General features: G+C 66.3%; 47 protein-coding genes and 1 tRNA gene (1 of these 48 only partly in view). 37 read left to right on the top strand and 11 right to left on the bottom strand.

What is annotated here, in order from left to right:
• The 18 genes from IEV83_RS18615 to IEV83_RS18530 form a co-directional block, all read left to right on the top strand.
• Positions 1–949, top strand: the 3' portion of a protein-coding gene (locus IEV83_RS18615) for a putative 2-aminoethylphosphonate ABC transporter substrate-binding protein (protein ID WP_181760713.1). Its footprint begins 89 nt before the window's first position; the window shows 949 of its 1,038 coding nt (coding positions 90–1,038); its start codon lies beyond the left edge, outside the window; it ends in the stop codon at positions 947–949.
• 80 nt (positions 950–1,029) lie between these two features.
• Positions 1,030–2,223 carry a putative 2-aminoethylphosphonate ABC transporter ATP-binding protein gene (locus IEV83_RS18610; protein WP_244628245.1) on the top strand — a complete coding sequence of 398 codons (1,194 nt, stop codon included), beginning with the start codon at positions 1,030–1,032 and terminating at the stop codon, positions 2,221–2,223.
• The gene (locus tag IEV83_RS18605; RefSeq protein ID WP_181760712.1) at positions 2,220–3,926 is read left to right on the top strand and encodes a putative 2-aminoethylphosphonate ABC transporter permease subunit; all 1,707 of its coding nucleotides are present in this window, start codon (positions 2,220–2,222) and stop codon (positions 3,924–3,926) included. Before IEV83_RS18610 ends, IEV83_RS18605 begins: the two co-directional genes overlap by 4 nt.
• Before the next feature lie 264 nt (positions 3,927–4,190).
• Entirely contained in the window at positions 4,191–5,852 is a 1,662-nt protein-coding gene (locus IEV83_RS18600) for a Na/Pi cotransporter family protein (protein ID WP_181760711.1), read from the top strand.
• A 236-nt stretch (positions 5,853–6,088) separates the two neighbouring features.
• Complete coding sequence (locus IEV83_RS18595) at positions 6,089–7,282, top strand: 2-aminoethylphosphonate--pyruvate transaminase (RefSeq protein ID WP_181760710.1); 1,194 nt, start codon at positions 6,089–6,091, stop codon at positions 7,280–7,282.
• A gap of 36 nt (positions 7,283–7,318) precedes the next feature.
• On the top strand, positions 7,319–8,572 hold the full coding sequence (gene phnA, locus IEV83_RS18590; RefSeq protein WP_181760709.1) for a phosphonoacetate hydrolase: 1,254 nt from the start codon (positions 7,319–7,321) through the stop codon (positions 8,570–8,572).
• Between the two features lie 40 nt (positions 8,573–8,612).
• Positions 8,613–10,061 carry a phosphonoacetaldehyde dehydrogenase gene (gene phnY, locus IEV83_RS18585; RefSeq protein ID WP_371873497.1) on the top strand — a complete coding sequence of 483 codons (1,449 nt, stop codon included), beginning with the start codon at positions 8,613–8,615 and terminating at the stop codon, positions 10,059–10,061.
• Between the two features lie 65 nt (positions 10,062–10,126).
• The gene (gene pbfA / locus IEV83_RS18580) at positions 10,127–11,503 is read left to right on the top strand and encodes a (R)-1-hydroxy-2-aminoethylphosphonate ammonia-lyase (protein WP_181760707.1); all 1,377 of its coding nucleotides are present in this window, start codon (positions 10,127–10,129) and stop codon (positions 11,501–11,503) included.
• 10 nt (positions 11,504–11,513) lie between these two features.
• Entirely contained in the window at positions 11,514–12,353 is an 840-nt protein-coding gene (locus IEV83_RS18575; protein WP_181760706.1) for an EamA family transporter, read from the top strand.
• Between the two features lie 153 nt (positions 12,354–12,506).
• Entirely contained in the window at positions 12,507–13,325 is an 819-nt protein-coding gene (locus tag IEV83_RS18570) for a phytanoyl-CoA dioxygenase family protein (RefSeq protein WP_181760705.1), read from the top strand.
• A gap of 99 nt (positions 13,326–13,424) precedes the next feature.
• Entirely contained in the window at positions 13,425–15,062 is a 1,638-nt protein-coding gene (aepX, locus tag IEV83_RS18565; RefSeq protein WP_209003244.1) for a phosphoenolpyruvate mutase, read from the top strand.
• 7 nt (positions 15,063–15,069) lie between these two features.
• Positions 15,070–16,227: a phosphonopyruvate decarboxylase gene (gene aepY, locus IEV83_RS18560; RefSeq protein ID WP_181760704.1), complete on the top strand. Its 1,158-nt coding sequence runs from the start codon at positions 15,070–15,072 to the stop codon at positions 16,225–16,227.
• Complete coding sequence (locus IEV83_RS18555; protein ID WP_181760703.1) at positions 16,220–17,329, top strand: 2-aminoethylphosphonate--pyruvate transaminase; 1,110 nt, start codon at positions 16,220–16,222, stop codon at positions 17,327–17,329. Before aepY ends, IEV83_RS18555 begins: the two co-directional genes overlap by 8 nt.
• Before the next feature lie 580 nt (positions 17,330–17,909).
• Positions 17,910–19,148: an aminotransferase class I/II-fold pyridoxal phosphate-dependent enzyme gene (locus IEV83_RS18550; RefSeq protein WP_181760702.1), complete on the top strand. Its 1,239-nt coding sequence runs from the start codon at positions 17,910–17,912 to the stop codon at positions 19,146–19,148.
• Between the two features lie 8 nt (positions 19,149–19,156).
• Positions 19,157–19,831 carry a DUF4833 domain-containing protein gene (locus IEV83_RS18545; protein ID WP_181760701.1) on the top strand — a complete coding sequence of 225 codons (675 nt, stop codon included), beginning with the start codon at positions 19,157–19,159 and terminating at the stop codon, positions 19,829–19,831.
• A gap of 118 nt (positions 19,832–19,949) precedes the next feature.
• Positions 19,950–21,062 (top strand): inositol-3-phosphate synthase, encoded by a 1,113-nt coding sequence (locus IEV83_RS18540; protein ID WP_181760700.1) that lies wholly within the window; start codon positions 19,950–19,952, stop codon positions 21,060–21,062.
• 2 nt (positions 21,063–21,064) lie between these two features.
• Complete coding sequence (locus IEV83_RS18535) at positions 21,065–21,892, top strand: SDR family oxidoreductase (protein ID WP_181760699.1); 828 nt, start codon at positions 21,065–21,067, stop codon at positions 21,890–21,892.
• Positions 21,889–22,812 carry a phosphatidate cytidylyltransferase gene (locus IEV83_RS18530; protein WP_181760698.1) on the top strand — a complete coding sequence of 308 codons (924 nt, stop codon included), beginning with the start codon at positions 21,889–21,891 and terminating at the stop codon, positions 22,810–22,812. Before IEV83_RS18535 ends, IEV83_RS18530 begins: the two co-directional genes overlap by 4 nt.
• Positions 22,813–22,816: 4 nt before the next feature.
• On the opposite strand, the gene IEV83_RS18525 is transcribed toward IEV83_RS18530, so the two are convergent.
• Positions 22,817–23,272: a phosphatidylglycerophosphatase A family protein gene (locus IEV83_RS18525; RefSeq protein WP_181760697.1), complete on the bottom strand. Its 456-nt coding sequence runs from the start codon at positions 23,270–23,272 to the stop codon at positions 22,817–22,819.
• 163 nt (positions 23,273–23,435) lie between these two features.
• On the opposite strand from IEV83_RS18525, the gene IEV83_RS18520 reads away from it, so the two are divergent.
• Together IEV83_RS18520 and IEV83_RS18515 are read left to right on the top strand one after the other, a co-directional pair.
• A complete protein-coding gene (locus IEV83_RS18520; protein WP_181760696.1) occupies positions 23,436–24,653 on the top strand; it encodes an LptF/LptG family permease in 1,218 nt (405 codons plus the stop codon).
• On the top strand, positions 24,650–25,873 hold the full coding sequence (locus IEV83_RS18515) for an LptF/LptG family permease (RefSeq protein WP_181760695.1): 1,224 nt from the start codon (positions 24,650–24,652) through the stop codon (positions 25,871–25,873). The genes IEV83_RS18520 and IEV83_RS18515 overlap by 4 nt, the downstream gene beginning before the upstream one ends.
• 16 nt (positions 25,874–25,889) lie before the next feature.
• On the opposite strand, the gene IEV83_RS18510 is transcribed toward IEV83_RS18515, so the two are convergent.
• A complete protein-coding gene (locus IEV83_RS18510; RefSeq protein ID WP_181760694.1) occupies positions 25,890–26,681 on the bottom strand; it encodes a phosphocholine cytidylyltransferase family protein in 792 nt (263 codons plus the stop codon).
• A gap of 82 nt (positions 26,682–26,763) precedes the next feature.
• On the opposite strand from IEV83_RS18510, the gene IEV83_RS18505 reads away from it, so the two are divergent.
• Positions 26,764–27,495, top strand: a complete 732-nt coding sequence (locus IEV83_RS18505; protein WP_181760693.1) for a CDP-alcohol phosphatidyltransferase family protein — start codon at positions 26,764–26,766, stop codon at positions 27,493–27,495.
• Complete coding sequence (locus tag IEV83_RS18500) at positions 27,492–28,622, top strand: glycosyltransferase family 4 protein (RefSeq protein ID WP_181760692.1); 1,131 nt, start codon at positions 27,492–27,494, stop codon at positions 28,620–28,622. Before IEV83_RS18505 ends, IEV83_RS18500 begins: the two co-directional genes overlap by 4 nt.
• A gap of 14 nt (positions 28,623–28,636) precedes the next feature.
• Here IEV83_RS18500 and IEV83_RS18495 read toward each other — a convergent pair whose 3' ends face one another.
• Positions 28,637–29,620 (bottom strand): stealth family protein, encoded by a 984-nt coding sequence (locus IEV83_RS18495; protein ID WP_181760691.1) that lies wholly within the window; start codon positions 29,618–29,620, stop codon positions 28,637–28,639.
• Positions 29,621–29,777: 157 nt separating this feature from the next.
• Here IEV83_RS18495 and IEV83_RS18490 point away from each other — a divergent pair, with 157 nt between their 5' ends.
• Complete coding sequence (locus IEV83_RS18490; RefSeq protein WP_181760690.1) at positions 29,778–31,340, top strand: xylulokinase; 1,563 nt, start codon at positions 29,778–29,780, stop codon at positions 31,338–31,340.
• A gap of 52 nt (positions 31,341–31,392) precedes the next feature.
• Entirely contained in the window at positions 31,393–32,019 is a 627-nt protein-coding gene (locus IEV83_RS18485; protein WP_181760689.1) for a CDP-alcohol phosphatidyltransferase family protein, read from the top strand.
• 77 nt (positions 32,020–32,096) lie between these two features.
• Here the strand turns inward: IEV83_RS18485 and IEV83_RS18480 are convergent, their stop codons facing one another.
• Entirely contained in the window at positions 32,097–32,432 is a 336-nt protein-coding gene (locus tag IEV83_RS18480) for an FKBP-type peptidyl-prolyl cis-trans isomerase (RefSeq protein WP_244628249.1), read from the bottom strand.
• Between the two features lie 312 nt (positions 32,433–32,744).
• On the opposite strand from IEV83_RS18480, the gene IEV83_RS18475 reads away from it, so the two are divergent.
• The 3 genes from IEV83_RS18475 (at position 32,745) to IEV83_RS18465 (ending at position 37,722) form a co-directional block, all read left to right on the top strand.
• On the top strand, positions 32,745–34,142 hold the full coding sequence (locus tag IEV83_RS18475; RefSeq protein ID WP_244628244.1) for an MmgE/PrpD family protein: 1,398 nt from the start codon (positions 32,745–32,747) through the stop codon (positions 34,140–34,142).
• Positions 34,143–34,263: 121 nt separating this feature from the next.
• A complete protein-coding gene (locus tag IEV83_RS18470) occupies positions 34,264–36,363 on the top strand; it encodes a 3-hydroxyacyl-CoA dehydrogenase NAD-binding domain-containing protein (protein WP_308683745.1) in 2,100 nt (699 codons plus the stop codon).
• 120 nt (positions 36,364–36,483) lie between these two features.
• A complete protein-coding gene (locus tag IEV83_RS18465; protein ID WP_181760686.1) occupies positions 36,484–37,722 on the top strand; it encodes an MFS transporter in 1,239 nt (412 codons plus the stop codon).
• Between the two features lie 11 nt (positions 37,723–37,733).
• Here IEV83_RS18465 and IEV83_RS18460 read toward each other — a convergent pair whose 3' ends face one another.
• From IEV83_RS18460 to IEV83_RS18450, 3 genes are all read right to left on the bottom strand, one after another.
• The gene (locus IEV83_RS18460) at positions 37,734–38,471 is read right to left on the bottom strand and encodes a hypothetical protein (protein WP_181760685.1); all 738 of its coding nucleotides are present in this window, start codon (positions 38,469–38,471) and stop codon (positions 37,734–37,736) included.
• Between the two features lie 21 nt (positions 38,472–38,492).
• Positions 38,493–40,454, bottom strand: a complete 1,962-nt coding sequence (locus IEV83_RS18455) for an adenylate/guanylate cyclase domain-containing protein (protein ID WP_181760684.1) — start codon at positions 40,452–40,454, stop codon at positions 38,493–38,495.
• Between the two features lie 63 nt (positions 40,455–40,517).
• Positions 40,518–42,698: a caspase family protein gene (locus IEV83_RS18450; RefSeq protein WP_181760683.1), complete on the bottom strand. Its 2,181-nt coding sequence runs from the start codon at positions 42,696–42,698 to the stop codon at positions 40,518–40,520.
• Between the two features lie 199 nt (positions 42,699–42,897).
• Between IEV83_RS18450 and IEV83_RS18445 the strand changes: the two genes are divergently transcribed.
• From IEV83_RS18445 to IEV83_RS18405, 9 genes are all read left to right on the top strand, one after another.
• Positions 42,898–43,650 carry a glycerophosphodiester phosphodiesterase family protein gene (locus IEV83_RS18445; protein WP_181760682.1) on the top strand — a complete coding sequence of 251 codons (753 nt, stop codon included), beginning with the start codon at positions 42,898–42,900 and terminating at the stop codon, positions 43,648–43,650.
• 103 nt (positions 43,651–43,753) lie between these two features.
• The gene (htpG, locus tag IEV83_RS18440) at positions 43,754–45,727 is read left to right on the top strand and encodes a molecular chaperone HtpG (RefSeq protein ID WP_181760681.1); all 1,974 of its coding nucleotides are present in this window, start codon (positions 43,754–43,756) and stop codon (positions 45,725–45,727) included.
• Positions 45,728–45,828: 101 nt separating this feature from the next.
• On the top strand, positions 45,829–46,734 hold the full coding sequence (locus IEV83_RS18435) for a LysR family transcriptional regulator (RefSeq protein WP_181760680.1): 906 nt from the start codon (positions 45,829–45,831) through the stop codon (positions 46,732–46,734).
• A gap of 86 nt (positions 46,735–46,820) precedes the next feature.
• A complete protein-coding gene (locus tag IEV83_RS18430) occupies positions 46,821–47,678 on the top strand; it encodes a putative hydro-lyase (RefSeq protein ID WP_371873496.1) in 858 nt (285 codons plus the stop codon).
• Between the two features lie 25 nt (positions 47,679–47,703).
• The gene (locus IEV83_RS18425) at positions 47,704–48,756 is read left to right on the top strand and encodes a TRAP transporter substrate-binding protein (protein ID WP_209003243.1); all 1,053 of its coding nucleotides are present in this window, start codon (positions 47,704–47,706) and stop codon (positions 48,754–48,756) included.
• 30 nt (positions 48,757–48,786) lie between these two features.
• The gene (locus IEV83_RS18420) at positions 48,787–49,341 is read left to right on the top strand and encodes a TRAP transporter small permease subunit (protein ID WP_181760678.1); all 555 of its coding nucleotides are present in this window, start codon (positions 48,787–48,789) and stop codon (positions 49,339–49,341) included.
• Complete coding sequence (locus IEV83_RS18415; RefSeq protein WP_181760677.1) at positions 49,338–50,618, top strand: TRAP transporter large permease; 1,281 nt, start codon at positions 49,338–49,340, stop codon at positions 50,616–50,618. The genes IEV83_RS18420 and IEV83_RS18415 overlap by 4 nt, the downstream gene beginning before the upstream one ends.
• 122 nt (positions 50,619–50,740) lie before the next feature.
• Positions 50,741–51,418, top strand: coding sequence for a DUF2848 domain-containing protein (locus IEV83_RS18410; protein WP_181760676.1), 678 nt, complete (start codon positions 50,741–50,743; stop codon positions 51,416–51,418).
• A gap of 21 nt (positions 51,419–51,439) precedes the next feature.
• A complete protein-coding gene (locus tag IEV83_RS18405) occupies positions 51,440–52,732 on the top strand; it encodes an amidase (RefSeq protein WP_181760675.1) in 1,293 nt (430 codons plus the stop codon).
• A gap of 97 nt (positions 52,733–52,829) precedes the next feature.
• Here the strand turns inward: IEV83_RS18405 and IEV83_RS18400 are convergent, their stop codons facing one another.
• Together IEV83_RS18400 and IEV83_RS18395 are read right to left on the bottom strand one after the other, a co-directional pair.
• On the bottom strand, positions 52,830–54,116 hold the full coding sequence (locus tag IEV83_RS18400) for a UDP-N-acetylglucosamine 1-carboxyvinyltransferase (RefSeq protein WP_181760674.1): 1,287 nt from the start codon (positions 54,114–54,116) through the stop codon (positions 52,830–52,832).
• Positions 54,117–54,358: 242 nt separating this feature from the next.
• Positions 54,359–56,053: a cyclic peptide export ABC transporter gene (locus tag IEV83_RS18395; protein ID WP_181760673.1), complete on the bottom strand. Its 1,695-nt coding sequence runs from the start codon at positions 56,051–56,053 to the stop codon at positions 54,359–54,361.
• A 383-nt stretch (positions 56,054–56,436) separates the two neighbouring features.
• On the opposite strand from IEV83_RS18395, the gene IEV83_RS18390 reads away from it, so the two are divergent.
• Positions 56,437–56,513, top strand: a tRNA-Met gene (locus IEV83_RS18390).
• Between the two features lie 274 nt (positions 56,514–56,787).
• Here the strand turns inward: IEV83_RS18390 and IEV83_RS18385 are convergent.
• Positions 56,788–57,267 carry a hypothetical protein gene (locus tag IEV83_RS18385; protein WP_181760672.1) on the bottom strand — a complete coding sequence of 160 codons (480 nt, stop codon included), beginning with the start codon at positions 57,265–57,267 and terminating at the stop codon, positions 56,788–56,790.
• A 57-nt stretch (positions 57,268–57,324) separates the two neighbouring features.
• Positions 57,325–57,579 carry a GIY-YIG nuclease family protein gene (locus IEV83_RS20300; protein ID WP_244628243.1) on the bottom strand — a complete coding sequence of 85 codons (255 nt, stop codon included), beginning with the start codon at positions 57,577–57,579 and terminating at the stop codon, positions 57,325–57,327.
• Positions 57,580–57,671 lie beyond the last annotated feature (92 nt).

Genomic DNA, 57,671 nt, shown 5'->3' with positions numbered 1-57,671 from the left:
CGAGAAGATCACGGTCTACACGGCGGTCGAACCGGAGGAACTGACCGGCTTCGCCGAAGCCTTCGAGGCGGACAATCCGGACTATGAAATCCAGTGGGTGCGCGATTCCACCGGCGTGATCACGGCGAAGCTGCTGGCGGAGGGGGAGAACTCGCCGGCGGATATCGTATGGGGTCTTGCCGCCACCAGCCTTCTCATGATGGCCGACCGGGGCCTTTTGGAGGGCTATGCGCCGGCCGGGGTGGACAAGCTGTCGCCGGCGCTGATGGACAAGCAGTCGCCGCCGCGCTGGGTCGGCCAGCGCGCCTGGGTGGCCTCTCTCTGCGTCAACACCTATGAGGCGGAGGCCAAGGGTCTGCCGATGCCGGCGAGCTGGCAGGACCTGCTGAAGCCGGTCTACAAGGGCCATATCGTCATGCCGAACCCGGCCTCCTCGGGCACCGGCTTCCTCGACGTGTCGAGCTGGATGCAGATCTGGGGCGAGGACATGGCCTGGTCCTACATGGACGGCTTGCACGAAAACATCGGCATCTACACCCATTCCGGCTCCGCCCCGTGCAAGATGGCCGGGCGCGGCGAATACCCGATCGGCGTCTCCTTCGCCTACAAGGGCGCACAGCTGAAGAGCGACGGCGCGCCGGTGGCGGTGATCGCCCCGTCGGAGGGTCTCGGCTGGGACCTTGAGAGCTTCGGCATCATGAAGACGGCCAAGAACAAGGCCGGTGCCAAGGCCTTCGCCGACTGGTCCGTCACCGAAAAGGCCAACCGGATGTACAACGAGGCCTATGCGGTGGTGGCCATGCCGGGCATCGCCAAGCCGGTCGAGAACTTCCCGGAGAACATCCAGGACAAGATGATCGACAACGATTTCGGCTGGGCGGCTGAAAACCGCAAGCGTATCCTCGAAGAGTGGGAAAAGCGCTACGGGTCGAAGTCCGCGCCGAAATAAGCGGCACATCAGCGAGACCGGCCGGCGCGTCCGGCCGGACTTCTTCCTTCTTTCCAATCAGCTCGGAAGGATCGCCGGTCATGAACATGGCAGCGAAACGCCCGGCCCTTGCCCAGTCGGCGCGCCTGTCGCCCGAACCCGAGGCAGCGGAGAGCGATGTGTTTCTTGAAATCCGGGACGTCTGCAAGCGCTTCGGCGACTTCTCGGCCCTCGCCGATATCTCCCTGACCATCGAGCGCGGCTCGTTCGTCTGTTTTCTTGGTCCTTCGGGCTGCGGCAAGACCACCTTGCTGCGGTCGATCGCCGGCCTGGAGCGTCAGTCCTCGGGGCGGATCGTTCAGGACGGGCGGGATATCTCCAACCTGCCGCCGTCGCAGCGCGATTTCGGCATCGTCTTCCAGTCCTATTCCCTGTTTCCCAATCTCACCGTCAACGCCAATGTCGGCTACGGCCTGGTCAATCAGGGCCTGCCCAAGGCGGAAATCGCCACGCGGGTGCAGGAGCTTCTGGAACTGGTGCATCTGCCCACCTCGGGGCGCAAATACCCGGCGGCGCTGTCGGGCGGCGAACAGCAGCGGGTGGCACTGGCGCGGGCGCTGGCGATGCAGCCGGGCCTGTTGCTGCTCGATGAGCCGTTGAGCGCGCTCGATGCCAAGGTGCGGGTCGATCTGCGCCACGAAATGAAGGACCTGCAGCGCCGGCTTGGCGTGACCACGGTGATGGTGACCCACGACCAGGAGGAGGCGCTGGCGCTCGCCGATATCGTCGTTGTCATGAGCAAGGGCAAGATCGAGCAGGTCGGCACGCCGATGGAGGTCTATTCCCGCCCGCAAAGCGCCTTCGTCGCCGATTTCGTCGGCCACATGAACCTGTTGCGTGGCCGCATCGGCAAGGATGGTTCGGTGCGCATCGGCGAGCAGGCCCTGTCGCTCGACACCGCTCAGGTGCCGGACCGCACCGGCGAGGTGCTGGTCAGCTTCCGGCCGGAAGACGTGGTGTTCCGCGGTGTGGAGGAGACGGCGGAAAACCGCTTCCTCGGCTATGTGGAGAGCATCGACTTTCTCGGCTCCTTCAGCCGGGCCCGGGTGCGGGTGGACGGTTTCGAGGGAGAAGCCTTCGACGCGGATCTTTCCGCCAACATCCTGCGCGATTTCGGCATCAGCGAAGGCAGCACGCTGCCGTTTTCCCTGCCGAGAGACCGGCTGTGCGTTTATCCGGGCGATGAACGCACAGCCGGCGGGCGCGCGCAGCCGGTGGCGGAGGCCGGGGCATGAGCGCGGCCGACAGCACTGCCCTTGCCGGGCGGGCGCCGATCGACGGCGGCCGTCTGGTGTCGACGCTGGGGCTGCTGGCCGGGGTCGGGCTGCTCATCGTCTTCGTCGCCGCGCCGCTGGCGACGATCTTCATCAAGAGCCTTCAGGACGATCTGGGCGCTTATGTCGGGCTTGCCAATTTCGCCAAGTACTTCTCCTCCGCCGGGCTGATCCAGTCGATCTTCAACTCGGTCGAGATCGCCCTGGTGGTCACGGTGCTCGCCTGTCTCCTGGCCTTCGGCTACGCCTATGCGCTGACCCGCACCTGCATGCCCGGGCGCACGCTGTTCCGGGCGATTGCCATGATCCCGATCCTGGCGCCCTCGCTGTTGTCGGCGATTGCGCTGATCTATCTGTTCGGCAATCAGGGGATGATCAAGGGGCTGTTGTTCGGCAACTCGATCTACGGGCCGATCGGCATCGTGCTTGGCATCACCTTCTATGTGTTTCCCCATGTGCTGATGATCATGGTGACGGCGCTGTCGACCGCCGATGCGCGGCTTTACGAGGCGGCGGAGGCGATGTGCACCTCGCGTTGGCGGGCGTTCTGGACCATTACCGTACCCGGTGCCCGCTACGGGCTGATCAGCGCCGGCTTCGTTGTCTTCACCCTGACGATCACCGATTTCGGCGTGCCCAAGGTGATCGGCGGCAACTTCAATGTGCTGGCGACGGATATCTACAAGCAGGTGGTCGGTCAGCAGAGCTTCTCCATGGGCGCGGTGGTCGGCCTGATCCTCCTGTTCCCCGCGATCATCTCGTTCTCCGTCGACAGGATCGTGCGGCGCAAGCAGGTGGCGCAGCTTTCCGCGCGGGCGGTGCCTTACGTGCCGGTGCCGAACAAGATCCGCGACCGGGCCTTCCTCGCCTTTTGCTCGCTGGTCGCCGTGTTCCTGATCGGCATCATCGGCACGGCGGTGTTCGCCTCGCTGGTGACCTACTGGCCGTACAATCTGACCCTGTCGCTGGTGCATTACGACTTCAACGCCATCGACCCGAATGGCTGGGCGTCCTTCACCAATTCGCTGGAAATGGCGGCCTGGACGGCGGTGATCGGCACCAGCGTGATCTTCCTCGGCGCCTATTTCGTCGAGAAGTCGGACGGGCTGCCGTTTGCCCGCGGGCTGCTGCACATGCTGGCGATGATCCCGATGGCAGTGCCCGGCCTGGTGCTTGGTCTTGCCTATGTGTTCTTCTTTTCCAACCCGCTCAATCCGCTGAGCGGGTTCTACGGCACGATGGCGATCCTGGTGCTGTCGACGGTTGTGCATTTCTACACGGTCTCGCACCTGTCCTTCGTCACCGCGCTGAAACAGGTGGACCGGGAGTTCGAAGCGGTGTCCGCCTCGCTCAAGGTGCCGGCCTACAAGACCATGTGGCGGGTGCATGTGCCGATCTGCCTGCCCTTGATTATCGACGTGGCGATCTATCTTTTCCTGAATGCGATGACGACCGTCTCGGCAGCGGTGTTCCTCTATGCGCCGGATACGAAACTGGCCTCCATCGCCGTTTTGAACATGGATGACGTTGGCGATCAGGCGCCGGCGGCGGCGATGGCCATCATGATCGTGCTGACGTCGGTGTGCGTGAAGCTCGTTCAGGTGGTGGTGACTGGCTCCCTGCTGCGGCGGACCAGCGTCTGGCGCCGGCGGGACGGGCACTAGCGTGGTGCCGCGCGCATCGCGTGGTCGATGCGCGCGGCAGATCGGCGAAAGGCCGATCCGATTGTCATCTGCAGCGGTTAGGCTCGCCCATGCGGGCGCGTCACCGGTGTCACGGCCTGGCGGGGCACAGTGCCCCGGGAGGCCGCAAAGCCACCGCAATCCTGGGTGATATTGGACGATTCGACCGGAGAAACCTGCCCACGACCCGTGCGGCGGGGGTGTGACGATTCCCGGGTCGGCGATTGAAGCAAGAAGGACAGAAACATGACCGTATCGTTGATGCTGCTGCATTTGGCCGGTGCCGTTACGTTGCTGCTCTTCGCGGTCCGGATGGTGCGGACCGGAGTGGAGCGGGCACACGGGGCGGGCTTGCGCCGGGCCATCGGCCGGGCTCGCACCGGCGCGGTGAAGGCCGCCGCCAGCGGAACCATCGCCGCCGTGGTGCTGCAAAGCTCCACCGCCGTGGCGGTTCTGGGCGCGGGCTTTGCCGCCAGCGGCCTGCTGGGCCTGCCGGTGGGGCTGTCCCTGATGCTGGGCGCGGATCTCGGCTCGGCGCTGGTGGTGCGCATTCTGGCCTATGACATCTCCTGGCTGATGCCGATCTGTCTGGTTGTCGGCGGGGCGCTGTTTCTCAACGGGCGCAGCCGCGAACAGCGCCAGAGCGGCCGGATTCTCGTCGGCATCGCCCTGATCCTGTTGTCCCTGCGGCTGATGGGCGAGGCGACGGCCCCCTTGCGCGAAGGCGCCTTCTTCGCCCTCGTCGTCGATTACCTGTCAGGCGATTTCCTGACCGCCTTCCTGCTCGGGGCGCTGTTCACCTGGGCGGTGCATTCCAGCGTCGGAGCCATCCTCCTGTTCATGACGTTGGCGGCGCAGAATGTACTGCCCGCCGATCTGGGCATCGCGCTGGCGCTGGGCGCCAATTTCGGCGGCGGGCTGATCGCCCTCGGGCTGACCCGGGGCGGGTCGGTCGAGGCGCGGCGCATCGTCACCGGCAACATGGTGTTTCGCGGCGGCGGCTCGCTGGCCGCCCTCTTCCTGCTCGTCACCGTGGCACCGCCGCTCGATCTGCTGGGCGCGAGCCCCGCGGCGCAGATCGTCAATGCCCATCTTCTGTTCAATGCGAGCCTGTTGCTGATCGGCCTGCCGCTTTGCCTGCCGATGGCTCGGGTCATCGAAGGGGTAATCGGCCTGGCGGCGGAGAAGGAAGAGCTGCCGGAGACCCGCATCAGCGCCCTTGATCGCAGCGCCCTCAAGGTGCCGCATCTGGCGATTGCCGGGGCGACCCGCGAGCTGCTGGGCATGGGCGAGACGGTACAGCGGATGCTGGCGCCGGTGATGGAGCTTTATGAGAGCGGTTCGGCGCCGCTGATCGCCCGCACCCGGGCGCTGGATGACGAGCTCGACCGGGCGCAGGCGGAGATCAAGGCCTATCTCACCGAGCTGGCCCGCTCCCGCCTCGAGCCGGCCGACGCGCAGCGCTGTTTCGAACTGACCGGCCATGCGATCAGTCTGGAGCATGTGGGCGACATCATCGTCAAGGACCTGTTGGCGCTGGCGGAAAAGCGGCGGGACCGGCGGCTGGCGTTTTCCGAGGATGGCTGGCGCGAGTTGACCGACCTGCATCAGCGGGTCCTGTCCAACCTGAAACTGGCGCTCAATCTGCTGGTTTCCGGCGACCGGGAGACCGCGCGGCAGCTGGTGGAGGAGAAGGACCGGCTGCGGCAACTGGAACGGGACAGCAGCGCCCGGCACCTCAAGCGCCTGCGCGAAGGCAGTATCAATGCCATCGAGACCAGTGAAATCCATCTGGAAACGATCCGCCATTACAAGCAGATCAACTCGCTGATCGCCACCATCGCCTACCCGATTCTCAGCCAGAGCGGGGACCTCCTGGAAAGCCGGCTGGCGGTGGCCGAAGGCTGACCGCGTGGGTCGATGACGAACGGATTTCATGTATAAGTGAAATCGTTCAAATGCATTTGAAATAGCGATTTTACAAATATCTTGCTTCCTCGCATCATCGGGCGGTCAACGGGGGTCGCCCAATGGGGCGACGCCTGGACCGGACGAGAACGGGCCGTTCCGGCGCCTTGGGTGCCTTTTCCGGCGGCTGCCGAACAGGTCCCGGCCGATCCCTTTTGCCTGGAGGCTTTGATCCGATGTCGACTGATTGCTCGCAGGCCGTCCTGCCCGCGCCGCTGTGCGGCGAACCGTATCTCCTGACGCCCGGCCCCCTGACCACCTCCCATGAGGTGAAGAAGGCCATGCTCCGCGACTGGGGCTCCTGGGACGACGATTTCCGCGCCATGACGGCGCAGCTGCGCCGCGAGCTGCTGGCGTTGGTCGGTCCGGGCGGCGAGGCGTATGACTGCGTGCCGGTGCAGGGCAGCGGCACCTTTGCGGTGGAGGCGATGCTCGGCAGCTTCCTGCCGCGTGACGGCAAGGCTCTGGTGCTGATCAACGGCGCCTATGGCCAGCGCATCGCCCAGACGCTGGACTATCTGGGGCGCGCCTATGCGGTGATCGACAAGGGCGACTACCTGCCGCCGCGCGGCGAGGAGGTCGCCCGGGCGCTGGAGGTCGATCCGGGGATCACCCATGTGGTCGTCGTCCATTGCGAGACCAGTTCCGGCATTCTCAATCCGGTCCGGGAAATTGCCGATACGGTGGCCGCGCATGGGCGCAAACTCCTGGTCGACAGCATGAGCGCCTTTGGCGCGGTGCCGCTGGAGGTGGGCGAGATCGCCTTCGAGGCGATGGTCTCCTCGGCCAACAAATGCATCGAGGGTGTGCCGGGCTTCGGCTTCGTCATCGCCCGCAAGAGCGCACTGGAAGAGGCCAAGGGCGTCAGTTCCTCGCTCAGCCTCGATGTTCATGCCCAGTGGGCGCATATGGAAAAGACCGGCCAGTGGCGGTTCACCCCGCCGACCCATGTGGTCGCCGCCTTCATCGAGGCGCTGCGCCAGCACCGCGAGGAGGGCGGGGTGGCCGGCCGGCTCGCCCGCTACACCGCCAATCGTGACACGCTGGTGGAGGGCATGCGTGGGCTCGGCTTCGAGACCCTGCTCAGCGAACGCTGGCTGTCGCCGATCATCGTCACCTTCTTCACTCCGGCCGACCCGGCCTTCGGCTTTGCCGACTTCTACGCGCGGATGAAGGCCAAGGGCTTCATCATCTATCCCGGCAAGCTGACGGTGGTGGAAAGCTTCCGCGTCGGCTGCATCGGCCGGATGGATCCGCCGGTGATGCGCAAGGTCGTCGCCGCCGTCGCCGAGTGCCTGGCCGAAATGGGCGTGTCCAGCGCCGTGCCGCCGACCATCGCCCTTGAAGAACGCACCAAGCTCGTCGCCTGAGCGCCCCATCCTCTCGAAACAAGCGAAGTCCATCCGATGAACCAGATCACCAAGTTCCCCGTCCAGGTCAACGGCCGCGCCTATCCGCGCCCGAAGGTGCCGGCCATCGCCATCTGTCTCGACGGCTGCGAGCCGGCCTATCTCGACGAGGCCATCGCCGCCGGCTTGATGCCGACCTTGAAGCGGATCCGCGAGACCGGGACCGTACGCACCGCCCATTCGGTCATCCCGAGCTTCACCAACCCGAACAACCTGTCGATCGCCACCGGTCGGCCGCCGGCGGTGCATGGCATCTGCGGCAACTACCTCTATGAGCCGGAAACCGGCGAAGAGGTGATGATGAACGATCCGCGCTTCCTGCGCGCGCCGACCGTGTTCAAGGGCTTTTACGATGCCGGCTGCCGGGTCGCCGTGGTGACCGCCAAGGACAAGCTGCGGGCGCTGCTCGGCTCCGGCCTTGCCTTCGATGAGGGGCGGGCGATCTGCTTCTCCTCGGAGAAATCGGCAACCACCACCAAGGCCGAACATGGCATCGACAATGCCAGCGCCTGGCTCGGCCGTCCTGTGCCGGAGGTCTATTCGGCGGAGCTGTCCGAATTCGTCTTCGCCGCCGGCGTCAAGCTGCTGAAGGAGCTCAAGCCGGACGTCATGTATCTGACGACCACCGACTACGTGCAGCACAAATACGCGCCGGGTGTGCCGGAGGCCAATGCCTTCTACGAGATGTTCGACCGCTACCTGACCGAGCTGGACGCGCTGGGCGCGGCCATCGTCATCACCGCCGATCATGGCATGAAGCCGAAGCACACCGCCGATGGCGCGCCGGACGTGATCTATCTGCAGGACCTGTTCGACGGTTGGCTCGGCAAGGATGCGGCGCGGGTGATCCTGCCGATCACCGACCCCTACGTCGTCCATCACGGCGCGCTCGGTTCCTTCGCCACCACCTATCTGCCGGACGGGGCGGATGCGGCCGATCTGATCGCCCGACTGTCGGCCATCGACGGCATCGACCTGGTGGTCGACCGGGCGGAAGGCTGCCGCCGCTTCGAGCTGCCGGCGGACCGGATCGGCGATCTGGTGCTGATCTCCTCGGAGAACAAGACGCTGGGCACCAGCGCCTCGCGGCACGACCTCTCCGCGCTGAACGAGCCGCTGCGCTCCCATGGCGGGCTGACCGAGCAGGCGGTGCCGTTCATCGTCAACCGGGTGCTGCCGGACCTCGGCAACGAACCGGACCTGCGCAACTTCGACGCCTTCCAGGTGGCGGCGACAGCGGCGGCGGGCTGATCCGGCGCGCGGACACGCAGAGGGAGGTTCCCACATGAACATGAGCGAACGCGGCTTGAGCGTGCGTCACGAGCCGATGCGGATCGCCGGGCGCAAGGTCGATGCCGAGGATGTCATCGAGGTGCGCTATCCCTTCACCGGGGAGGTGATCGGCACGGTGCCGGCGGGAACGGCGGCCCATGCGCGCGAGGCCTTCGCCATCGCCGCCGCCTACCGGCCGAGCCTGACGCGCTACGAGCGGCAACAGATCCTGTTCCGCGCGGCGGAGCTTCTGGTGGAGCGCAAGGAGGCGCTGTCCGACACGATCACGCTGGAGCTGGGGATTTCCAAGAAGGATTCCCTCTACGAGGTGGGGCGGGCCTATGACGTCTTCACCCTGTCGGCGCAGATGTGCATCATCGACGATGGCGAGGTCTATTCCTGCGATCTGACGCCCCACGGCAAGGCGCGCAAGATCTTCACCACCCGTGAGCCGCTGAACGCGATTTCCGCGATCACCCCGTTCAACCACCCGCTCAACATGGTGGCGCACAAGGTGGCGCCGGCGGTGGCGACCAACAATTGCGTCGTCGTCAAGCCGACGGAATTGACGCCGATCACCGCCTTGATGCTGGCCGATATCCTCTACGATGCCGGGCTGCCGCCTGAGATGTTGTCGGTGGTCACCGGCTGGCCCAAGGATATCGGCGCGGAGATGATCACCAATCCGCAGATCGAGCTGGTCACCTTCACCGGCGGCGTGCCGGTGGGCAAGATGATCGCCGACACCGCCGGCTACAAGCGCACGGTGCTGGAGCTTGGCGGCAACGATCCGCTGATTGTGCTCGACGATCTGGGCGAGGAGGATCTGGCCCGGGCGGCGGATCTGGCGGTTGCCGGGGCGACCAAGAACTCCGGCCAGCGCTGCACGGCGGTGAAGCGGATCCTGGCGCAGGAAAAGATCGCCGACCGGCTGGTGGAGATGATCGAGGAACGGGCGCGCAAGCTGGTGTTCGGCGATCCGATGGACCCGAACACGGATCTGGGTACCGTCGTCCACGCGGAAGCGGCGGCGATGTTCGATGCGCGGGTGACAAGGGCCGCGGAAGCCGGCGCGAAGGTGCTCTACCATCCGGGGCGCCAGGGCGCGCTGCTGCCGCCCATCGTGGTTGACCATGTGCCGCATGAAAGCGAACTTGTGCTGGAGGAAACCTTCGGGCCGGTGATCCCGGTTGTGCGGGTGCCGGGGGATGATGCGGCGGTGATGGGGATTTCCAACTCCACCGCCTTCGGCCTGTCGTCGGGGGTCTGCACCAACCGCATGGACCGGGCGACCGCCTATGTGAAGGGGCTCAACGTCGGCACCGTGAACATCTGGGAGGTGCCCGGCTACCGCATCGAGATGTCGCCCTTCGGCGGCATCAAGGACAGCGGCCTTGGCTACAAGGAAGGTGTCATCGAGGCGATGAAGAGCTACACCAACATCAAGACCTTCTCCCTGCCCTGGTAGGGGGAAGCCTCCCGCGCCGGCCTTGAAGTGTGCCGGCGCGGGTGTCGCCACCGAGGAACAGCCGCATGACGCATGAGCCTGAATTGCCGGTGCATGTGCCCGTGCACACGGAAGGGGAGGCCAATACCTCGGCGGCGCGTCAGGTCTGGCGCGCGGCGCGCCGGCACGGGCCGACCGACGCGCTGCTGGAGCGGGACGGCGACGCCTTCCTGCATCAGAGCCTGTCCTCGCCGTGCCTGTCGGCGATTGCGAGGGCGGAAGGGATCTGGATCGAGGACACCGCCGGCCGGCGGTTCATGGATTTTCACGGCAACAGCGTTCATCATATCGGCTATGGCCACCCGCGCCTGACGGCGGCGATCAAGGCGCAGATCGATGCACTGCCCTTCGCGCCGCGCCGCTTCACCTGCGAGCCAGCGGTGGAACTGGCGGAAAAGCTGGGCCGGATCGCGCCGGGAACCCTGTCGCGCTGTCTCTTCACCACCGGCGGGTCCGATGCCAATGAAGTGGCGCTGAAGATCGCCCGCGCCGCCACCGGCCGGTTCAAGACCGTGTCGTTCTGGGATGCGTTCCACGGGGCCGGGTTCGGCGCCGCCAGCGTTGGCGGCGAATACACGTTCCGCTCCGGCATTGCCGGGCCGCTGCTGCCGGGCACGGAGCATGTGGCGCCGTTCGCCTGCTATCGCTGCCCCTACAATCATGCCGGTCCCGAGACCTGCGGGCTCGCCTGCGCCGGGATGGTCGACTACGTGCTGGAGCGCGAGGGCGATGTGGCAGCGGTGATCGCCGAGCCGATGCGCGCGGTGCCTTACGTTCCTCCCCCGGGCTTCTGGAAGGCGGTGCGGGAGGCCTGCACCCGGCGCGGCGCGCTGCTGATCTTCGACGAGATCCCCACGGGGCTGGGCAAGACCGGACGGTATTTCGCCTGCGAGCATGACGAGGTCACGCCGGATATTCTGGTGATGGGCAAGGCGCTGGGTGGGGGCATCCTGCCGATCGCGGCGGTGGTCGCCCGTCCGGAGCTGAATGTCGCCGGTGATTTCGCCATCGGTCACTACACCCACGAGAAAAACCCGGTAACGGCGCGGGCGGCGCTGACCACCTTGCAGATCATCGAGGACGAGGGGCTGGTGGAGCGCGCGGTAACCCTTGGCGCTCATGCCATGGCCCGCATGGAAGAGCTGAAGGCGCGGGCGCCGATCATTGGCGATGTGCGCGGACGCGGGTTGATGTTCGGGCTGGAAATCATTACCGATCAGGACAAGCGCACGCCCGGCACGGCGCTCGCCGAGGCGATCTACTATCGCTGCCTCGATGCGGGGCTGAGTTTCAAGATCAGTCAGGGTTGCGTGCTCACCCTGTCGCCGCCCCTTGTGATTTCCCGCGAGGATCTCGACCGGGCGCTGGATATTGTCAGCGAGGCCATCCTTGCTCATTGCTGAGGCCGTCTGAGTGTCCGGTTTCGCTCTTTTGCTGGTTCTGACGGCGGCAGTGCTGCACGCCAGCTGGAACGCCATGGTCAAGGCTGCCGGCGACCGGGCGTTGATCCTTGCCTGCGTGGCAATCGCCCATACCTTCGTCGGCGGGGCGATGGTGCTCGCCTCGCCCGCCCCGGCGCCGGAGAGCTGGCCGTTCATCGTTGCCTCGGCCACGCTGCACTACTTCTATTACCTGTTCCTGTTCGTCTCCTACCGGATCGGCGATCTGTCGCAGGTCTATCCGATTGCCCGGGGGCTGTCGCCGATGCTGGTGGCGCTCGGCGCCTTTGTCTTTGCTGGTGAGCGACTGCCCATGCCCGCCGCTATTGGCATCGCCTGCGTCTCCGGTGGCATTGCGCTTCTGTCCTTCACCGCGCGTCGCTCGCTGGCCGAACAGCCCCTGGCGCTGGCGGCGGCCATCGGCACCGGCTTCATCATCGCCAGCTACAGTCTGGTGGATGGCATGGGGGTGCGGCTGTCCGGCAGCGCCTTCGGCTACATGGGCTGGCTGTTCCTGTCCGAGGCGCTGGTGGTGGCGGTAGTCGCCCAGCGGCGCTGGGGACAGTTGCGGGTGCTGGCGCGACCGATGGCGAAATACACGCTGCTTGCCGGGTTCAGTTCGGTCGGCGCCTATGCGCTGGTGATCTATGCCAATCTGCTGGCGCCGCTTGGCGCCGTGTCCGCCGTGCGCGAGGTTAGTGTCGTCGTCGCCGCGACCATCGGCGTGATGATCTTCGGCGAGCGCCCGTGGAAAAGCCGGATAATCGCCGCCGTTGCCGTTGCGGGCGGGGTGGTGCTGCTCGCCGGTTCCTGACCCCCGAGCTCGCTCTTCGGCGCTTATCGTGCGGCGGCGTGGTGCTTTTCTTTTGCCGGCTCCTTCGCTACCAATGAGCCGCCCGGGCGCCCCGGGGGAACTTCCGGGTGCAGGCTTGCGGGCCATCGGATCGGCGGCAGCGAGGGAAAGCGCATGGGAGAGACGATCACCGGCACGGCACTGAACACGGCGGCTTTGACGGGCGGCAACGGCTTCACCCTGCCACGCGCCATGAGCGCGGAGGAAAGCGCGCGCTACCAGGCCGATGGGTTCCTTCTCCTGAAGACTGCCTTCGATCCGGCGGCGGTCGCGGCCATCGAGGCGGAGATCGAGCGGCTGGAAAAGGTGCCGGAGGCGCCGGGCCAGCACTGGGTCTACGGCGAGATGGTCGAAGACCCGGAGCCGCGCCGGGTGATCAGCCGGATGGAAAACCTGGTACCGTTCTCTCCGGTCTTCGCCGGGCTTAGCGCCGCGCTGCTCGGCTATGCCGGCGAGGCGCTGGGCGGACCGGCGGCGCTGTTCAAGGAAAAGGTCAACTTCAAGCGCCCGGGCGGTGCCGGTTTCACCCCGCATCAGGATCAGCAGGCCGGCTGGTGGAACTATGCGCCGCGTTTCGTCTCGATCATGGTGTGCGTCGATCCGGCGACACCGGAAAGCGGCTGCGTCGAGTTCGCCGCCGGTCATCACCAGCGCGGCATGTTCCGCGAGTGGGAACCTCTGACCGACGAGGACATGAAGGACATGACCTTCGTGCCGGTGGCGACCGAGCCGGGCGATGTGGTGCTGATCGACAGTTTCTGTCCGCACCGGTCCGAGACCAACCGCAGCGACCGTCAGCGCCGGCTCTATTTCGCCACCTACAACCGCGCGGCGGATGGCGACCATCTGGCGCGCTACTATGCCGACAAACATGCGAATTATCCGCCGGATGTGGAGCGCGCCGCCTCGACCGACTACACGTTCAAGGTCTAAGGAAGGGACCGGCCCGGGTCCGCCACAGGGCCTGCACCGGCGCCTGACCCATGTTCTTCCTTGCCTCCCTGCCTGCCGTCATCATTGAAAGGACTGCCCTTGCTGCTGGAAAACACGCGCGGATCGGACACCGCACCCGTCTCCCGGTTCACCCGGCTGCGCCAGTTGCTGACCCGGCCGGAGATGGCGTTCCTGATGGAGGCGCACAGCGGATTGTCGGCGAAGATCGTCGAGGAAGCCGGCTTTGAGGGGATCTGGGCGTCGGGCCTGTCCATGTCGGCAACGCTTGGCGTGCGCGACAACAACGAGCTGTCCTGGACGCAGGTGCTGGACATGCTGGAATACATGTCCGATGCCTCCAGCCTGCCGATCCTGGTCGATGGCGATACCGGCTACGGCAACTTCAACAATTTCCGCCGCTTCGTGAAAAAGCTGTGTCAGCGTGGCGTGGCCGGGGTGTGCATTGAGGACAAGATCTTCCCCAAGACCAACTCGTTCCTCGGCGAGAACCAGCCGCTCGCCGACATCGACGAGTTCTGCGGCAAGATCAAGGCCGGCAAGGACACCCAGGAGCACGGCGATTTCTCCATCGTCGCGCGGGTCGAGGCGCTGATCGCCGGGCGGGGGCTGGAGGAAGCGCTGAAGCGTGCGCATGCCTATGCGGATGCCGGGGCGGACGCCATTGTCATTCACTCCAAGAAAAGCTCGGCGGACGAGATCCTCGCCTTCTGCCGGGAATGGAACAACCGGGCGCCGGTGATCCTCATTCCGACCAAATACTACCGCACGCCGACCGACCGGTTCCGCGAGGTTGGCGCGTCGATGGTGATCTGGGCGAACCACAATCTGCGCAGCTCCATTCAGGCGATGCGCGACACCTGCGCGGAGCTGAAGCGCAGCGAAACCCTGATCGACGTGGAAGACAGCGTCGCGCCGCTGGCCGATGTGTTCGCGCTGGCCGGCGCCGGGGAACTGGAAGCTGCCGAAAAGCGCTATCTTGCCGCGTCAAACGGATCGGCCCAAGGCGTGATCCTGGCGGCGACGCGCGGCGAGAGCCTTGGCGACCTCACCCTGGAGCAGCCCAAATGCATGGTGCCGGTGCGGGGCCGGTCGATCCTGGGCCGTCAGGTCGAGGCGCTGAACCGGCATGGGGTAAGCGATATCACCGTGGTCGCCGGCTATCGCGCCGATGCGGTGACCGTGCCGGGCATCCACAAGGTGGTGAACGAGGACCATGCGACCACCGGCGAGGCGGCCTCGCTGGCGCTGGCGCTGGAGCGGCTCGACGGGGCGATGGTGCTGTCCTTCGGCGATATCGTCTACCGCCCGTTTTTCCTCGGCCTTCTGGAGGAGCGGGAGGAGGACATCGTCCTTCTGGTCGACCCGGACGGTGGCACCACCGGTCGCGATCCGGTCGCCTGCACGATGCCGTTCAGCGACGATCCGGACCTTGGCGGCGTGGCGCCGCTGTTGACCCGGTTCGTCGAGGGCAAGGGCGATGTGACCAGCGATGGGGAATGGATCGGCCTGCTTCGCGCCAGTGCCGAGGGCACCCGCAGCCTGAAGGCGGAGCTTGCGGAGATGCAGGCCGAAGGCAGCCTCGGATCCGCCGATACCGGCGCGGTGCTGACCCGGCTGGCGGAGAAGGGAACGCGCATCGCCGTTGTCTATGTGCGCGGCTACTGGCGCAACGTGAACGATGTGATGGACCTTGCCCAGGCGCGGGATTCGATGTGAGCGGCAGATGATCGAGGCATCCGACTTTCTTTCCGCCGCCACCCGGCAGGGCATCGATTTCTTTACCGGGGTGCCCTGCAGCTTCCTGACCCCCTTGATGAACGCGGTGATCGCCGATCCGGCGGCCCGCTATGTGGGGGCGACCAGCGAAGGCGAGGCGGTGGCGATTGCCGCCGGCGCCTGGCTGGCCGGCCGTGACACGGTGGTGATGTGCCAGAACTCCGGTCTCGGCAACGCGGTCAATCCGGTGACCTCGCTGAACCATCCGTTCGAGATCCCGACGCTGATGATCGTCACCTGGCGCGGTCAGCCGGGGCTGAAGGACGAGCCGCAGCACGATCTGATGGGGCGGATCACACCGGAGCTGCTGGAGCTGATCGGCGCGCGCCATGAGCTCTTTCCGGCCTCCGCCGATGAGGTGGCGCCGAAGCTTGCCGCCGCGCGCGCGCATATGCTGGAGACCGGGCGGCCCTTCGCCTTTGTCCAGCCGAAGGGCGCGATCCGGCCGATGCCGCTCACCCAGGAGCGGCCGCCGGTGCGCGCGGTCGTTGCTGTCGCCGATTTTGCCGGTGGCGCTGCCCCGGCGCGGCGGGTGGCGGTGATGGAACGGATTCTCGCGGCATTGCCACCGGGCGCCGGGGTGATCGCCACCACCGGCTTTACCGGCCGGGAGCTGTTCACGCTGGAGGATCACCCGCGCAATCTTTACTGCGTCGGCTCCATGGGCGGGGCCAGTGCCATCGGACTTGGCGCGGCACTCAACTCCCCGCGCGAGATCGTGGTGCTGGATGGCGACGGCGCGGCGCTGATGAAGCTCGGCAACATGGCGACCATCGGGGCGGAGGCCCCGGACAATCTCACCCATGTGATCCTCGACAACGGCATGCATGAATCCACCGGCGGCCAGGCGACGGTCTCCCCGCAGGTGGATTTCGCGGCAGTTTCCGCTGCCTGCGGCTACCGGTTCGCCGCGCGGGTGGAGGGGCTCGATCAGGCGCAGGCCGCGTTCCGCATGGCGCTGGAGCAGCCCGGGCCGCGCTGCCTGCACATTCGAGTCGCGGCCAGCGGCATGGAAAACCTCGGCCGACCGACGACGGCGCCGCGCGATGTGGCCCGCCGGTTTCGCGCCTATCTCTCACAGCATGGAACCAATGGCGATGCATGACGAACCGATCCTGCTGACACCGGGCCCTCTGACCACCAGCGCCCGGGTCAAACAGACCCTGCCGCAGGACTGGGGCTCGCGCGATCCGGCCTTCGTCGCGCTGACCGGGCGGGTGCTCGACGGTGTGCGGGAGGTGGCCGGCGCCGGTGCCGACTATGCCGCCGTGCCGGTGCAGGGCAGCGGCACCTTCGCGGTGGAAGCCATGCTCGGCACGCTGGTCGCCCCGGATGTGGGCGTTCTGGTGCTGGTCAATGGTGCCTACGGCCAGCGGATCGCCGAGATCTGCCGCCGCATCGGCCGTCACCATCAGGTGTATGAGGTGGCCGAGACCGAGGTGCATGACATGGCCGAGCTGACGCGCCGGCTGGAGGATGCGCCGGAGATCGGCTTCGTCGCGGCGGTGCATTGCGAGACCACCTCCGGGCTGCTCAATCCGCTGGCGGAGATCGCCCGGACCGTGCGCGAGGCAGGACGCGAGCTCTTGGTCGATTCCATGAGCGGGTTCGGCGCACTGCCGATCGACGCATCGGAGCTGGCCTTCGCCGGGCTGACGGCCTCGGCCAACAAATGCCTGCAAGGGGTGCCGGGGCTGGGGTTTGTCTTGTGCCGGCGCGAGTTGCTGGATCGCTGCGCCGGACATGCACATTCGCTGGTTCTGGACCTCTATCTGCAGGAACAGGCGCTGGCGGGCGACGGGCAATGGCGCTTCACCCCGCCGGTGCAGGTGATGGCGGCGCTTGATGCGGCGCTGGCGGAGTTAGCCGAGGAAGGCGGGCCATCCGCGCGGCTTGCCCGCTATACGGAAAATTGCGACACGCTGCTGGCTGGCATGACGCAGCTCGGTTTCGTCAGCGCGTTGCCGCGCGACCGTCAGGCGCCGGTGATCGTGTCGTTCCTCGAACCGCAGGAGGGCTGGTTCGAGTTCTCCCGCTTCTACGATGCGCTGCGGCAGCGGGGCTATGCCATCTATGCGGGCAAGATGCGCCAGCACGGCACCTTCCGAGTCGGCACCATCGGCGCGATCACACCTGAGACCATGCATGGATTTCTGGAGGCCGTCGGCGCCGTTATAACAGAAATGAAACAGAAATTGATTGCCTGAGGTTGGGGGGCGCTTTCCTGCGCTTTTGCGAAGAGGCGCGCCGAGCGCGCGGGTCTTGCCCTCGCGGGTGCGCGGCGAAAGATCGCCGGGCAAAAAGCTTTGGAACACTGTCGCGATAGGGCGGAAGCCGCTGATTTCCGCCATCTGCGGGGCTTGCCGGCGCTGGCCGGTGCCGCCACGTCCCCTGCGCGAGGGAGCTCGTCGGGCGCGTTTAACCGGTTGAAAACACCTCGACAAATATACCGATGACGCGCAACGTCAGCATGGCATCGCGATGGGGTTTGCTGGCAAGGGGTGTTTTGCCGGCGACCCTACGCCGGCTTACTCGACAGGTTGGGGCCTTTGGGGTATTTACGCAGCCTCACCGTATCGTGACCTTTGCGGCGAGTGGAGCGCCCCGGTCTGGACACGTTTTCAGAAGTTTCGGGTGTTTCCGGCGGATTGCGCCGGGGATGGGCAGGGCCGTCGCCCTTTGAGCCGGCGCGTTGTGGTCAAGGTGACGACCACCGGTCCTGGGTGGAAAAATTGATAAGTTCCGTATTGTTCTCGACATTCGTTCGGGCGCTGGGGGTAGACTAGAATGAAGCCTGATCGGCCAAGCTTTTCCGTTGTCGCTGAGCGGCGTTTCCGTCTCGCCGGCAAGTCGATCATCGAGCGGCACAACCCCTACTTCCTTCCGGTGGACCGGCAGCGCGAGATCTGCGAACAGAAGAACATCCCCTTCGTCAGCTTCGGCCATTATGACTATCTTGGCCTCAGCCATCATCCCGAGGTGATCCGGGAAGCCAGCGACGAGCTGCATCGGCTGGGCAGCGGTGTCGGCGCTTCCCGGCTGGTGGGCGGCGAACGCTCCGGCCACCGGGCCTTCGAAAGCGAGATGGCCGAGTTCCTCGGTGTCGGCGATGTGATGTGCCTTGTCAGCGGCTATCTGGTGAACCTGTCGCTGATCAACTACCTGATGGGGCCGCGCGATCTGGTTCTGATCGATGAGCTGGCCCATAACTCGATCTTCATTGGCGCCAAGAACGGCCGCTACGACCATCGCACCTTCCGCCACAACGATCTCGATGACCTGGACCGGCAGCTTGGCGAGGTGCGCGGCCAGTATCGCAACGTGCTGGTGGTGGTCGAAGGGCTCTATTCGATGGATGGCGACATCCCGGATCTGCCGCGCCTGGTCGAGATCAAGGAAAATCACGACGCCTGGCTTTTGGTTGACGAGGCCCATTCCTATGGTGTTCTCGGCGCCACCGGGCGGGGCCTGTGCGAGCATTTCGACATCGATCCGGGCCGGATCGAGCTGACCGTCGGCACTCTGTCCAAGTCCTTCGTCTCCTCCGGCGGCTTCGTCTGCGCGGAAAAGGGCGTGATCGACTGGCTGCGCTTCACCCTGCCCGGCTTCGTCTACAGCGTCGGTCTGGCGCCGGCGGCGCTCGGCAGTGCCCATGGCGCCCTGACCCAGTTGCGCAAGCATCCGGAACTGGTTGAGCGGCTGCATCGCAACTCCGTCTACTTCCGGGACCGGGCGCGGGAAGCCGGGCTCGACACCGGCGCGGCGATCGGCTGCGGCGTGGTGCCGCTTTTGTTCTCCAGCCCGGAACAGACGATGATCGCCTCCCAGGCACTGCTCGAACAGGGCGTTTATGCCCCGCCGATCGTGCAGATCGGCGTGCCCAAGGATCAGCCTCGCATCCGCTTCTTCATCTCCGCCGCTCATACGGACGAGGAGATGGACCGGACCATCGGCATTGTCGCGGCGGTGGTCGCGGCGGGGCAGGATCCGGAGATGGTGCGCTCGTTGGCGCTTGGCGGGGCCTGACCCTCATCATGATTGCCCGCGTTGCCTCCCCATCGGGTTTTGCTCTCTCGCGCCTGTTGTCTGGCGGCGCGCGGGCGCTGCTGGTGCTCCTGTGCCTTGCAGGCGGGACGGACGGTTCGGTTGTCGCGCAAGAAGGGGTGAAGCGGGGCTTTGCCGCGTCGACCCAGCGGGCGCGGACCTCCGTCGTGACCGAGGTGAAGACGCTGCCGGTGGTGCGGCCGGAGTTTCCGGTGCCGAACGAGCCGAACATGCTGTTCTACCTGCAGCGTTCGACCAATCCCAACACGGTGATCTACGCGGCCCGCTTCCGGGAGGACGGCACGCTCGACCCGAATGAGCCGGTGGCCGCCTACTGGCGCCGCTACAACACGACGGGCGAGCGCCTGCCGCTGAAGATGATCGAGGACAATTTCGCCTTCGGAGTGCGCACCGAGCGGACGGACGATCCCAGCGTGTTCCGGCTTTACGTGGTGTCCTATCCGGAACGCAAGGCGACCCTGCGGCAGGTGGCGCCGGGGCGGGCGGAACTCACCGTGCCGGCCGGAGGGCGGCAGATGCGGCCGGTCTATGCCTATATCGATGTGGACGAGAGCGGGCTGATGCCGAGCGTGCGCACGGTCTCGGTGATGGGTCAGGACGCGGCCACCGGCAAGCCGCTGGTGGAGCGCATCCAGATCGAGTAACGCCGCACCGCCAGATGCTTCAACGACACTTCTCATGAAGACAGCCGCGTGCGCGAGGGCGCCGCAAGAACGAAAGGCCGGCACAGCGCGCCGGCATTGGCAGGGGTTAAGCAGTAACATGACAGGTTCTTCCGCCACTTCGATCCGCACGGCGATCGTCGGCGCCGGCAACTGCGCCAGCTCGCTGGTGCAAGGTGTTGCCTATTGCCGCGAAAAGGGCGAGGACGCGATCGGCGTTCCGTTCCCGGTGCTTGGCGGCTACAAGCCGTCCGACGTGGAAATCGTCGCCGCCTTCGATGTGGACGCACGCAAGGTCGGGCGCACGGTCGGCGAGGCGGCGGTCGCGCTGCCCAACTGCACCGAGATCTTCCACGATGCCCTGTCGGAGATGACCGCCCCGGTGTTCCGCGGCCCGGATCTCGATGGCGTCTCGGCCTTCATGCGCAACCAGGCGCCGGACCGCAGCTTCGTGGTCTCGCCGGACGCACCGCTCGACAAGGCGGGCGTGGTCGCCGCCCTGCGCGAGGCGCGGGCCGAGGTGATCATCAACTTCCTGCCGGTCGGCTCGATCGAGGCCACCGAGTTCTACGCCGAATGCGCGCTGGAGGCCGGTTGCGCCTTCGTCAATGGCATTCCGGTATTCATCGCCTCCGACCCGGTCTGGGCCAAGCGGTTCCGCGATGCGGGCGTGCCGATTGTCGGCGATGACTTCAAGGCGCAGTTCGGCGCCACCATCACCCACCGCACCCTCGCCCGGCTCGCCGACATGCGCGGCGTCAAGGTGGACAAGACCTATCAGCTCAATGTGGGCGGCAATACCGACTTCCTCAACATGATGGACATGGACCGTCTGACGATGAAGCGGGAATCGAAGACCGAGGCGGTGCAGACGGCGATGAACGCCCGCCTCGACGACAGCGAGATCCGCATCGGTCCGTCGGACTATGTGCCGTGGCTGGAAGACCGCAAGGTGGCCTATGTGCGCCTTGAGGGACGCCTGTTCGGCGGTGTGCGCACCCATGTGGAAATGCGGCTTGAGGTCGAGGATTCGCCGAATGCGGCGGCGATGGCACTGATCGCCATCCGCTGCGCGCGGATCGCCCGCGACCGTGGTATGGCCGGTCCGATCGAGGACGCGAGCGCGTTCCTGTTCAAGCATCCGCCGGCGCAGATCGAGGATTCGGAAGGCTACGAGCGGCTTCTGGCCTTCGCGGAAGGCCGGGAGGGCTGATCATGGCGGCCGGTGGGCGCGACAGGCAGGATGGACGGCCGGTTGCGCTGATCACCGGCGGCAGCAGCGGCATCGGCCTGGCGCTGGCGGGCAGGCTTGCCGGCCTTGGTTTCGATCTGGCGCTGGTGTCGCGCCGCGCCGACCGGCTGGAGGCCGCGCGGCAGCAGCTGGCGGCCATGGCGCCGGAGGCGCGCATCGGTATCTATCCGGCCGATGTGGCTGATGCGCAGGCCGGCGCGGCCGCCGTTCAGGCGGCGATCGCGGAGATGGGGCCGCCGGATTGGGCGGTGCTCAATGCCGGGATCGCAAGGCCCGGCCATTTCCTCGATCAGCCGGTCGATGATCATCACGATCAGATGGCGACCAATTATTTCGGTGCGCTCAATATTGCCCGGGTCGTCGCCCCGGAGATGGCCGAGGCCGGCGGCGGACGCATGGTGTTCGTCTCGTCCGGCGCGGCGTTTTTCGGCATCTACGGCTATGCGGCCTATGCGCCGTCGAAATTCGCCCTGCGCGGCCTGGCCGAGGTGTTGCGGGTCGAGTTGGCCGGCAAGGGCATTTCGGTGACCCTGGCCTATCCGCCGGATACGGATACCCCACAGCTTGTGGCGGAAAACGAGACCAAGCCGGCGATCACCCAGGCGATCACCGCCGGCGGCGGATTGTGGTCGGCGGAGCGGGTGGCCGAGCGGATCGTTCGCGGTGCATCGCGCGGCCGGTTCCTGGTGGCGCCGGGCGCGCAGATGACCATGCTGGCCTATGGCCACAGCATGCTGGCCCCCTTGCTGCGCCGCTATCAGATGCGCATCGCCCGCAAGGAGCGGTCGTGACGGTCGTTCTGGCGCCGGATCTCGTGCTCTGGGCCATTGCCATTGGCCTCGGTTTCGGCGCACTGGTGCTGGGGCTGGGCAGCCTCGTGCCGGCCACCGCCGACAAGGCGCGCCCGCTCTGGCCGACCTTCGTCACCGAACTGGTCATTGTCACCGCTGCCGTCTTGCCTTTCGTGTTTGGTGGGCCGGTGCTGTGGCTGTGCCTTGCCGCCCTGTGCCTGCGCATCGGCCATGAAGCCGGGCAGGTGGCGCTGCTGCGCCGCGAAGGGGCAAGCGGATCGGCCACGCGCAGGCTTCTGCCCCTCGGTCTGGGGGCGCTGTGCTTCGCCGTGGGCGTTGCGGTTGGCGCCCTGCCGCTCGTCTGGAGCGCCGGGCTCGTGCTTCTTGCCGGGCTGATCGCGGCTGGCACCCTGGCGATGATGCCGGGCGGTGAGGGGGGATGGGGCAGGATTGCCGCTGAACTTGTGCTCTTCCCGGTGTCGCCGCTGGTGCTGTTCGTGGCTTGCGCGCTGACCGGTGACAATGCCGGTCTGCTGCTGCTCGCCTTTCTTCTGGTGGAAACCTACGACAGCTATGCCCTGCTCGGCGGCAAGGTGTTCGGTCACCGCCCGGCGTTTCCGGTGCTGAGCCCGCGCAAGACCATCGAGGGGCTGGCGATCGGTGGCGCGGCGCTCGCCCTGACCGCGGCGCTGGCCGGACCGCTGGTGCTCGGCTGGCCGCTCTGGCTGGCGGTGCTGGTCGCGGCGTTGATCGCGGCGACGGCGGTTGTCGGCGATCTTGCCGGGTCGCGGCTGAAGCGGGCCTCCGGCGTCAAGGACTATCCGCAGGTGTTGCCCCGGCAGGGCGGGGTGCTGGATATCGCCGACGCCTGGCTGATCGCTGGTCCGGCGCTCGTTCTTCTGTTGCGGCTGTTTGGTTAAGGGATCAGCCGCTGAGAAGCCAGCTTGCCGGCAGCAGCAGGAGGATGGCGTAGAACGCGGCGGCGGCATCATCGAGCATGATGCCGAGCCCGCCCTTCACCTTGTCCTGCACCCAGTTGACCGGGAAGGGCTTGAGAATGTCGAAGGCGCGAAAGGCGATGAAGCCGGCGGCCCACCAGAGCGGCTCGAACGGCAGCACCAGAACCACGGCGGCGGCGCCGAAGCTTTCATCGACAACGACGATTTGCGGGTCCTCAAGGCCGGTGTCGGCGGCAACCGCCGCCGAGGCCCAGACGCCGATAGCGAACAGCGCCATCAGGCCCGCGAGCTTGACCGGCCAGGCAAGCGCCATCAGGCTGGCGGCAAAGAGGAGGCCGACGGCGGCGCCGAAGGTGCCGGGCCAGAACGGTGCATGGCCGGCGCCCAGTGACAACCCAACGAGATAGGCAAGACGGCGCATCGTCGGCAACCTATGATATTAAAGGGAATCGGGCGGTGTTGCAGCCGACTGACTATCACGAAACCGGCCCGGAGACGATGCGGACAGACCAACGCAATGCGATGCGCCATGGGCGGCGGGCAGGCGTGCGGCCTGCGCCTTTTCCCATGCGGCACGGTCCGGCATGAGGATCGGCGGCGTTGCCTCGCGCGCCCTGATGGCACGCATTCTGGCCAAGGTGGTGATCGTCGTTGCCACCATCGAGGTGGTGTTTCTCGCCGAAAAACTGACCGGCATTCTGGAAGAGGTGCTGGGCAATGGCGGCGGGATTGTCGCCGCGCTGTCGATCCTGGTGTTGACCTCGCCGGAGATCTTCGACTTCGCCCTGGCGCTGGCCTGCGTCATCGGCGTCTATTTCGCGCTTGTCGCCGCGCGCGAGGAACGGGAGCTGGTGGCGCTGTCCGCCGCTGGCGTGTCCTGGTCGTTGGCCCTGAAAGTGGTGCTTGTGGTGGGCGTTCTGGCCTTTGGCGCCAGCTTGCTTGTGTCCGGTTTCCTCAACCCTTTGGCCGCCAGCACCAACCGGGCGGTGGTGTTCAACCTGACGAGCGATCTTCTGTTCCGGCGGATCACCGAACCCAGCGAGGGAACGCTGATCGAGACCATTCGCGGCAAGACCTTCGCCGCGCTGAGCGACAGCAGCGTTTCGCCGCCGCATGAGAGCCTGTTCGTACACCAGCCGGGAGAGGATGGCGCCTGGCGCGTGACCCAGGCGGAGGACTGGAAGCTGATCGGTCCGGATGCGCAAGGGAACTACAATCTCGGGCTCGGCCGGGTGAATGCCTATGATTTCAAGCGCATTGATGAGAGCGGCAGCGGTGCGGTATCGAGCAGCGGACGCGGGCCGAACCTCAGGGCGCTCGCCGAGCCCGATATCGCCGATGTGCCGATGCTGCCCCTGGTGCGGGTGGAAAACGTCGAGGTGCCGGTGAGCCTGCGCAACATCCTGCGCTATGCGGCGCGCAGCGAGGTGGCGGAGGAATGGACCTTCGCCGAAGCCCTGTGGGCGCAAGGGGCAAGCGACACGGCGCGCGAGGCCCGGGAGATCGCGGCGGAACGCTATGGCCGGGCGCTGGCGGCGCTGGTGGCCCCGGTCATGGCGCTGGTCGCCTGTGTTCTGGCACAAGGTGGACTGTCGAATTTCTTCGTCATGCCGGCGGCCTGCGCTGCGCTGTTGGCATTCGACCTTGTCTTGCGTTCGGCGCTTGCCGATCTGGCCGGCAAGGGCGCATGGACGATGGTCGGCGGCGGTGTGGCAATGGCCGTGGCCGCACTGTTGCTGCTGGGCGTGATGGTGCGGGTGCGCCGCCATTCCCTGCTGCGCCCGGTCGGACAGCGGGCATGATGATGAGCGCCCTGACCTCCACGCTTTTGGGACGGCGGCAGGCGGGTACCTGGTCCGGCGCGCGGGCGCCGGTGTTCGGCATTGCCGGGCGGCGGGCGCTGCTGCTTTATCTGCGGGTGACCAGCCTGGTGATGCTGATGTTCCTGATCATCGCCTTCGCGATCGATCTGGCGCAGAACCTCGATGACGTGTTGGCGCGGGCCGAGGTGCTGGAGATGGGCAAGGGCGGCATTCTGGCCCGCTATCTGCTCTACCGGGCGGTCGATATCGTCACCCGGCTGTTTCCGGTGGCCTGTTTCATCGGCCTCTTCGCCTCCGAGCTCTATCGCCTGTTCAACCGCGAGACGACGGTTCTGGCCGGGGCAGGCTGGTCGCCGGCGCAGACACTGGCGGTGGTGGCGGTGTTCGGCTGCCTCACCGGCGCGCTGCAATTCTCGCTTGAACGCTGGTGGCGTCCGGCGGCGGTGTTTGCCCAGGCGGAGCTGGAACTGGGCGGCTATGGCGCGCGCTTTGCCCGTGGTGTCGTTGGCGAAAAGCGCTGGTTCGTCCTGAGCGGCAACGCGCTGCGGGCAACGGTTCTGCGCGACGGGGCGCCGGAGCTGCGCGGCGTGGAGCTCTACCGGGGGGTGGTGAGCGGCGATCTGCGCGATGTGCTGGTCGCCAGGCGTGCCGTGCCGACCGGGCATGAGAACTTCTGGCGGTTCTACGATGTCGATCTCTGGGCCAGCCTGCCGCAACAGGGCGGTGAGGGGGCGGCCCGCAGCCAGGGCTACGCGCGCAAATCGCTCTATCTGATGACCCGCTACGACAGTATCGATATCCGGCTGGATCTGTTTCCCGAAACCCTTGAATTCTATGACGTTCCGGCGTTTTACCTGCCGCAGGCGCCGCTGGAGAGGCTGGCGGAGGCGGGCAATCCGCTGAAGACACCAGATGTGGATGCGGCGCTGTGGCGCCGCTGGGCGGCGTTGTTCCTGCCTGGCGCCTATGCGCTCTTGGGCGCCAGCCTTGCACCGATTGCCGGCTCGGGGCGGATCATCGCGCCGACGCGGATCGTCGCGCTGGCCCTGTGCGGCTATCTGGCGTTGGTGGCGACCAAGGTTTCCTGGGCGATGGGGGAAATCGGCAGCCTGTCAGGCTTCACCAGCAGTTGGCTGGCGATTGTTCTGGCGCTTGGCGGAACGCTTGCCGCACAGCGGGTGCTGTCGCGGCCCCATTGACGGAAAGCCGGGGACCTCAGGCGGGAACCGGGGTGCCGGCGGTGCCTTGGTTCGTGGCAGTCTGGCGGGCGGCGACAATGCGCGGATAGACCCGCTCGGCGGCGCGGGCGAGCATGGTCTCGTCGTCGACCTCGGCCCAGGCGAGATCGTCGATCTTCGGGCAGGTCACCGGATGTTCGCGGGCCAGCGCCACCAGACCGGATTCATAATCGGCCATCGGCGTTTCCGCCACCATCTCCGCGCCGATTGCCTTCAGCGCCTCGACCGCTTCGGCAGTGAGATGGGTGATGCCGACCAACTCGCCATGGGGATGATCCGGCCATTGGCCGGCGCTCTTCGACATGTCGCGCAGGCAAGGGCTGCCAGTGCGGTCATCCGCCCAGACATAGACCTCATCGCCGGCCTCGGTCGGTCCGGATACCAGCAGCGCCGACCAGTCCGTCGTGCCGATGGCGGCGGCAATGGCACGCGGTTCATAGATCAGGTCGGTTTCCAGCACCAGGCACGGGCCGGTGTGGCCATCGAGGCCGACCAGGAGGCTGTGCAGCGATCCCTTGACCGCATAGTCGGGATTATGCGTCAGCGTCACGCCGGGCTGCCCCTTGGCGGTCATTTCCCGATACTGCTCTTCCAGATGGCCGGTGACGATCCGGATCGCGCCGATGTCATGGGCGCGCAAGGTATCTAGCGATTCCTCGACAAAGGACCGGTCGCCGATCGACAGAAGGCCCTTTGGCGTCATCCGGCCACGGGCCCCCATGCGCACGCCCCGTCCGGCGGCAAGAAGAATAGCGGTGATATTGCGCATAGGACCATCGGTTTGTGATAAGGCGGGTCAGTATTAGGGGAGGCGTGACGCCTCGGCAAGGGACAGTGTGGGTATCGGTGACATGCGGCGAAAGCCAACGCTGGCGGCACTCGCCGCCGATTATCGGAACGGCAAGATAGAGGACGAGCTGCGCGGCGACTGGGCGGTGGTGGTTTTCTTCCGGGTCTGGAGTTTTCCGCTGGTCTGGCTCTTCGCCCGGACGGCGGTGAGCCCGAGCGCGATCACCGCTTTTTCCGGCCTTTTGGTGCTGATGTTGCCGGCAAGCGCCGGGCTGTTGCCGCTCTCTGTCGCCGGCCCCGCTGTCGTCGCCTTGAGCTGCGCGGTGCTGATCCTCGATTGCGTTGACGGGGCGCTTGCCCGGATCACCGCACGGGCGTCGCGGTTCGGCGGCATGCTCGATTTCCTTGTCGACATGGCCCATTGGGGCCTGCTTTATGCCAGTATCGGCCTGCTCGCCGACCGGGTCGCCGGAACCGGTTTTTTCTGGACCGCGCTTGGCTGTGCCGCCGGCTGGCTGCGGCTCTACGCCCGGGTGGTGCGCGACGCCGGCCCGGCAAAAGCGGAGGCCACCGCCGATGCGGCGGCGGGGATCTCATCAGGCGTTTTGGGGGGCATTTCGGCGGGCGAGGTGCTGGTTGCCTTCGTCGCCGGTCTCAGCGGTGCCATTCCGCTTCTGCTGCTGGCCGGCTGGGCATTTGGCAGCATCGGCTGGCTGGTGGTGTTCCTCATCGCCTATGCGGTGACGGATGTGGTCGATGCCGGGCTGCAGTCCTTCGGCCGGGCCGCTTCATGAAGATCGTCGAGATCTGCCCCTATGACCTGACCCGCCCGGGCGGGGTGCAAAACCATGTGCTCGACCTTGCTGCCTGGCTGGAACAGGCCGGGCATCAGGTGCGGATCGTCGCGCCGCTGCCGGTCGCAGGGACAGGCCTTGGTCACGTCGACCACATCGGCGGCGGGCGCGGGTTTTCCCTGTTCGGCACCGGCTTTGAACTGACCTATGCCCGCCCGGGTGCCCGCCGCAGGTTGGTGGCGGAGTTGCGCGACTGGGGGGCGGAACTGGTGCATCTGCACACGCCCTGGACACCGTTGATGGCCTGGCAGGTGTGGCGCGGGCTGCGGCTGCCGACGGTGACGACCTTTCACGCCACCCTGCCGGCGGACAAGACCACCGGCGCCGGTGGCCGGGCACTGGCCGGGGCGGCGCGCTACTTCCTGAAACGGTCACTGGCGGCCATCGTGCCCTCGGTCTCGCCGCTGGCGCATTTGCGCCCGGAGGCGACGGGAACGCCGGCGCATGTGCTGCCGCCGACCATCGATTTGTCTTCGTGGCGACAGGCGGGGGAGGCGGCAAGCGCTGCGCCCGATGCGCGCGAGGGGCTGGAGATCGTTTTTCTCGGCCGGTTCGAGGAACGCAAGGGGCTTGATGTCCTGCTGTCCGCCTGGCCGGTCCTCGCCGAGGCGGTGAAGGGCGCGCGGCTGACGGTCGCTGGCGGCGGCAAGCTGGAGCCGCTGGTGCACAGGGCAATGGCGGGACCCGGCGGCGACCGCATTCGGCTCGTGCCCGTGCCGGATGCAGCGATGGCACGGGAGCTGGTGGCACGCGCCGACCTTCTCGCCGCGCCCTCGCCCTATGGCGAGAGCTTCGGTCTGGTGCTGATCGAGGCGATGGCCGCTGGAACCTTGCCGCTGGCGGCGGCCAACGAGGGCTATGCCACGGTGATGACCGGCCCGGGTGCGCGGCTGCTGGTGCCGCCGGGCGATGCGGCGGCGCTGGCGGCGCTGGCGATCGATCTGGCGCGAAAGCCGGAGGAGCGGGCGCGTTTGCGCACCTGGGCTGAAGGCCATGCGGCCAGCTTCGACGTGGCGCGGGCTGGCCCTGCGTTCGTTGAGGTGTTCCAGGCCGCGCTCGGCCGATAGCCCGAGGGCGGCGTCTATTGTTTCTCGAAGCGCGAGGGCGCGGGAAACCAGCGCTCCAGCGTCCGGCGCACATAGGCGACCACGCGCGGGTTGGGCTGGTTGTTGAAACTGTCGTTCAGGGTGACGGTCGCCGGGCGGCGCCGTTCCATCCGGGTGAGCTGAAACCAGGTCCAGGGCAGGATGTTTTCCAGCGAGGCGTAGCCGGTCATGCGGCGGGTCTGCGTCGCCGTGGCCAGCTCCGCCCGTCCGGTCTCAATGAGGAACTGCGGGTAGAGATACTCCGGCGGCACGTTGCCATTGGCGCGGAAGCGCGAGCAGCGGGTCGCCTCGATCTCCGCCGGGAAGGTGGCGCACATCTGTTCGAACAGCGCCCGCTCGATCAGCCGAGGGCCATGGGCGAGAAACTTCCGGCTCTTCTTCGAGAAAGCCCGGTCAAGCGCGGCATTGGCGGTGGCAAGCGCCAGGTTCCAGGGGCTTTCAGTCTCCGGGTTGAGCTTCTCATGCACCGGCGCGTCATGGCCCTTGGCGAAGATCCGGGGAAGGCCGTCCGCGTTCACGAAATCCTCCGGCTGGAACGGCGCGAAGGCGAGCATGTCGTCCTCGAAATAGAGGAAACGCTCGGACAGCTCCGGCAGCTTTGCCAGATGGCTGACGATGGCGAAGGAGTTGAAGGTCGGCAGGATCGCCGGATCCATGATCTCGTCGTGATGCACCAGGCGAAGATCGGGATGGTCGGCGTTCAGCCAGTCCGGCACTTGCGGGCGGCAGGTCAAGAGGTGCACCCGGCGCACGAAGGGCGCGTTTGTCTCCAGCGAGCGCAGTGAATATTTCAGAAGGTCGAGATTGTCGCGGGTGCGGTTGGGGTTGAGATCCCGCTTGTCGCTTGCATGCTCGCGCAGGGTCTCGGCATAGCCGGGGAAGGTGTCATCGACCCAGGTGTAGACCACATCCATTCCGGTCTCGGTGTTGTGGGGCTGGGTGGTGCTGGCTTCCGGCATCGAGCGCCTTTCCGGCAGGCCGGTCCGGAGCGGGCTCTTCGCCGCGATCGGGCCGGAACGGGATGAATGGTGCGGTGGACTGTTCTCTTCGATTGCAAGTCTCTATAAACCCGTGGCCGGCGAAAGGGCAATCGAACGATCAGGTTGGGAACAGGGCTTGAGCGAACAGGCTAAGGCGCAGGGGCGCGATCTGGTAATCGCCGCCGATTTCGGAACGTCGGGCGTCAAGCTCGCGGCGGTGGACAGGCAGCTTGCGATCATCGCCAGCGTGGTCGTCGCCTACCCCTTGTCCTTTCCCGCAGCGGGACAGGCGGAACAGAACCCGCAGGACTGGTGGGACGCACTCCGCACCGGCGTCGCCGGGCTTGCCGGTAGGGTCGAGAACCTTGGCGCGCGCTGTGCCGCGCTGGTGTTCAGCGCTCAGATGTGCGGCCTCGTCTGTACCGATCGTGATGCCGCCCCCTTGCGCCCGGCGATCATCTGGCTGGACAAGCGCGCGGGCACCCTGTCGCGGCGCATGAATGGCGGGTTCCCCTCCATTGCCGGCTACCGGCTCGACAAGCTGATCGCCTGGACCCGGATTGCGAATGGCGCGCCCTCGCACAATGGCATGGATCCGCCGGCGAAGATGCTCTGGGTCAAGCAGAACGAGCCGGAGGTCTGGGCCGCGTCGCACAAGCTGCTCGACGTCAAGGACTGGCTGCTGGCCCGTGCCACCGGCCGTTTCACCACCACGGCGGACAGCGCCAATCTCACCTGGATGATGGACACCCGCCCCGGCCGGGAGGGCTGGTCGCCCTATCTCGCCGGGCGGCTCGGGCTGCCGCTCGACAAGCTGCCGGAGATCGTCGATGGCACCAGCACCGTCGGCGGCCTGACCGCCTCGGCGGCGGCGGATTTGGGGCTTGCCGCCGGCCTGCCGGTGATCGCCGGGGCAGGGGATGTCAACGCGGCGGCCATCGGCTCCGGGGCAATGGCGGATGGGCAGCTTCATGCCTATGCGGGCACCAGTGCCTGGCTCTCCGGCTTCTTTCCCTCCCGGCGGATCGACATCTTTCATTCCTACGCAACAATTGCCAGCAGCGTCGGCTTCCGGCCGCTGCTGATCGCCACCCAGGAGAGCGCCGGCACCGCCTTTGCCTGGGCGGCGCGGCTGACCGGCGAGACCGCCGGCGACAGCGATGCGGCACTGGGCGCGCTTTACGAGGATATCGGCGAGCCGTCCGAGAGCGATCCGGTGTTCGTGCCGTGGCTTGCCGGCGAGCGGGTGCCGGTCGATGACGACCGGCTGCGTGGCGTTTTCTACGGGCTCAGCGTCCAGCATGACCGCAACGCGCTCTTGCGGGCGGTGCTGGAAGGGGTGGCGCTCAACATGCGCTGGGCCATGTCCAAGGTCGCGCGGCAAAAGGGCGTGCGCAACGACCTGCCGATGCCGCTGGTCGGCGGGGCGGCGGTCAATCCGCATTTCGTTCAGTCGCTGGCCGATGCGCTGAAGCGGCGGATCGACGTGCGCGAGCCGCGCAATGCCGGGGTTCTCGGCGCGGCGGTGATCGCCGGCGCAGGGCTTGGATGGTTCGAGAGCGTCGAGGCGGCGGCTCCGGTCCTCTCGGCGCTGCCCGCCCGCAGCTACGACCCGCAGCCGGCGGGCATGGCCCGGCTCGACAGTCGCTACCGGGCGCTCGACCGGCAGCGCTCCCGCCTTCTCAAGCTCTATCGCTGAGCCTCACACCACGGCGCTGGGTGAGACCGGCCAGGAAACGGAACCAGTATCGATGATCGACGGCCTGTTCAAACGCCATATCGACCCGTTGTGGGAGAGCCTGTCCACGCCGCTGGTGCGCATCGGCATGACGCCCAACCAGGTGACGGCGACCGGCCTTCTGCTGGTGGCGGCAACCTCGCTCGCCTATGCGATCCACGGCAATGCTTTGATCTTCGGCGTCACGCTGGCGTTTTCCTTCGCCTTCGACGCGCTGGACGGGGCGGTGGCGCGGCGGCGCGACATGTGCAGTCGCTCGGGCGGGTATTTCGACGCGATGGTCGACCGCTATCAGGAACTGGCGGTGCTGGCGGCAATCGCCTATGTCAACGATGCCTGGGCGCTGGCGCTGCTGGCGCTGTCGGGCGGGGTGTTCACCAGCTATGCCAAGGCCCGCACGGCCATTGAGATGCCGATCAGCAACGAGGCCTGGCCGGATCTGTTCGAACGGCTGGAGCGGACGATTTTCCTGTGCGTAATGCTGATCATCGCCGGCGCGGTGCCAGCGTCATTGGTCGCCTCGTCCGATGTGGTGATCGTCGGGCTCGCCCTCTATTCAGCGCTGGCGCATATCACCGCGCTGCAGCGGACGCGCCGGGCGGTCGGCATGCTGCGGGCGGCGGAACGCGACGACGCTTGAGGCGGGAAGGGCCGGGGAGCGGAGGGCCGACCGAGGCCGGCCTTCCAGTGTCAGTCTGTCGACGGGGGCGTTCGCGGTTATTGACCCTCGACGCCGAGCAGCTCCACATCGAACTTCAAGGTGGCATTGGGCGGGATCACGTTGCCGGCGCCGCGCGCGCCATAGGCCATTTCCGGCGGAATGATCAGCTCGCGGCGACCGCCGACGCGCATGCCGGCAACGCCCTCGTCCCAGCCGCGGATCACCCGGCCGGCGCCGAGCGGGAACTTGAACGGGCGGTTGCGATCCCGGCTGGAATCGAACTTGCTGCCGTCCATCAGCCAGCCGGTGTAGTGCACCACCACCGTGCCGCCAGGCTTAGCTTCCGCGCCAGTGCCGACCGTAACATCGGTGACTTTCAGCTCTGCCGCCATCGCGCCGCCCGCCAGGAGCGAAAGAAAGACGGCGGGTATCAAACGTTTCAGCATGGGATCCTCGTCGTGTGAAATGCGCTGCCGGAGCGCGCGCTCGGTTCGGTGGTGCGGTGACTTGCTTGCAGGTGTGATCGCAGGCAATCATCCTGTCCAGCACGATACCCGGACCGGGGTAAACGAATGGAGGAGATGCGGCGTGAAATCCACATGGGAACCGGATCGGATGCGGCCCTTGCCGCAGGATATCGCGCGGCGGAGCCTGAATGTGACGTCCAGCATAGCCGATTCGCCACGCGATCCCGAGATGCGCGCATGACCCGGCCGTCTCCCAGGCTTGAGCCGCTGGAAGGCGCGGGCATGGGCATCAGTGCCCGCCTTGCCGCTTTCATTGCCGAGACGCCGCGCGGTAGCATCCCCACTGAGGCAAGGGTCAGTGCCCGGCTGTCGCTGCTCGACTGGGTGGCGGTCGGGCTTGCCGGCAAGGGCGAGCCGATTGCGACCATCGTCCGGACGATGGTGGAGGAAGAGGGCGGGGCGGCACAGGCAACGGTGGTCGGCAGTCGTCGCCGCCTGCCGGCACGGGCGGCGGCGCTCGCCAATGGCGCGACCGCCCACGCGCTCGACTACGACGATACCCATTTCGATTATATCGGCCATCCGAGCGTTGCCATCCTGCCGGCGGCGTTGGCGCTGGCGGAAAAGACCGGTGCGGATGGCGCGGCCCTGCTCGATGCCTTCATCATCGGGCTGGAGACCGCCTGTCGGGTGGGCACCTGGCTGGGGGATGCCCACTACCGGGCCGGCTTTCACCAGACCGCGACCGCCGGCGCCTTCGGCGCGGCGGCGGCCTCGGCCCGCCTGCTCGGTCTGGATGCGCAGCGGACGGCCCATGCACTTGGGCTCATGTCCACCCGGGCCTCGGGTTTGAAGTCCCAGTTCGGCACCATGGGCAAGCCCTATCACGCCGGGATCGCCGCCGCGAATGGGGTGGAGACGGCGACCCTTGCCGTGCTCGGGCTCATCTCCAATCCAGAGGGGCTGGCCTGTGCGCAAGGCTTTGCCGCGACCCATGCTGGAGCAGGGGCCGGAGCGGGTGTGGCCGCATCAGGAGACCCGAAGGCCGTGGCCGCCTTCGATGATCTGGGCCGGGACTACCGCTTCACCCGGGTGCAGTACAAGTTTCATGCCTGTTGCCACGGCACCCATGCGGCGATCGAGGCGCTCTTGGAGCTTCTGTCGGCGGAGCCGGTCCGGCCGGAGCAAATCGCGCGGGTGGTCATTGAGGTGCATCCGCGCTGGCTCGCGGTCTGCAATATCGCCGAACCGCGCACCGGCCTTGAAGCGAAATTCAGCTACCGGCTGATTGCCGCGCTGGTGCTGTCGGGCCGCTCGACGGCGGCGCTCACCACCTACACCGATGCCATCTGCACCCGGGCGGATCTTGTTCGCTTGCGTGACCGGGTCGAGGTGACGACAAATGACGGGTTCGGCAGTCTGGAAACCCGGGTCGCGCTGGAGCTGGAGGATGGGCGGAGCCTCTCCCGGCATGTCGATCTCGACCGGCCGGTGCCGTTTGAGGTCTCGCGTGGCAAGCTCACCGTCAAGGCGGAAGCGCTGCTCGGCAAGGCGGCGGCGGGCCGGTTGCTTGCGGCCGTCGATGAGCTGGAGCAGGGGGCGCCCGATAGGCTCGCGGCGCTCTTGCAAGGGTAGGCCGCCGGGGCGCGGCATGGACCTGAGGAAATTATTTTAAGATTGAAACATCTCCTGCGGCCCCTAGAATGCGCCGCAGCGCACAATATCCAATAGAAAATCCATGCTAGGAGGCAGTCCCGTGACCGAACCGGTTCGTTATTCCGTCGAAGACGGCATCGCCCTGATCGCCGTCGACAATCCGCCGGTGAACGCCCTGTCGCAGGCGGTGCGGGCCGGGCTTGACGCGGCCATCGCCCGGTTTGCCGAGGATGGAGAGGCGCGGATCGCCGTGATCTACGGGGTGGGCCGCACCTTCATTGCCGGGGCCGATATTCGCGAGTTCGGCAAGCCGATGGCCGAGCCGTTCCTGCCGGATGTGATCAATCGGATCGAGGCCAGCGAAAAGCCGGTGGTCGCCGCCCTGCACGGCACCGCGCTCGGCGGCGGGCTGGAAGTGGCCCTTGGCTGTCACTACCGGGTGATCCTGGCAAGTGGCCGGGTTGGCTTGCCGGAGGTGACCCTTGGCATCCTGCCCGGTGCCGGCGGCACTCAGCGCCTTCCCCGGCTTTCGGGCGCGGAAGCGGCGCTCGATCTGATCACCAGCGGGCGCCAGGTGGGTGCGCAGGAGGCGGACTGGCTCAACATCGTCGATTATGTCGCGGAAGGCGAGGATGCGCGGGCCGCCGGTCTTGAGTTCGCCCGCCGCTTGCTGGTGGAAGAGTGCCGCGCCCGGCGGACCGGGGAAATCGACCCGGGCACCAAGGATGCGGAGCTGTTCACGTCCTGGCGCGAAACCGTGTCGCGCCGCGCGCGCGGCCAGCTTTCGCCGGTGGTGGCCATCGACGCGATCGAGGCTGCCTATGATCTGCCGCTTGCCGATGGGCTGGTACGGGAACGCTCGCTCTTCACCGAGCTGATGGGCTCCGATCAGCGGGCCGGGTTGATCCATGCCTTCTTTGCCGAGCGGGCGGTGGCGAAGATCCCGGAAGCGGGCACGGCGACCCCGCGCGACCTTGCCCGGATCGGCATCATCGGCGGCGGCACCATGGGCAGCGGCATTGCGGTTGCGGCGCTTGCCGGCGGTCTCACCGTCACGCTCATTGAACGGGACGCGGACAGCGCCGAGCGGGCGCGGAGCCTCGTGGAAAAGCTGCTGAACGACGGCGTGCGCCGGGGCAAGATGAGCGAGGCGCGGCGGGACGCGCTCCTGGCCGATGCCTTTGCCGCCGTCACCGACTATGAGGCGCTTGCCAGCGCCGATCTGGTGATCGAGGCGGTGTTCGAGGACATGGCGGTCAAGAAGGAGGTGTTCGCCCGGCTCGATGCGGTCTGCCGGCCGGGGGCGATCCTGGCCACCAACACCTCCTATCTCGATGTGGACGAGATCGCCGCCTCCACCTCCCGTCCGGCCGATGTGATCGGCTTCCATTTCTTCTCGCCGGCCCATGTGATGCGGCTTCTGGAAGTGGTCGTCGGGGACAAGACCTCGGCGGATGTGGTGGTGACCGGCTTCGCGCTGGCCAAGAAGCTGAAGAAGATCGCTGTGCGCGCCGGTGTCTGTGACGGGTTCATCGGCAACCGGCTGTTGAACGCCTACCGCAAGGCCGCCGACTACATGGTCGAGGATGGGGCGAGCCCCTACGAGATCGACGCGGCGCTGGTTGCCTTCGGTTTCCCGATGGGCCCGTTTGCCGTCAGCGATCTGGCCGGGCTCGACATCGCCTGGGCCGGGCGCAAGCGCCGGGCCGCGACCCGCGATCCGCGCGAGCGGGTGGTCGGGGTCGCCGACCGGCTGTGCGAGCGCGGCTGGTTCGGCCAGAAGACCGGCCGAGGCTACTATCTTTACGAGGAAGGCGCGCGGCGCGGCAAACCGGACCCGGAAGTGGAGGCGATCATCGCCGCCGAGCGGACCGAGAAGGGGATCGTGCCGCGCAGCTTCGACAGCGAGGAAATCCTGCGGCGCTACATGGCGGCGATGATCAACGAGGCGGCGAAGATCGTGGAGGAGGGCATTGCCCTCCGGCCGCTGGACGTGGATGTGACCATGCTGTCCGGCTATGGCTTCCCGCGCTGGCGCGGCGGACCGATGCACTATGCCGACAAGGTCGGTCTCGACACCATCCTCGCCGATCTTCGCAGCTTTGCCGAGGAGGATCCGTATTTCTGGACACCCGCCCGGCTGCTGGTCGATCTGGCGGAACGTGGTGGTACCTTCGCCGATCTGAACAAGAGCGCCTGACGAGGCAACAGCGGCCGGGACGCCTTGACGTCCCGGTGCGATTGCCAAGCCATCTCTCGCGTTGTAGTTGAGGTGAGGTGGAGTGAGACCGCCTGTGGGGCGCGACCGGGGACGCATGTCATGCGGGAGACGACAGGATTCTGGAACGGCGGCGTCGACAGCGGCTATGCCTGGGCACGGCTGCTCTTGTCGCTGCTCCTGGCCACCGTCGGCGGCGTCGGCATGTGGTCGGTGATTGTCGTTCTGCCAGGGGTAGAGGCGGAGTTCGGCGTCGACCGGGCCGATGCCTCGCTGCCCTACACCGCCACCATGATCGGCTTTGCCGCCGGCAACCTCTTGATCGGCCGCTTCGTCGACCGGTATGGGGTGACCTTCCCGCTGGCGATCTCCTCGGCGGCGCTCGGCTCGGGTCTGCTGCTGGCCTCTCAGGCTGAATCCCTGCTGCTCTTTGCGGTGCTTCAAGGGGGACTGATCGGCTTTGGCTCGGCGGCCACCTTCGGACCGCTGCTGGCCGATGTGTCGCATTGGTTTGCCCGCCGGCGCGGGCTTGCGGTCGCCGCGACCGCCTCGGGCAATTATTTCGCCGGCGCGCTCTGGCCCTTGCTGCTTCAGGCAATCATTGAGGATCATGGCTGGCGCACGGCCTATTTCGTCGCCGGGCTGATCTGTCTCGCTCTTCTCATTCCGGCGGCTTTCCTTCTGCGCCGGCCGCCGCCCTCCGCCTTGCGCGATGCGCAGGACCTGGCGCCGATCAGCGACGCGCCGTCGCGCAAGGTTGCCCTGTCTCCCGGCGCGCTGCAGGCCTTGCTGGTGGCTGCCGGTCTTGGCTGTTGCGTCGCCATGTCGATGCCGCAGGTGCATATCGTCGCTTATTGCGTCGACCTGGGCTACGGAGTGGCGCGGGGCGCGGAAATGCTGTCGCTGATGCTCTTCGGCGGAATTGCCAGCCGGCTCTTGTCGGGCCTTCTTGCCGACAAGATCGGCGGGGTGCCGACCTTGCTGCTCGGCGCCGTGCTGCAATGCTTCGCCCTGCTGCTCTACATTCCCTATGACGGGCTGGCCTCGCTCTACATGGTCTCGCTGATCTTCGGCCTGTCCCAGGGCGGCATCGTCTCCAGCTATGCCATCGTGGTGCGTGAATACCTGCCGGCGCGCGAGGCCGGGCAGCGGGTCGGCACGGTGATCACCGCGACCATCGTCGGCATGGCGCTGGGCGGCTGGATGTCGGGCTGGATCTATGACCTGACAGCCTCCTATCAGGCAGCGTTCCTCAATGGTATCGCCTGGAACCTCATGAACATCGCCGTCATGGTGTTCATCCTGCTGCGAACCCGCCGGCCGCAACCCGCCCTCGCCTGAGCCGCGCCGCTTCAGTCGAGCGGCGCTCCAGCATGCACCCGGTCGATCAGCGCCAGCGCCTGCCGGTTGCAGCCGTTGTCGGTCAGCCAGGACAGCAGGGCGCCGGGCGCGGCGTCCGCCAAGGCATCCGGTCGCCGGATCAGGGTGAGATCGCGCAAGGTGCCGTTGAGCGAGATCGCCAGCCGCCCCTCGCTTTTCGCAAAATCGTCCGGAAGCTTCAGCGCGGCCTCACCGGCGGGCCAAGCTAGACCCTTGACCCGGGCGTCCTGGGTGCGGGCGGACACGGACAGGGCCTTGCCGGGATCGCGGCGCCAGAGAACCAGCACGGTGCCATCGGTGCAGCGTGGGCCGGAGCTGTCGGTGCTGAGGTGCCAGATGCCCGGGGGCGCGGGCAGCTCGCCGGCGCCGGCCCGGGCCGCGCCGAGAACGGTGGAGCGGGCGTCGCTGTCGCCGAGCAGGGTCTTCAGCGCCGCGAAACTGCCGCTTTTCGCCGTCCCGGCCGTCGTCGCGCCGCTGTCCCCGGGTGTGCCGGAAAACGGCCCTTGAAGCGTCTGCATGGTGCCATCCTGCTTGAGGAGGGTGATCCGCGCGCCGGTCGCAAGGGTCAGCGTTTCGGCAGGATCGACCGACTGGCCGGGCTCCAGTGACGCTACCGGGCCGCTGACGGCGATGACGAGCAGCTCCGCCGCCATGGCCGGCACGGGCGTCAGGGCGAGGCAGAGGAGACAGAAACGAAGAAAGCGGTGCATCCGGGTCTCACCTTTCATGGATCACTTGCCAGCAAGCACGAGTGTTGCGCCTTCCTCTCCGGCTCGCAAGCGCGCCGCGTGCAGCCGGGCGAGCGGGTCCTCCGGCGCAAGGCGAAGGGCGGCCTCGAAGGCGGCGCTGGCTGCATCCGATTTGTCGCGCATCAGGCGGAAGGCAGCCTGGTAGGCCTTGGTGAAATCGCTGTCCGCCCTGTGTGGCGGTAGCGGCTCGAAACAGGCGAGGGGGGTCTTTCGTCCCTTCAGCACCAATTCGCCAGCGGGGCGGAAGCTCAGGTCCGGCGCGGCAGAGGCCACCGTCTCGCTGACGCAGATGCGCGTGCCGAGATAGCGGTTGGCACCCTCCAGCCGGGCGGCGGTGTTCACCGTGTCGCCGATGCCGGTGTAGTCGAAGAAACGGCTGCCGCCGAAATTGCCGATCACCGCCTCGCCCCGGTGGATGCCGATGCGGGTGACGCCAAGGGCGATGCCCCGGCTGGCGAGCTGGCGGCGATGATCTTCCGCGAAGGCGTCGATGGCCAGCGCCAGCTCCACCGCATGGCGGGCCTGCTCCGGGTCGGCATCGGGGGCGCCGAAGAAACCGACCACCGCATCGCCGATGATCTTGTCGATGGTGGCGCCATGCTCGGTCATCAGCCGGCACATGTCGTCGAGATAATCGTTGAGCAGACCGGCCAGCACCGCCGGCGGCAGCGTTACGGACAGGCCGGTGAAGCCTTCCAGGTCGGTGAAGAGATAGGTGACCTCGCGCTTTTCCCCGCCAAGTGCCAGCTTGAGATCGCCGGAGGAAAGACGCTTGACCACCGCCGGGCTGACGTAGTGGGAAAAGGCGGTGCGCAGGAACGCCCGGTCCGCCCGGTCGGCGATCCAGCGCCACAGCGACAAGGCGAGGGCCGTGGCGATGGCCGCAAGCGTCGGGGCGACGAGCGGCGGCAGCAGGGTCCCGCTGCGAACCAGCATCCAGCTTGCAGTGCCAGAAAGGACAAGTCCGAGACCGAGCAGCAGGTAATGCAGGCGCGGCGAGCCGGGCAGACTGAACAAGAGGGCACTTGCCAGCGCGGCCAGGGCGGCAAGCAGTGGCGCGGCCAGTGCCGGCAGGGTCGGCAAGGCGAGGCCGGCCAGCATCTGCGCCAGGATATGGGCGTGGATGACAATGCCCGGCCGGGTGCCGGCGGCGCTGCCGGCCGCCGTGCCAAGTGGTGTCGGGTGGCGGTCGATGTCCGGCAGATCCGTGCCGATCAGAACGTATTTTCCGGCAAACCAGTCATCCGGCAACAGAGCCGCCGCATGGGCCGGATAGAGGGCGAAGTCCGGGGCGCCCGGTGGGCTGGGCGCATAGAGAATGCGGCCTGATGCGGCTTCGGTGCCGGCGCTGGCGCCGGTCGCCGTTGTCAGCGCTTCGGCAAAGCCGGGGATTGGCGTCTCCTCCCGGCCGCGCGGGCGGGGCAGGTGACGCACGATGCCGTCGATCTCGTCCCGCTCCAGCACGATCAGCCCGGCGCGGCGGGAGAGCACATGGCGCGCGACATAGGCCGCCTGTCGTTCGGTCAGTCCGTCGCGGGCGCGGGCGGCGGCCAGCACCACCGGCGCGCTGGCCGCGTCGATGGCGGCAAACAGGCGGCTGTCCTTTGCCGCCTCGCTGGGTTGATCGAACAGGATGTCGATGCCGATGGCGCGCGCGCCGGCCCTGTCCAGCCGTTCGATCAGCGCGGCCAGAAAACCCCGGTCGATGGGCGAGCGATAGGGAAAGCCGGAGAGCGTGTCCTCGGTAATGGCGACGACGACAATCCGGTCCCGTTCAGACGCAGAAGGATGTGGGCCGAGGCCGGCGGTGACAAGATCGCCGATCAGCGGATCGAGCCGGGCGCCGAGCGGAAGCGCCAGCAGCACCGCAACACAGGCGGCGAGAAGCCCGTGGCGCAGGAGCCGCAGCCGCGAGCGCAAGGGCGGGGCGAGGGGCGCGCTCACTGCGGACCCGGCCCACGGAGGCGGGCGGCCATCAGCAGCGCGGGGCGCGGCCCCGGGCGGGTGTCATTGCGGTGCATCGAAGCGCTTGATCTCGGAGCGGGTGCCGTCGGCATAGCTGAGCTGGACGGAGAGATAGCGGGTTGCCTTGGGGATATCGGTATACACCTTGGAGCCCGGCCCGTTGTCGGGGATGGCATGGGGATTGTCCGGATCGCAGGCGCCGATGGGGAACGTGTTGTCCGGCGTGTCGCTGTCGATACCGTAGCGCACCTCGGAGATGGCGCAGCGATAGCTGATCAGATGGGTAAAATACACCAGCAGCTTGCCATCCCAGTCGCGATAGCTCAGCCAGCCGGAGGACATGCGTTCGAGAATGTCCTTCTGGCCGGCCACCAGGGCGGACGCCGGGTTGAAGTCCAAGGTAAAGGGACCCTGGGTCTCCCCCCGAATATCGAGGTATTTCACCTCGATGCTGGTCTTTCCGGCGCTGCCGGGCAGCTCGAAGGCGGGATAGGGAACAGGCTGGCCGGTGGTCGGGTCGACGGATCCGGAGACGAAACCGGTGGAGCGGAACTCGCCGTTCGGCAGGCGGATGAAGATCTCGCGGGCGCGGTCGGCGATGGCCAGGGTCAGCATCCAGCCCTGGTTGGAGCGCATGGCGTTGAGGGTGACCGGATTGCGGGCGATGGCCGAATTCATCACCGACAGCGCGGCGAGCCGGGTGCGGGCATCCTCCAGCTGCTCCGCCGCCATCTGCTGGTCGATGTAGTAGCCAAGGAAACGGCCTTCCTCGACCCCCTTCATGAAACGGGTCAGAAGCTCGGCCTCTCGGGTCTTGTCGGCGAGCGACTGCTGGCCGAGGCGCGCCTGGGAATAGTCGAGGCTGAGGGCATAAAGGGCGGGGGTGAACTCCGGCTCGGCGTCGAGGAAGGCGGTCAGTCGCCGCACCCGTTCCTCGCGGTCTTCCAGTAGGATTTCGGCGAAGAGGGTGGTCGGGTCGCGCCGGCCCTGCGACAGGGCGCGGTAGACCTCGCGGGCGCCGGCGCGCCCCTCCTGGATCTTCAGCACCGCCTGAAAGCGCAGATGCGGGTCCACCTGCGGCATGCCGAAGGCGAAGTATTTCAGGTAATCCTGCCGCGCCTTCGGATAATCGCCCTTGAGTTCGCGCAGGCGCGCGTTGGCGTAGAACTCATGCGGCTGGGTCGGCGTGTCGACGATCAGCGAGCGGCTGGCAAGCTGGGCGAACAGCCGTTCCACCTCGCCGCCGGCGCCGGTTCCCGCCTTTGCCAAGCGGTCGCGGGCGAGGGCGGCGAAGGCCCCTTGCGGATAGCGGTCGAGATAGGCCTGAAGCTGTTCGGCCGAGCCGCTGTCCTTGACGTCGTTCCAGAGCTGCAATTCCAGCCGGACGGCGCTGACCTTGCCAGAGTTTCCAGAGGCGTCGGCGTTGCCGGCCTCCGCCGTCTGGGGGGCGCCAGCGGGCAACAGCACGATATCGGCGGTCAGGGAGGAATGGTCCCAGGGCACCTGTTCGCCATCGGTGGCGGCGACCACCCGCTGGCGCACCTTCTTGAACACCGCCTCGACGCTGCTGCCGGGAACGAGAATCTCCTCGGCGATGGCCGCCGTATAGGGGCTGTTGAGGCCGCTGCCATCGGTTGCGGTGCTGCCGGGCGCGGTGGCGAAGGAGATGAAGCTGCCGCGCGGCGTGCTCTGCAGCAAGGTGAAACCGCCGGCGGTGCCGCCGACCGAGCGGGTCAGTGCGGTGTTGCGACACGCATCGAGAATGACGATGTTGGCACCGCCATGGGCCGCCTCCACGGCAGACAGCAGCCAGTCGACGGACAGGGCCTCGAATTCCGCATCGACCTCATCGCGCAGGTCCGCCTTCAAGGGCGCCAGATAGTTGCGTCCGCCCGCCTCGAATCCGTGCCCGGAGTAGTAGACGGCGGCCAGGCTGCCATCGCCGGCGGCGGAAAGCTTGTCGGTGAAGGCGCGCACCGCCCGTTTCATGCCGCGCAGATCCGCATTCAGCACCAGGGTCACGTCGAATCCGGCGGATTTCAGAGAATCGGCGATCAGGGCCGCGTCATTCGCCGGGTTTTTCAGCGGCGTCAACGTGGCGCTGTCGTAATCGGCATTGCCGACCACCAGCGCATGCCGCTCGGCGGCAAGGGCGGTGCCGGCCAGCACCGCCGACAGGGCGAAGAAGGACAGGAGAAGGCGAAGGGCGGAGGCAAGGCGCATGGTCATGTCCCGGCGGCGTTGATGTTTGGGCAGAATTTCATACCTTGGCGTGAAATTCGACCCCGGCTTCGCGTTTCCCTCAATCCGGGGGACGGCGCGCCGGCGGGCCTTGCCCTTGGCCCTGACGATCGCCGAAGATTGCGCACAGCGTCGAGGAGGGACGATGACAGACCGTGCCAGAGAGGCGGAAGACTGACCCATGGCGATCCACCCCTATCTCGCGGATCACCGCTTCGCCGCCCTTGCCCATCGCGGCGGCGGGCTGGAAAACCCGGAAAACAGCCGCCAGGCCTTCGCGGCGGTCAATGCGCTCGGCTACAGCTTCATCGAGATCGACGTGCAGGCGTCCTCGGATGGGGTGGTTGTCGTGTTCCACGACGACACGCTGGAGCGCACCACCGACGGGCGCGGGGTGGTGTCGGAGCTGCCCTACGAGGCCCTGCGCGCGGTCAGGATCGGTGGCGGTGAACCGCTGCTGACGCTGGAAGAGGCGCTGCTGACGTGGCCCGCGATGCGCTTCAACATCGACATCAAGACCGACCAGGCGCTGGAACCGACCCTCGATCTGTTGCGCAAGCTGGACTGTCTTGACCGGGTCTGCGTCGCCTCCTTCTCCGACCGGCGGCTGAAGGCCGTGCGTCAGGCGCTGGGACCGGCGGTCTGCCTCAGCTCCGGGCCGAGAAGCGTTGCCGCGCTGAAATTCGGCTCCTGGCACCTGCCATTTCCGACGCCGGATGTGGACTGTGCCCAGGTGCCCTTGCGAAAATACGGCATCCCGCTGGTGACGCCGGGGTTCCTCCGCCACTGCCGTGCACGGCGCATCGCGGTGCATGTGTGGACCATCGACGATGAGGCGGAGATGCGCCGGCTGATCCGGCTCGGGGTGGACGGCATCGTCACGGACCGGCCGTCGGCGCTGAAACGCGTTGCACAGGAAGAAGGCGTGTGGTGACCCCGAGCGATGCTTGATTCCGGCGCCGGGCGGAACAATATGTCTGCCGCCCGGACAACCGGCGGACCAACCAGTATTCAAACAGGGAGCCTGATCAGGACCAATGAGCAGCAGCGAAAACACCACCGCCACCACCGATGCCAGCGCGCCGGAGACCCATGCCTTTCAGGCCGAGGTGGCGCGCTTGCTGCACCTGATGGTGCACTCGGTCTATTCAAACAAGGACATCTTCCTGCGCGAGCTGGTCTCCAACGCGGCCGATGCCTGCGAGCGGCTGCGCCATGAGGCGGTCACGCGCCCGGAGCTGACCCGGGACGATCCGGACTTCGCCATCCGGCTGGAAGCGGACAAGGACAAGCGCCTTCTGATCGTTGCCGACAATGGCAGCGGCATGAGCCGGGAGGAGATGGTCTCCAATCTGGGCACCATCGCCCGCTCCGGCACCCGCGCCTTCATCGACAGCCTGGGCGACAACAAGGACGGCTCGGCGCTGATCGGCCAGTTCGGCGTCGGCTTCTACTCTGCCTTCATGGTGGCCGATGAGGTGGAGGTGATCAGCCGCGCCGCCGGCGAGGACAGCGCCTGGTGCTGGCGTTCCGACGGGCTGGGCGCGTTTTCCATCGAGCCGGTGGAGCTGAATGCTGCGCCCGCGCGCGGCACCCGGGTGGTGCTGCATCTGAAAGAGGATACGGCCGAGTACGCCGAGCCGGCGAAGATCGAGCGCATCGTCCGGGCCTATTCGGCGCATGTACCGGTGCCGATCGTTTTGTTGGCGCCGAAGGAGGCGACGGAAGGCGAGGACGACGGCGCGGCCACCGAGGGCGGCACCGAGGAGCGGCAACTGGCCGATGGCACCGCGCTCTGGACCCGGCCGAAATCCGACATCTCCGAGGAGGAGTACAAGGAGTTCTACGGCCACGTCTCCGGTCAGTTCGACGATCCGGCGCTGACCCTGCACTACCGGGCCGAGGGTCGGCATGAATATTCGGTGCTGGTGTTCCTGCCGTCGATGGCGCCGTTCGACCTGTTCGATCCGGACCGCAAGGGGCGGGTCAAGCTCTACGTCCGCCGGGTGTTCATCGCCGATGACATCGATCTGTTGCCGGCGTGGCTGCGTTTTGCCCGCGGCGTGATCGATTCCGCCGATCTGCCACTCAACCTGTCGCGGGAGATGCTGCAGACCAACCCGGTGCTGGAATCCATCCGCAAGGGCGTGACCAACCGCATCGTTTCGGAACTGCAGAAGCTGGCGAAGAACGACGCGGAGACCTTCAACACCATCTGGGAGAATTTCGGCCCGGTGCTGAAGGAAGGTCTTTATGAGGATGCGGAGCGGCGCGACAAGCTGCTGGAGCTGGTGCGGTTCCGCTCCAGCGCCGACAATGGGGCGAGCTGGCGCTCGCTGGCCGATTACGTCGGCGCGATGAAGGAGAATCAGACCCAGATCTTCTACGCCACCGGCGCGAGCCAGGAGGCGATTGCCTCCAGCCCGCATCTGGAAGGCTTCCGCGCGCGCGGGGTCGAGGTGTTGTATCTGGCCGATCCGGTCGATGCGTTCTGGATCCAGATGGTGCAGGGCTTCGAGGGCAAGCCGTTCCAATCGGTGACCCAAGGGGCGGCGGCGCTCGACGAGATCCCGGCGGAAAGCGCGGATGCGGACAAGGACGAGGCCGACAAGGAGAGCGACAGTGCCACGGATATCGGCCTGGTGACCGCCTTCCTCAAGGAGACGCTCGGCGACAAGGTGTCCGATGTGCGGGCCTCGGCCCGTCTGTCGGAAAGCCCGGTCTGTCTGGTGGCGCCCGAGCATGGTCCGGACCGGCAGCTTGAAAAGCTGATGGCGCGGCAGAAAGGGGCGGGCGCGGGCATGTTCGCGCCGGTGCTGGAGTTCAATCCGAAGCATGCGCTGGTGACCTCGCTGTCCGGCCGGCTCGGCGCGGAAGGCAGCAAGGACGATCTTGCCGACATGGCGTTCCTGCTGTTCGATCAGGCGCTGATCCTCGATGGCGAGGCGCCGAGCGATGCGGCGGCCTTTGCCCGCCGGCTGGCGAGCGTCATGCAGCGGGGCCTTGCCTGACCCCGAAGTCCTGACGTGGGGCGCGAGCCAACATCCGGCGCGTGCCCCACGATGACGCGGGCCGGGGAGGGCCATGAGATGGCGGCGGCCGGGAGGATGCCATGTTCGAACTGAAAGACATCGAGATCCTCCAGGACATTGTCCGGGCCGGCGGCTTCCGGGCGGCGGCGGTGAAGTTCGGCCTGTCGCAATCGGCGATCTCCAACCGCATTCAGGCGCTGGAAAAACGCCTTGGCGTGCCGCTGTTCGACCGGGGGCGGCGACAGGTCCGCCTGACCCCGGCCGGCCGGCGGTTTCTGGAGGAAGCGCAGCGGCTTGTGGCCGCCCGGGACCATATCGTCCAGCAGATGACCCACAAGGGCGGGCTCTCCGGGACGATCCGCATCGGCGTTGCCGAAACCATCGTCCATACCATCCTCAGCCCCTTGCTCAATCGGCTGAAGGCGGAGCATCAGCAAGTCCGCTTCGAGCTGTTGGTGGATACCTCCCGGCAATTGCGGGAACTTCTCGTCGACGATGGGCTGGATGTGGCGATCCTCTTGGCCGATTGCGTGCCGCCCGGCGCGACGGTGATGCCGATCCGGCCGCTGGCGCTCGGCTGGTATTGTTCGCGGGAGATGGAGCTGCCCGACCGTCCGCAGACGCTGGAGGAGCTGGTGGCACGCCCCATCGTCACCTTTCCCAAGCACACGCCCCCCTATCGGGAGCTTGAGGTGATGCTCGCCGCGCCGGGCCTGCCACCGGTGGATCTGCACGGCTCGGCCTCGCTGTCCACGGTGATCCACCTTGTCGGCGATGGCTTCGGCATCGGTGTTTTGCCGGTACGGATGGCCGAGGCGAAGGGGGTGGGCGCGCGTATCAAACCACTGCCGGTGGTGGAGGAAGCACGGCCGAGCGCACTGCGCTTCGTCGTTGCCTACATGCCGGAACGGAACCGGGAGGTGGGGGAAGTGGTGGCCTCGGCCGTACAGCTCTGCGATCAATTTGATGCTGATAATAGATCATAAAAATCTTATAACGATCACTTGACAATATCATTACGGCTGATGATCCTGTCCTTCCCATAAGGAGAAGGACGGATATGCCTGTGAGCATGACGCTGGAACCATCTGCTGCGGTTGAGGACGGGCTGCGCGATCTCAGCCCTGTCGCGCTGCGTCGTCTGATCCGCGAGGGCCGTTTCACCGGCGCCACCACCGGCCTTGCCCCCGGCGCACTCCAGGGCAATCTCGCGATCCTGCCGAGCAGCCATGCCGGTGATTTCCTGCGCTTTTGCCAGAAAAATCCCAAGCCCTGCCCGATCATCGGCGTGTCCGAGCCGGGCGATCCGCGCATTCCCGCGCTCGGGGCCGATCTCGACATCCGCACCGATCTGCCCGGCTACCGCGTGTTCCACGCCGGCGAGGAGGGCTACCGCTCGGTGACCGATCTTGGCGCCGTGTGGCGCGATGACCTCGTTACCTTCGTGCTCGGCTGTTCGTTCTCCTTCGAGGACGCCATTGCCCGGGCCGGCATTCCGCTTCGGCACATGGATGCCGGACGCAACGTGCCGATGTACGCGACCTCGATCGAGACCGCACCCTCTGGTCCGTTCCACGGTCCGGTGGTGGTGTCGATGCGCGCCTTTCGCCCGGCGGATGCGATCCAGGCGGTGCTTCTGTCCGACCGCTACCGGCTCGCCCATGGCGCGCCGGTGCATTTCGGCGACCCGGCAGCGATCGGCATCAAGGATCTCGCCAAACCCGATTTCGGCGATCCGCCGGTGCTGGAGCCTGGCGACGTGCCGGTGTTCTGGGCCTGCGGTGTGACGCCGCAACTGGCCCTGCGCAACGCGGCGCCGGATCTGGCCATCACCCATGAACCGGGTCTGATGCTGGTCAGCGATCTGTCGGCGGATGCCGCCGAATTCTCGATTGGCGGGGTTCGTCCCGCTGGTATGTCGTCGAACTGAACTCAACTGGAGGAGATCTGACATCATGAAGAGCATGATCCGCGATACGCTTGTCGCTTCGGCCGCCACGGTGCTTCTGGCGGTTTCGCCGGCGCTGGCTGAAGAGCTGTCCGTGGTCGGCAGCTGGAGTAGCCTGCCGCTGCACAAGCAGTTCGAGACCCCGTTCTGGACCAAGACCCTGCCGGACGCTTCCGGCGGCGAGATTTCCGTGCAGATGACGACGCACGACCAGATGGGCATCAAGGGCGGCGACGTTTACCGCATGCTCGGCGATGGCGTGTTCGACATCGGCATGACCGTGGCCGATTATGCGGTCGGCGATGCGCCGGAGCTGGAAGGCCTCGATGTGCCGCTGGTCGCCACCACCCCGGCCGAGGCCAAGGCGATGGTCGAGGCGGCGCGGCCGATGGTCGAGGATATCTTCAAGGACCGCTTCAACGCGAAGGTGCTGGCGATTGCGCCGTATCCGCCGCAGGTGGTGTTCTGCAAGGGCGATATCGCGTCGCTCGACGATCTTGCCGGCAAGAAGATCCGTGGCTCTGGCCGCATGACCACCAAGTTCCTGGAAGCGCTGGGCGCGGAAGGCGTGAACGTGGCCTTCTCCGAAGTGCCGGGCGCGCTGGAGCGCGGTGTCATCGATTGCGCCGTCACCGGTTCCGGCTCCGGCTACAGCGCCGGCTGGTGGGAAGTTTCCGACACGCTGATGACCCTGCCGCTGGGCGGTTGGGATCCGGTGGTCACCGCCGTCAACATGGACCGCTGGGACAGCCTGTCCGATGACACCAAGGCGATGATCACCGCCAAGGTCGCGGCTGAATTCGAGGCTCCGGCCTGGGCGACCGCCACCGGCTCGCTGGAGATGGACGTTGCCTGCCTCACCGGCAATGGCGAGTGCTCCATGGGCAAGCCGGCGTCGATGAAGCTGGTCGCGCCGAATGACGCGGACACCGCCAAGGCCCGCAAGATCCTGACCGAAACGGTGCTGCCGGAATGGGCGGAGCGCGCTGGCACGGATTGGGCCAAGCGCTGGAACGAGAGCGTCGGCAAGACGGTCGGCGTTCAGATTCCGCTGAGCTGATCCGGTAACCGAAGGGGCGGAGGCCGCATCATGATCACCCAGACCCTTGCGGCCCTCCGCCGCATCAACCATGTCCTGGCGGTGGCAACCGGCGTCGTGCTGCTTGTCACCGCTGGATTTGTCATCCTCGACATCACCTTGCGACAGTTCGCGCTGTCCTTCGGTGGGTCGGATGAAATCTCCGGCTATGTGATGGCCGGGCTGGCGAGCTGGGGGCTGTCCTATGCCCTCACCGAGCTCGCCCATGTGCGCATCGACCTGATCCGGCTGCAATTGCGCCAGGGCGGCCGGGCGCTGATGGATCTCTTCGCCATGACGGTGATGGCCGGCACGGTGACGCTGATCGCCATGAAGTCCTGGCCCGTTCTGGAAAAGACATTGACGCGCGGCTCGCGCGCCAACACGCCGCTGGAAACGCCCCTGTGGATCCCGCAGGCGGTCTGGTTTTCCGGCTGGGTCTGGTTCGCGGTGTCCTCCTGCATACTCGTGTTGCTCGCGGCAATCCTTTTGTTCCGGCGTGATTTCGCGGGGGTCGACAGAATGATCGGCACCGTGTCCGAGGCGGATCTGGAGGCGGGCAAATGATCTGGAGCGTCGCGTTTTCCCTGCTGGGGCTGTTGTCCCTGTCGATCCCGGTCGGCATCGTCCTGTTCCTGCTCGGCTTCGGCATCGACCAGTTCTATTCGCCGTTTCCGCTGATGCGCGGCCTTGGCCAGGTGGTCTGGTCGGCGTCCAACTCCTCCACTCTGATCGCCATCCCGTTCTTCGTGCTTCTGGGCGAGATCCTGGTGCGCGGCGGCATCGCCGAGCGCACCTATGCCTCGCTCGACAAGTGGTTTTCCTGGCTGCCCGGCGGGTTGATCCACGCCAATATCGGCACCGCGACCATGTTCTCCGCCACGTCCGGGTCCTCGGTGGCCACGGCGGCGACGGTCGCCACGGTGGCAATGCCGCAGGCGGAAAAGCTGGGCTACGATCCGAAACTGTTTTCCGGTGCCATTGCCGCCGGCGGCACGCTTGGCATTCTCATTCCGCCGTCGATCAACCTGATCGTCTATGGCTTCCTGACCGAAACCTCGATCCCGCGCCTGTTCCTCGCCGGCCTGATCCCCGGCCTGTTGATGGCGCTGGTGTTCATGCTGGTGACGGCGGTCCTGTGCACCCTGCGCCCGTCGCTGGGCGGGGTCAGCCGGTCGTTCTCCTGGGGCGAGCGGTTCGCCAGCCTGATCCAGCTCTTGCCGATCATGCTGCTGTTCGTCGCGGTGATCGGGTCGATCTACGCCGGCTGGGCGACGCCGACGGAATCGGCCGCTGTCGGTGTTGCCATCGCCCTGGTGATCGCCGCCGCCAATCGCGGCGTTTCGCTGGAGATGATGCGCGACAGCCTGCTGGGCACCGTGCGCATCACGGCAATGATCATGCTGGTGATCACCGGCGCCTATTTCCTCAATTTCACCCTGGCCTCGGCCGGGCTTGGCCGCGACCTTCAAGACCTTCTGACTGGGCTCAACCTGTCGCCCTTCGGCACGTTGCTCGTCGTCATCGGTCTTTACATCGTGCTTGGCTTCTTCATCGAGACCCTGTCGCTGATGGTGGCAACGATCCCGATCGTCGTGCCGATCATGGCCGGGCTCGGCTTCGACAAGGTGTGGTTCGGCATCCTGATGATCGTGCTGGTGGAAATGGCGCTGATCACGCCGCCGGTTGGGCTCAACCTTTATGTGGTCCAGGGCGCGCGAAAATCCGGCAAGTTCTCCGACGTGATGCTGGGAACGATCCCGTTCGTCGCGGTGATGCTGGCGATGGTGGCGATGCTGGTTCTGGTGCCCGAGCTCGCCCTCTACCTGCCCGATCACTTCTGACGCGCTACGCCGCTTCCGGGCTTTCCCGCCATGTGCTTGCGGGGAAGCCCATTCTTCCGAATTCCTGAAACTGGGAGAGGGGGCCGAGGGCACCTCTCCCTTTGTTCGTGACGAGGTTCGACATGGATTTTCTTTGCGATGACAAGCTGATCAGCTGCGACACCGGCAATGTGATCGTCGCCGGATGGACCGGCCGCGATCCGGCGGCGATCCAGCATCACATCGACGAGCTCGCCGCCCTTGGCGTTGCCCCTCCCTCGACCGTGCCGCTCTACTACCGGGTGTCCGCCGGGCTCTTGACGCGCGAGAAGGAAATTCAGGTGGTGGGCGGTGGCAGCTCCGGCGAAGTGGAGCCGCTGATCGTCATCGACGGCGGCGAGACCTATCTCGGCCTTGCCTCCGACCACACCGACCGCGACCTTGAAGTCTTCTCCGTCGCCCTGTCCAAGCAGGCCTGCGCCAAGCCGGTGGCCCGCGACCTGTGGCGCCTCTCGGAGGTGGCGGACCGCCTCGACGGGCTGGAGCTGCGCTCCTGGATCCGCGAGGAGGGCGCGTCGGACTGGACCCTTTATCAGGAAGGCACGCTGGCCTCGATCCGGCCGCTTGCGCAGTTGATCGAAGGTGCCGGGCTTGAGGCGATGGCCGCGTCGGGGCAGGCGGCGGCGATGCTGTGCGGCACGCTTGGCGCCATCGGCGGTGTGCGTCCGGCGGCAGCCTTCCGCATGGAGTTGACGGATCCGGTGCTGGGCCGCAGCATCGCGCACAGTTACGAGATCAGGTCGCTGCCGGTGGTGTCCTGAGGCGAAACCGGGAGTAAGACCATGAGTGCATGTGTCGAGAAGGCACGGGCGGCTATCGCTCGGGTCGAGGCATTGGGCGAGGCCGCCGGGCGGCTGTTCACCGAGTTCGATCCACAGCGGATTCTGGCCGACGCGGCCGAGGCTGACGCGCGGATCGCGGCCTCCGCCACCGCATTGCCGCTGGCCGGCTTGCTGGTGTCGGTGAAGGATCTTTACGACGAGAAGGGCGCGCGCACGACCGCCGCCTCGAAGCTTCTGCGCGAGCGGTCGCCGGCGGCGGCGGATTGCCCGGTTGTGGCGCGGATCAAGGCTGCCGGGGCGGTTCCCTTCGGCCGCACGACCATGAGCGAATTCGCCTATTCCGGCGTGGGGCTCAACCCGCACTACGGCACGCCGGGCAATGTCTTCGATGCCGACCGGATCCCCGGCGGCTCGACCTCTGGCGGCGGTGTCAGCGTCGCGCTGGGGCTGTGCGATCTGGCGCTTGGCACGGACACCGGCGGGTCGGTGCGCATCCCTTCCGCGATCAACGGGCTTTACGGGTTCAAGCCGAGCCAGGGCAAGGTGCCGCTTGAGGGCGTTCACTCGCTCGCCGCCTCGTTCGACACGGCCGGGCCGCTGGCGCGGGACTTCGCCACCATGCTCGCCGCTTACAAGGTGATGAGCGAGGACGGGGACGCTTCGGCCGCGCCGGCCACCGGGCGCTTGCGCCTTGCCGTGCCGGAGAATGCCTTCACCACCGATCTCGACGATTGGGCGCGAGCGCATTTCGATGCGGTGACCCACCGGCTTGCCGCCGCCGGTCATGAGCTGGTGCCGGTCGACCTTGGCTTCCTGCAGGCGGCGATCGGGCTCAACCGCATCCTTGTTTCGGTGGAGGCGCACCGGATCTATGGTGCGCATTTGCAAGAGCTTGAGACCGTCGGCGATCCGCGCGTGCTCGCCCGCATCCGCTTTTCCGAGACCGTCGGCGAGGATGAGGTGCAGGCCGCCTATCAGGCCCGCCGCGAGGTGGTCGCCCGGTTCGCCGAGGCGCTTGCCGGTTTCGATGCCATGATCGCGCCGACGCTGCAGCGCCGGGCGCCGACGATTGCCGAGACGGAAGCGAATTTCGACCAGCTCAACGCGGCGATGCTGCGCAACACCTCGTTGCTCAATCTCGCCGATGCCTGCGCCCTGTCGATGCCGACGCGGGACGGGGCGGCGCCAGCGACCGGCGAAAATGTCGGGGCGTTGATGGTCGGGGCGGTCAATGGCCGGGATGCGGCGCTTCTGGCGGTCGCGGCGCGGCTCGACGCGGATCTCGCCCGGTAATAGCGGCCTGCGTGAAGACTGCCGGGTATCAAGACATGGGACGGCGGGCGGTAGCGCGCCGTCCCATTTTGGTTTTCGACCTCAGGCCCGGCGCATCTCAGGCCCAGCGAACCTGCGCGCCAAGCTCGGTGAGCTTTTCCACGAAGCGCGGATGGGCGCGGCGGATCGGATCGGCGTTGCGGATGGTCGACTGGCCGTCCGCCTGGATCGCGGCGAGGAACAGGCCGAGCACCACACGGATGATGTAGGGGGCCTCCACCTCCGCCGGGCGCAGCGAGTTGCCGCCGAAGACGATCAGCCGGTGCGGGTCGGACAGGTGCACCCGGGCGCCGAATTTCAGCAGCTCCGAACTCCAGCCGAGCGCGCCCTCATAGATCTTGTTCCAGAACATGATCTCGCTGTTGCAGCCGACGGCCACGCCAATGGCCTGGGGCAAGAGGTCGGCGGGAAAATAGGGCCAGGGCGCGGCCTCGATCTTCGGCAGCATCTCCCGGGTGTAGGGGCGGGCGATTTCCCGGGTCCAGCCGGTGACCGTGATCGAATGGGCGGTGGTCTCGAACTGCAGGCCGAGCTTGGCGAACTGTCGCAGGATCAGCGTCATATGTGTGGTGACGTCGGTGTTGACGGTGAGCCGTCCGCCGGTGACCCCGCCGATGGCCAGAAACGTCGCCACCTCATGATGATCGTCCGGGACGCGGGCGCGGGTGCCGGAAAGCCGGTCGACGCCGGTGATCTCCAGCCGCGAGGTGCCCAGACCCTCGATCCGCGCGCCCATGGCCAGCAGCATTTCGCACAGCGCCTGCACATGCGGCTCGGAGGCGGCGTTCATCAGGGTCGAGGTGCCCGACGCGGTGGCCGCCATCATGGCGAAGGTCTCGGTCGCGGTCACCGAGGCGTAGTCGGCCCAGATCTCCTGGCCGGTGATCTCCGTCTCCAGCCGGATGTCATAGGGCTGATTGTTGACGATGCGGCTGCCGAACTGCTCCAAAATCTCCAGATGCGGGTCGATCTCACGCAAACCCAGCGCGCAGCCCTTGGCGTCGGTGTCAAAGCGCAGCGCGCCGGTCCGCACCATCACCGGAGCAAGCAGCAGCACGGCAGAGCGAATGCCGAGCGGCAGGTCGGCGCGGGCATCGCGAAAGGCGGTGAAGTCATGCTGGATCGTCAGCGTCGCGCCGTCGTCGGCGCGGGTCACGGAAGATCCCATCCGCTCGAAATAGGCGAGGATCTTGTCCACGTCGCTGATCTCGGGGACGTTCTCCAGCGTCACCGCTTCATCCGTCAGCAGTGTCGCGCACAGCATCGGGAGTACGGCATTCTTGTTTCCGGACGGCGTGACGGTTCCGGCAATCGGCTGTCCGCCGTCGACAATCAGATCGGCCATGCAGCTGGGCCTCCAGGTGGCAGGGGCAAAAAAGCTTGAACGCTTCCTAATCGACAATCCGGCAAACGGCAAACACCGGTTGCCCTGGCGTGGGGTTTCGCACCGGATCGCAGGGCGCGGGCGCGCCACGGCCGGCTCCTGACAGGTGTTGATGGCGCCGCGATGGCAGGATGGGGCGCGCTTCGCGGAAAATTGCTGGCATCCCGGCAGCACGCAGGCGGCCGCGGATGTCGCGGGGTGTCTCAGCCTGCCTGGCGTTCGGCTCGTTTCTGCCGGGTGTCGGAGACGATGCGTCCGGCCTCCATGCGGATCAGCCGGTCGCATTTGTCGAAACAGTGTTCGTCATGGGTGACGGCGATCACCAGATGGCCGTCGCGGGCCATCTGCGGCACCAGCACATCATAGAACAGCGCCCGCCGCACCGGGTCCTGGTCGGCGGCGAACTCGTCGAGGACGATGATCGGACGCTTTTCGGCAAGGGCGACGGAAAGCGCGAGCCGGCGCCGTTGTCCGGTGGACAGGGCGAGGGTGGAGAACTTGCCATCGTCAATGCCAACCCGGTGATCGATGTCGAGGTCGGCGAGATGTGCGGGCAGGGCGTCGCATTCCGCCTCGGTCAGGCCATAGAGCCGGTTAAACAGGTGGAACTCGCTGAACACGGCGCTGAAGAGGCTGCGATAGGCCGGGGCGTCGGCTTCCGCCACCGGGGTGCCGTCAAGCAGGATCGCGCCGCCATCGGGATGGCGCAGGCCGGTCAGAACGGACAAAAGCGTCGACTTGCCCGCGCCGTTGCCGCCGCAGATGAACACCACTTCGCCGGGGGTGAGGGTGAGGTCGAGCGGCCCGACCGTGAAGCTCTCGTCGCCGCCGGCCGCTGTGGTGCTGGACAGCACCGTCGTCACGCCCTTCAGCTCGATGGAGCGGAAGGCGGTGCGGTCGGCAACAGGCCCGCTGGCCCGGGTTTCCGCATCATTTGCAAGATCGCGTTCGAGCTGGTCGATCAGATACTTGGAGACGGCGGCGCGGGAGAAGGACGACAGATTGCCGAGCACCGTTTCGATCGGGCCATAGGTCAGGAGCACGATGGTGAGGATCTGCAGCACCGTCGAGGTTTCCGTGCCGGCGAACAGTGGCAGGCCGACGACAATCATGCACAAAAGGCCCATCATCGCCCCTTGAGCGATCACCTGGCCCAGGCTGTAGTAACGTTCGGCGACCAGCTTCAGCGACCGTTCGCGGGTGGCGACGTCGTCGATGTCCGATTGCAGCGCTGCCTTGCGCGCCTGCCGCAGCCGCAGCTCCTTGTAGCCGCGCAGCACATCGTTGACCCGGTCGAAGAAGACCCATTCGGTGCGTGAGGCCCGTTCCGCGCTCGCCTGGGCCGGGGCCTGGGCGACCAGATAGCCGATGCCGCCAATGCCTACGGCGGCGAGAGTGGCAAGGCCGCTCGGCCAGGACAGGTAAAAGAGATAGGGGATGCAGAAGGCGATCAGCAGTGCCGCCTCGAGGGACTCGATGAAATTCACCGAGGCATGGGAGATCTCGTTCACCTCCTGGGTGACGATAGAGTAGACCTTGCCATGGTCGTTGCGGGCGAGGAAACCGGCGCGGGCGTTCAGCAGTTTGCGGGAGAGCTGCATCCTCAGGCGCCGGCGGGTGGTTTCCACCAGACGGAAGCTGGCGACCCGTGCCAGATGGGAAAAGGTAAGGGTGGCGGCAATGCAGCCGGCAAGCAGCGCCACATTGCCAAGGGCGAGCGAGGCGCCGGCGGCGATGGTGTTGATGGCGTAGATCATGCCGGAGCGGGTGAAGCTGGCGAGCACCGCGAAGGCCAGCACCGGCGAACGCAACAGGTTGCCTTCGCGGATCAGAAAGCCGAACAGCACGAACATGTTGCCGGTTGCCGATCGGTTGCCCGTGGTCTCGCTCGTGGTCATCCTGTCCGCGGCCCTTTTGTCCGTGCTTGCACCCCGGCTGCGGCGCCCCCTGGCCGCGAGCGCCTCGCAATCCGTTCGTTCCGCTGTCAGCCGGCTACCGACCGGAAACCCGCCTGTTCGTACGGCAGAGGCCGGAATGGGGCAAGTGGCAATGCATTTGCCGCACTTGCGGTAGCCCGGGAGGGGCGGCCGGGCGGCGGGAACGGGAAGGGGGCGGAGCGCCGGTGCGGCTGTCTGGCAGGCGTCGGTTTGCCCCTTTGCACAAGGGGCTGGGGAGAAATCCACCGCTAGAAGCAAAACTGGAGAGGAGGTGTCTTGACATCGTCGCGCCGGCCCGACTATATGCGGCCATTCTTCGCGCCGCACTGCCGCGCGACAAGGATGGCGGAGTAGCTCAGTTGGTTAGAGCAGCGGAATCATAATCCGCGTGTCGGGGGTTCGAGTCCCTCCTCCGCTACCAAATTTTCCAAATAAATTCATATATTTACATAAAAAACCTCATTTAGAGGTCTACCTAAATTCGCCGCCGAGATAATTTGTACCGACCTTGTACCGACATTTTGAATCCTTGAGCGCTCGGCGCGACGAATCCTTAAAGGACGAGCAGCACCTACGACGCACCCCTTCGAATCCTTAAGCATACGTGCCGAAGTCAATTTCGAGTTTGAGACCGCCATCTCGGTCGCTTTGGTAATTTGGATGCATTCGAGGAAGGAGAAAGACAACCGATCTGGCTACTCTATATCGCTGATAATATATCGGCGTACGAGCGGCGTATTCTCTCTCAAACGACACTGGATCCGGAAACTGCTGATTGGACGGTATCCGAGCAAAGGTCCGTCAGTTTTCTCCGAGGTTTGAATGTCTGCTTGAAACTCAACCATCTCCCCAGCGGTGAGGTGGGATGAATAGGTAAAATCGAGTTTTCCTTCTGAAACAGAAGCACCGCATTTCAGATCTTTGACAAGGCAATTTTTCAATACAGTTATTTTTGATCCCGCAATAATTATTTCCTGCTTAACAATATAAACTGCATGCATCCTTCTATTTACAATATAAAACCTTACATGGTCTATTGTCTTATCCGGGTGCTTTGTCCATGAACTCGGCATTTTCTCGATAATCGACCACTGCCCAATATATGTATACCAGAAGGCGAAAAGCGCTATCAAAGCAGTAGCCAATGTGAAAATTGCATTAATAATTTCAGTCATTTAGATCGCCTTTAAGCCAAAAATTTGAATGACAAAAACATTTCATTCTATGTTTCATCAAAGCTTTTCCGGAAAATTTCCCTGCGTTTCTTCAAGTAATTGATTTCGTCGTGCCAAGGTCTTATGCCACTCTTGGGCCTCACGGTCCTTGAAAAAACCCGCTCCGGGGCCCAGACGGGAAACGGCATCCTCGACCTCGTCCAATGAAACCCGGAAGAACTCCTTCCGATTGTTCGTCATGTTGACCCGTCGTTCCGCGAACTCCCGATGAAGGGCAGATTCCAATGCGGGTGCTTCGTCGCTGTAGATCATGGCATGGGCATCGAAGGAGAAAGGTGTCCGATCCGGAAGATCGCAATCTGTTCTGGTTCGCCGAGACAGCCGAGGAAATCTGGGACGATATT

This window comes from Stappia taiwanensis (genome assembly GCF_014635285.1).
GTDB lineage: Bacteria > Pseudomonadota > Alphaproteobacteria > Rhizobiales > Stappiaceae > Stappia > Stappia taiwanensis.
This window is presented reverse-complemented; position numbering and strand designations above follow the sequence as displayed.

Excerpts from the sequence above, each read along its gene's own strand:
- IEV83_RS18610 (WP_244628245.1), top strand. The coding sequence starts at position 1,030 with ATGAACATGGCAGCGAAACGCCCGGCCCTTGCCCAGTCGGCGCGCCTG.
- IEV83_RS18605 (WP_181760712.1), top strand. The coding sequence starts at position 2,220 with ATGAGCGCGGCCGACAGCACTGCCCTTGCCGGGCGGGCGCCGATCGAC.
- IEV83_RS18600 (WP_181760711.1), top strand. The coding sequence starts at position 4,191 with ATGACCGTATCGTTGATGCTGCTGCATTTGGCCGGTGCCGTTACGTTG.
- IEV83_RS18595 (WP_181760710.1), top strand. The coding sequence starts at position 6,089 with ATGTCGACTGATTGCTCGCAGGCCGTCCTGCCCGCGCCGCTGTGCGGC.
- phnA (WP_181760709.1), top strand. The coding sequence starts at position 7,319 with ATGAACCAGATCACCAAGTTCCCCGTCCAGGTCAACGGCCGCGCCTAT.
- phnY (WP_371873497.1), top strand. The coding sequence starts at position 8,613 with ATGAGCGAACGCGGCTTGAGCGTGCGTCACGAGCCGATGCGGATCGCC.
- pbfA (WP_181760707.1), top strand. The coding sequence starts at position 10,127 with ATGACGCATGAGCCTGAATTGCCGGTGCATGTGCCCGTGCACACGGAA.
- IEV83_RS18570 (WP_181760705.1), top strand. The coding sequence starts at position 12,507 with ATGGGAGAGACGATCACCGGCACGGCACTGAACACGGCGGCTTTGACG.
- aepY (WP_181760704.1), top strand. The coding sequence starts at position 15,070 with ATGATCGAGGCATCCGACTTTCTTTCCGCCGCCACCCGGCAGGGCATC.
- IEV83_RS18555 (WP_181760703.1), top strand. The coding sequence starts at position 16,220 with ATGCATGACGAACCGATCCTGCTGACACCGGGCCCTCTGACCACCAGC.
- IEV83_RS18550 (WP_181760702.1), top strand. The coding sequence starts at position 17,910 with ATGAAGCCTGATCGGCCAAGCTTTTCCGTTGTCGCTGAGCGGCGTTTC.
- IEV83_RS18545 (WP_181760701.1), top strand. The coding sequence starts at position 19,157 with ATGATTGCCCGCGTTGCCTCCCCATCGGGTTTTGCTCTCTCGCGCCTG.
- IEV83_RS18540 (WP_181760700.1), top strand. The coding sequence starts at position 19,950 with ATGACAGGTTCTTCCGCCACTTCGATCCGCACGGCGATCGTCGGCGCC.
- IEV83_RS18535 (WP_181760699.1), top strand. The coding sequence starts at position 21,065 with ATGGCGGCCGGTGGGCGCGACAGGCAGGATGGACGGCCGGTTGCGCTG.
- IEV83_RS18525 (WP_181760697.1), bottom strand. The coding sequence starts at position 23,272 with ATGCGCCGTCTTGCCTATCTCGTTGGGTTGTCACTGGGCGCCGGCCAT.
- IEV83_RS18520 (WP_181760696.1), top strand. The coding sequence starts at position 23,436 with ATGAGGATCGGCGGCGTTGCCTCGCGCGCCCTGATGGCACGCATTCTG.
- IEV83_RS18515 (WP_181760695.1), top strand. The coding sequence starts at position 24,650 with ATGATGATGAGCGCCCTGACCTCCACGCTTTTGGGACGGCGGCAGGCG.
- IEV83_RS18510 (WP_181760694.1), bottom strand. The coding sequence starts at position 26,681 with ATGCGCAATATCACCGCTATTCTTCTTGCCGCCGGACGGGGCGTGCGC.
- IEV83_RS18505 (WP_181760693.1), top strand. The coding sequence starts at position 26,764 with ATGCGGCGAAAGCCAACGCTGGCGGCACTCGCCGCCGATTATCGGAAC.
- IEV83_RS18500 (WP_181760692.1), top strand. The coding sequence starts at position 27,492 with ATGAAGATCGTCGAGATCTGCCCCTATGACCTGACCCGCCCGGGCGGG.
- IEV83_RS18495 (WP_181760691.1), bottom strand. The coding sequence starts at position 29,620 with ATGCCGGAAGCCAGCACCACCCAGCCCCACAACACCGAGACCGGAATG.
- IEV83_RS18485 (WP_181760689.1), top strand. The coding sequence starts at position 31,393 with ATGATCGACGGCCTGTTCAAACGCCATATCGACCCGTTGTGGGAGAGC.
- IEV83_RS18480 (WP_244628249.1), bottom strand. The coding sequence starts at position 32,432 with ATGGCGGCAGAGCTGAAAGTCACCGATGTTACGGTCGGCACTGGCGCG.
- IEV83_RS18475 (WP_244628244.1), top strand. The coding sequence starts at position 32,745 with ATGACCCGGCCGTCTCCCAGGCTTGAGCCGCTGGAAGGCGCGGGCATG.
- IEV83_RS18465 (WP_181760686.1), top strand. The coding sequence starts at position 36,484 with ATGCGGGAGACGACAGGATTCTGGAACGGCGGCGTCGACAGCGGCTAT.
- IEV83_RS18460 (WP_181760685.1), bottom strand. The coding sequence starts at position 38,471 with ATGCACCGCTTTCTTCGTTTCTGTCTCCTCTGCCTCGCCCTGACGCCC.
- IEV83_RS18450 (WP_181760683.1), bottom strand. The coding sequence starts at position 42,698 with ATGCGCCTTGCCTCCGCCCTTCGCCTTCTCCTGTCCTTCTTCGCCCTG.
- IEV83_RS18445 (WP_181760682.1), top strand. The coding sequence starts at position 42,898 with ATGGCGATCCACCCCTATCTCGCGGATCACCGCTTCGCCGCCCTTGCC.
- htpG (WP_181760681.1), top strand. The coding sequence starts at position 43,754 with ATGAGCAGCAGCGAAAACACCACCGCCACCACCGATGCCAGCGCGCCG.
- IEV83_RS18435 (WP_181760680.1), top strand. The coding sequence starts at position 45,829 with ATGTTCGAACTGAAAGACATCGAGATCCTCCAGGACATTGTCCGGGCC.
- IEV83_RS18430 (WP_371873496.1), top strand. The coding sequence starts at position 46,821 with ATGACGCTGGAACCATCTGCTGCGGTTGAGGACGGGCTGCGCGATCTC.
- IEV83_RS18425 (WP_209003243.1), top strand. The coding sequence starts at position 47,704 with ATGAAGAGCATGATCCGCGATACGCTTGTCGCTTCGGCCGCCACGGTG.
- IEV83_RS18420 (WP_181760678.1), top strand. The coding sequence starts at position 48,787 with ATGATCACCCAGACCCTTGCGGCCCTCCGCCGCATCAACCATGTCCTG.
- IEV83_RS18415 (WP_181760677.1), top strand. The coding sequence starts at position 49,338 with ATGATCTGGAGCGTCGCGTTTTCCCTGCTGGGGCTGTTGTCCCTGTCG.
- IEV83_RS18410 (WP_181760676.1), top strand. The coding sequence starts at position 50,741 with ATGGATTTTCTTTGCGATGACAAGCTGATCAGCTGCGACACCGGCAAT.
- IEV83_RS18405 (WP_181760675.1), top strand. The coding sequence starts at position 51,440 with ATGAGTGCATGTGTCGAGAAGGCACGGGCGGCTATCGCTCGGGTCGAG.
- IEV83_RS18400 (WP_181760674.1), bottom strand. The coding sequence starts at position 54,116 with ATGGCCGATCTGATTGTCGACGGCGGACAGCCGATTGCCGGAACCGTC.
- IEV83_RS18395 (WP_181760673.1), bottom strand. The coding sequence starts at position 56,053 with ATGACCACGAGCGAGACCACGGGCAACCGATCGGCAACCGGCAACATG.
- IEV83_RS18385 (WP_181760672.1), bottom strand. The coding sequence starts at position 57,267 with ATGACTGAAATTATTAATGCAATTTTCACATTGGCTACTGCTTTGATA.
- IEV83_RS20300 (WP_244628243.1), bottom strand. The coding sequence starts at position 57,579 with ATGATCTACAGCGACGAAGCACCCGCATTGGAATCTGCCCTTCATCGG.